Origin of the sequence: Arthrobacter psychrolactophilus (genome assembly GCF_003219795.1) — a bacterium.
GTDB classification, from domain to species: Bacteria; Actinomycetota; Actinomycetes; order Actinomycetales; family Micrococcaceae; genus Specibacter; species Specibacter psychrolactophilus.
In genome coordinates, this window is record NZ_QJVC01000019.1 from 1 (window position 1) to 57,671 (window position 57,671).

Consider the following 57,671-nt stretch of genomic DNA (forward strand, 5'->3'; position numbering starts at 1 on the left):
TCACCAACTACGTCGCCAGATCACTGCTGGAATCAGGCGGATTCAGACCGAAACTACACTCTCAATTCTGAAGAGCCAGTTTTCCCTTCACTCCAAGGGCTGCCTCGGATCGTTTCAACCGACTCTCACTCACCTCCAGCTGGCGACGCAAACGAGCGATCTCTGCCTGCTCACCGGACAGCTTCCCGATCTTCTCCCCGGCCTTCTTGCCCTGCAGGACGCCGGCGTCGCGTAGCTTGCGCCACTCGACCATCTGGGAGGAATACAGCCCCTGCTCCCGCAGGAACACGCCGCCTTCGTGGCGGGCGCAGGCTTCCTCGTACTGGGCCAACAATTCAAGTTTTTGCGTGGGGGTGAACGACCTACGAGGGGTCGGTCCACCGGCCCGCGGTCCGGAAATACTCATGGATCCATCTTGGCGTACTTCAGCCAAAACTAGACTAGACATAATGATGGGTTTCCTGGTTCTCGCCCTACGCGATCGAGCCGATTTGCTCTGTCACCGTGGTACCGCTCCAGCCTGACACGTAGGGTGCCGACTGCGCTCACTGAACTCAAAACACTCGGCCGGACCCTGAAACGACGAGCCGATGATGTGCTGGCCTACTTCGACCGGCCAGGGACCTCAAACGGTCCCACTGAAGCGATTAATGGAAGATTGGAACACCTCCGAGGCTCTGCCCTCGGCTTCCGCAACCTCACCAACTACGTCGCCAGATCACTGCTGGAATCAGGCGGATTCAGACCGAAACTACACTCTCAATTCTGAAGAGCCCCTATACCGTTCAAGCATTGATGTGGTCGTTGGACCGATGGAAAACCGAGGCATAGCCAGATATCGTTTGTGTATGAATGCTTCGGCTTGGGTAAGGGGACAAACCCTAGGCTGCTCGATGCGGCGTGTTGCAGGCTCTGTACCTAGGACTCGGCACAGCTGATCAGTTACACAGCCCTCAAGTACCTGATCAGCTTAGAGAAGGCCGCTCACGCAGGGAGGCATTCCGTACATCTGGAGCTGCCTTGGCAGGCTTCGGCCACCTAAACGCACCTCACAAAAAATCGAAGCCAGAATACGCCTGAGAACCCTGTCCCCATGATCCGAGAATAGGTATTATCATGTGGCACAAAGCAAATTGTTCGAAATGGAACTAGATCTTTACTGTGATATTAAATTCCAGCAGCTGCTGGATAAACTCTTGAATCTGCCATCGGACTATAGCTATGTCAATTCCGTACTCCGAAGCAAAAGATCGGGCAATTTCTTCAACAGTATTGACGGCGTCAATACTGTACCAAATAGCAGCCGCAATATCCTCCAGTATCACCGGCTGCCCACAGTCCGGTGGAAGAATCACGACCCTTTTACCGCACTCACTCTCAACAATTCCCAGAGCATCATTAGCCCTGAAAACATCGTTCATTTCCACGATCATGTGCGACATCCTCTTCTTAAAATTACTTCCTCGGCACGTGAACATCTAATTGCCTCTGCTATGCACGTGATATAAAATTCACTTACTTCGCCCGTAATATCTGCGCAGTGCCGTAAAAGTTTTGGGGGCGTCCTTTATGAATTGGCGACATCTCTTCCATCCAAGATTCAATTTCGCCCATATATTGGAATCCATTGTAAATTCTCCCATTGATTTCGAAATGAGCGATCGAGTACTCGGAAACATCGCACTCTTAATCAACCTAACTTTATCCTTAAATGGGGATTCAATTATATCAATAATTCTTAGCGCGCCCACGGACGAAGAGATCTTCTGGGCCCGCCATTCTGCTGACTCCTGCGGCCAGTCGATTAAATCTAGATTTGGATCGAGAGAGAGTAGAAAAGGTCGTATTTCAGCCAAGCAAGAAAGTGCAATACCTCTATCTGAGAGTTGATTCGCCAAGTGGTCTGCGGTATTCTCAATCAGGAAATGGAACTCAGCTTGGTCCAGAGGTTTCCACGGATTCCGCAAACAATTTAAAGCTTGGATTATTCTGGCATCTAACTCAGAGACTGTTATAATATCTTGGTTCGCTATTTTAACAGTCTGCTTTTGCTCCCAAAGCAGATCAAATGTCTTTTGAGTATCCCCAGAGAAACCGGGGAACCGATGATGGACATCAATATCGACTGGCCATTGTGAATTAAAATAAGTACTCGAATGGTTGGCATAGTGTCCGCCAAGATCATCGGATCTCAATTCCCAGCCACTTCCTTCCAAGTCGGCGCAAAATTGCTTATGAAAAGATGGACTTACTAGTACATCGAGGTCTGAAGCAGGCCGTAACGGCCTGATACCCAATGCCATAAAAGCATCACCCTTTATAGCTAGCAGCGGAACGGACCTTCTTAGCGCCAGTCTCTGACATAGAACGGCCGCCAACTTCGTGGCTTCAACGGAACTAAGCCGCTCAGAATTAGTATCGCTCATGATTCTTTCCATTCTTTTGAGCACATATTCTTTGATAAATCATTTGATGTTCATTGAATCGGACTAGATTCTTGTTATCTTGTTATCTTGTTATCTTGTTATCTTGTTATCTTGTTATCTTGTTATCTTGTTATCTTGTTATCGTGCCCTTCAGAGAAACAAGGATTCTGATTGCTTTTCTGGTGATGAATTGAATGTCTTGATATCTAGGAATGTAGAAATCAAGTGGAGAAATCTTAAATAATCTCCAGCTAAAGTAAATGTTCATGTTTGCGGCTATAAAGTTTCCAACTACAGTTGCCAAAGCCGCCCCAAACGCGCCAAGAATTGGGAGTAATATAAGCAGTAGGATAATGTTTGTAACTGCGGCCACGAGAAGAGATGTACTCCGTTTACCTGGATAGCCTCGTGAGCTAAGTATTGCGCCGGCAACTGAGCCAGGAACGCCGACCACATTTGCAATTATTAGTATGATAACCAATGGAATAGACGGGGAAAAATCGGAACCAAAGAGTCTGATAAACCATAAAGGAATTGTTGCGGAAATAACTATTCCCACAATTGCAGATATTAGTAGACTGCACCGTGCGCTCATTGTTGCCCGTGCCGTCTTCTGTTGAGCCGAGTCCGCCGCCAAGGTGACATCTCTGACTGCATTATTGGCTAAAAGTGAAGCATCAGATACATTGACTGCTATTACGTAATACCCCAGTTGTGAGACGCTGGCGAGTGGGGTCATAAGAACTTGAGAAATCCTAGTCAGTAGGATCCCGGAAAGGGATCCAATCCATATTCTTCCGCCAAAACTAAACATATCCTTAAGTCGAATTGTTCTTTCTGCTCCGGCGGGAATAGTGCCACGGTTCCTGAGGAGGGCGAAGTAGACAAGGCCGCTGGCTACTGCTGACAACGCTGTTACAAGTACCGCTGAGGTTACTGTAAGGGCATCCATTAGGGAAAGTATCAAAAAGACTACAAGCTTTGTAAACTCTGTGAGGCAGCGTTCGATAGTTACTAGTGTCCATCGGTGAAGGCCTGACGCCAATCCACGAAAAATACCGACAATTAGTGTGCCTGGTAGTATCAGCCCGGCAAGACCAATGAGGGACGCAAGGTTTGGATCTGACCCAGCAAGTAGAGATGATGTCAATGCCACGACAAGAGTGCCTGTGAGTCCAGTGAGAAGTTGGACCAACAGGACTGGACGAAGCAGGTACCTGATTATGTTTGGTTGCGCGGCTACGTAATGGACGACAGCTTGCGGAAGTCCGAGCGCAAATATTGCTACTGCCAACATGAGAGGTGCCGTAGCTGCAGCCACTTCTCCTCGTCCATCAACTCCCAGGGAATTGGCCAGGATGGGAGCGGAAACAATTGCCGCCATTGGCACAAAGAGGTAACTGAACGCAGTAATAGCCATGTGACGGCTTACATTTCCTGGATCACTGCCTGCCGTAGTTGTACTCATGGAGCAACCTGCTGGGCGCAATTATTTCTTGGAAGAGATTTTGGGTGAGACTTCAGTGAGCATGCCGACAGAGCCACGAGTAACCATAGAAGGGATGCAACTGAGCTCTGCACCGTACCGCCGCTGTATGACTGAAATTGGATAAAAACCGCAGTGAAGGCAACGGCGCTGCCTGGAATTCCCTTCTTCTTACTTCGAATCCTAGTGAAAGCGATAGTCGTCATTGCCAAGAAGTATAAGAAAATCGGAACTACTCCGTAGTCAACTGCATATGTAAGGCCGGCACTTTCAAAACTAGTGGTCAGTCTAGCGGTTTCCAACAGATCGTAGCTATGCGTGGCGCCTCCACCGAAGAAGAAATAGTCAGGCCAGACATCACCAAAAAGATCATAGGCTAGAAGACGTACACGCGTTGACCCAGAATCGTCTTCAAACCGGCCAAATGCGCCTTTGAAGATTGTGCCGTTGAGAACTAGTGAAACGGCGCCGGCGAGAACGCCAAGAAGAAAGATTCGGGTTATCCAACCGACGGGTCCGGCCAAGACGATCCACGCGACTAGAACCGCAGCGACGATCAGACCTACTCTAGAGCCAGTACAAACTACAGGAAGTAAAAAGAATAGTGGCAGAAAGATTCGAAGCGCAGTGTTACTTAGACCAACTGATAAAGCTATTCCCGCGCACATCAGAATTGAGAGCATGATTGGGTGGTCAGTCGAACCGATTGACCTACTAATAGTTTCTGACCACCAGTACTGTCGAGCGTAGTAGGCATCAAAAAGAATAGCCGACTTAGTTAAATATTGAGCTATTCCGAGTGCACCCTGAGCGACAGCAATAACCAAAACCATATTTCGAAGAGTTGTCAAAAAACTCAGATTCTTATTATTCTCACCCATAATGAGAATTGCAAGCATTATTGGGCATACAAAAATATAAACCAGAGATCCGACGCCACGAAGTTCACCGCCGACTACGGTAACTGCAAATGCCACCAATAGAAATAATCCGAGTGTAAGGAATGCCACTGGATATTTCTTCAAAACAAATTGGACTCCATGCTTTCCATCGAAAAATCTCAAGACAAAAGTGACAAGAATAAGCCAAGTCCCTGGGTGCATGCTCGGTATAGGACCCAGCCCCTGAGATGGGACTCCGGTGAATAGTTCAGCTGCTACCCAGGGTATGCAGAAAAGAAGAGTTGTCGCCACGATTATCGGGACGTGAGTTCGCCGTCCAGAAAAAATATTTATGATAGCGCATATCGCAAGCCATAGAACAAATTGCATTGTTATACCTTGTTGATCGCTTCGACGTCGCCTGCAATCGATTCAACCAAATCGCGTGAGTAGGCTGATTGAATCATTAGATCGTTACCGTCACCTTCATGGTTTCTTTTAAAAAGCGCATTGGCCTGTGAACCAAGTAACATAAGGAAATTCTTCGGTGAGGAAGTTACTTGCCGAGTTCTAACTCCTGCCATCACAGCAGTTGAATGGAGCCATATATCGTCTGCATGCCAGTAGTTGTCTGTAAAATCCTCTCCCCGATTTCTCAGCGCTCGCTGGACGGTGGGGGGGTATATGACGCCTCCGGTTCCGGTAGAAAATGTTGCGAAGGACGGTTCTATTGATCCAGATAACTTCCAATTGGAATACTTTTCAATTATCGGTAATTCGGATCCAGTGAGACTGATCTGACGGGCGCGATGGGAAACAATGCAATTCTTTGAGGAAAGGTATTCTTTATACAACGAATCCAGCCAGTTGGTAGGATAGAAGATATCATCGTCGGCCGTTACTAAAGGCGCGGCACTATCGTCATCTGTGCTGAGTATGTATGGGAAGTATTTCTTGTGTGGCCCATAATTTAAGCAATGAATTATCTCTAACCCCCTGTTTTGCAACCGCCGCAGGGAAGATGGCAGATTCTCGAATACTTCGATTTCATCTATCCAGAGAATAATTCTTTTAGGCTGTTTCCTGCCCGCAAAAATACTCTCGATCGTTAGAAATACAGAATTGGTTCTTTGGCCATAACTTGTGAGAGAAACAACGAGTTCAAGATCCCCTCGAAGTGACTTTTTATGGAATCTATTGACTATTTGATACTTTGAGGTGAGCCAAAGCATCTGTACTAGGCGTTTACTCCGATTAGGGACACGCCGCACCTGGCGAAGGATATTATTCAAGGTCATCGTTCTAGAGTCACCGTCCGCCTACGGTGATTTGTCATAGACGTGGCCACAATTGAGAGGAATCTAGGTCCCTTAAACAAATATCTTGGCGCTAAACGCCGGAACTCTTGGCTAAGTCTCCAAACCCACTCTAATCCTGCACGCTGTGCAGCGATTGGAGCGCGCTTCTTAGCTTCCGCGGCAAAATCAACTGCGGCGCCAGCTCCGATATAAACTGCAGCTGGCAACACGTCTTTCCAATGCAGGAACCACGATTCTTGTTTTGGTGCGCCTAGACAGAGAAAGACTACATCTGGGTCGAAATCCTCCAGTAATAGGATGGCTTCTCGACCTCTGGGGTCTTCTGCCGAACTAAGCATAGGCATAGGAACGGCTTTGATGGAGGCATTTGGATACTTACGCTGTAGATTATCTGCAGCTTTCGCTAGGATTTCATCATTGCCACCTGTAATGGCGACTCGCCAATTATTCCTCGCACTCGCGGCCGAGACTGACTCTATGAGGTCTGCGCCGGTTACCCTATGAATGTTTTTGGCGCCTAGGGCTCGAAGTGCCCACACCACAGGCATGCCATCTATTACTCGAAGTGACGCTCGCTCATAAGCAGAAGTAAGCGGGTTGCCTAAGTCTAGATCGACAATATGGTCGATGTTAGCTGTGACTACTAGATGTGCCTCGGAATCTCGGGCTAATTCTGCAATAGTAATTAATGCGGCATCCATATCACCTTGATGGACGGGACTGTTCAAGAGGAAGGACATACCCTCTCGAACACTTAGTGTGGCTCCCTGGGTCATTTTCTCTTCCCAAATGTAGTTTTATACATCGCATCCAGTACGGAATCTATCTTTTGCGAAATTAGACTTGAATTTTCTGATTCCTGATCGATCAGTGTTCCAACTGTTTTATGTGAGAGGTCACGTGCATGGGTTCGTGATGGCTCGAGTCCAAATACCGACAAGTAGTCACGGAATTTGAAATCGGGCTCTCCGCTTTCGTCTCTAAACTCGAGTAGGGTCGTGGGAGTGTCCAAGGCATGTGCAAAAATATATCCATGAAGACTGGAGGAGGCGACGAACGGGGCCTGACGCACAGCACGTGCAACTTCCGCTGGAGGTGTATTGGGAAGTATTACATCCCAACCTTCACTGCGGAGTGCTTTGAGGGAACTTCGACCGGATTTAGAGTTCAGTACCTCAAAGTGTGGGATTAGTACTGGCATAGCAGATTGGCGCTCATGATTTGGTTTTGAAAAGACCGAACGCGCCAGGAGGCCTGGATCACCAATTGCGGCCTCAGGTGGAAGGCCAACCTCTTTAGCAGTCAAGTGGCCTCGAACACCAATGAAATTACATGAAGGATCAGGAGATTCATCTGTTGCTAGTGGTCGCCTGAGGCCGGATCCGATAATGGTACCGCTGAAACCGGACCGTATAGCTGAATTCAGAACGGAGCCTATTCCCAAGTATTCTGCTTTAGCTGGTTGGCGCCACCGAAAAGACTCTCCAGTGAGTTCCTGAAGAAAATGTCTGCTGACTTCGTCTCCAAAATTCGACACATTTCTGTTGGCAATTGCTAAGTGTGCCCATGCAGTCCCGTACTTTGCGGTGCTGATAGCCATATCGCGAGCAGATGAAAAAGGTTTCCACCAATAAAGTGAAGATGTAACTGTCATACTGATGGTTTACCTATCGACTCGAGGATTAAGGTCCAATTCGCTGACTATGGATTCGGTGAGCTGTTGTAGCTCGTCAAGAAAAGATGCCTCCCTGCGTTCAGGCGCGGCGGAAGCGCGAGGGAGAAATAGCTTTCTGATGCGGAAATTTAGGCGGTCTTTTAACGGGGCATGCATTTTAGACTTCAGCGGACCGGTAAAATGGCGGATATGATCGTCTAACGTATCATCTGATGAGTTGTTCCAACGGCTATCGATAATATGAACGCCACCATTGATTGATTCGACATAAATAATGTTTCCATTTTCAAACCGAAGGTTAGCCCGAGCTTTTGCAGGAATATTCTCGACGACACTTGCCACAACGCGTTCAAGGAACTGATTCGCTGTTACCGAGTTCTCTGCAAAAATTACTCCTGAGTTAAGTCTCCCGCTTCTTCCTAGCGACATACAGATTTTTCCATCTGATTTTGCTAGCTCTGTAGTGAAATCGGGTGCGCTCTTGGAGACTCGACAATCGGCGTCGATATATGCAACTGCGTCGTATCCAGCTTTGAGGGCTGCATCTAGCAATGTGACTTTGAGCCATGCTGCAAACGCAGGGTCACTCACAGTTGGCTTAGTAACCACACGGAAATCGGCCCCGATGCGGTCAGCGTATTCTCGTTGTGAATCTAGACACATTCGGTAGCCAATATCATAACCGTTGAGGCCGATACTAAACACAAGTGTATTCATGGTGTTTCCCTTTAATTGTAAATCGTAATTATTGACTAAGTGGGATACCTATTCCCTGATAAGTCCAGCCATTTGCTCGCCAATCTTCCGGATTGATTGCGTTACGCCCGTCTAGGATTACTCGATCGTCAACAAGATTTCCGATGGTACCGGGATCGAGCTGCGTGTATTCATCCCACTCTGTAAGGAGGAGTACCGCATTTGCATTAGTAACAGAGATTTTTAGATCTCTTTCATATTTGAGCTCTGGAAATCTCTTCATTGCATTTGCGAGACCTTCCGGATCAGTAACAGTGACGTTGGCTCCTTGAAGCTGTAACTGAGCAGCGATGCTTAGCGCAGGGGAGTCCCTGACATCGTCACTGTTAGGTTTGAACGTTGCGCCGAGGACAGTTATACGTTTACCGATCAATGAGCCTCCGCAAAGTTCGCGGGTGCGCTCCACGACTTTCGAACGTCGGCGCATGTTGATGGCATCCACTTCACGTAAGAAGGTGAGTGCTTGATCTGCGCCGAGTTCACCTGCACGGGCCATAAATGCTCGGATGTCCTTGGGGAGACAGCCGCCTCCAAACCCGATTCCTGCGTTTAGGAATTTACGGCCAATTCGATCGTCCATGCCGATAGCGTCGGCCAACGAGGTAACATCTGCGCCGGCAACTTCACAGACCTCCGCCATAGCATTGATGAAGGAAATCTTAGTTGCTAGGAATGAATTTGCGGCACTCTTGACTAGCTCAGCTGTTGCATAATTCACTATCAATCGGGGGGTGCCTACAGCGAGGGCAGCTTCATATACGTGATCCAAGATTGATGCTGCTAAATGCCCTTTTTCGTCCTGGGAAATACCGTAGACAAGGCGGTCAGGTGTCAATGTGTCTTGGACGGCATGGCCTTCTCGTAAGAATTCGGGATTCCAGACAAGATGAGTCTCGGGTGCCCCGTGTTCGATGAGGGCAGCGATTCGCGAGGCGGTGCCGACGGGAACCGTGGATTTTCCAACAGCGACAGAACCTGGACGCATGTGTGGGATGAGCGCACTGAAAGCAGCGTCGACGTATTGGATATCGGCTGCATACTCACCTGATTTCTGAGGCGTACCGACACAGACAAAATGAACATCTGAATCCGAAATATCCGACATTTTAGTGCTGAATTGAAGACGCCCGGCCGAAAGAGCTTCATCTAAAAGTTCCGGTAGACCTGGTTCGAAGAATGGGGCATGTCCAGATTGAAGAGCTGTTACTTTATTGATATCGGTGTCGATTCCGATGACTTCATGCCCAAGTTTCGCCATGGACGCTGCATGGACTGCGCCTAGGTAGCCACAGCCAATAACCGAGATTTTCATAGTTTCCTTAGTCGTCTTGCGATTTCGTGAAGTCATTAGTAAGCGCCGTCAACCTTGATGACAGCTTTGAGGGTCTTGAGGAGGATGAGGATATCTCCTGCAAACGACCAATTTTCAACGTAGTAGAGATCGAGCCTAACTGTGTCCTCCCATGAAAGGTCGGAACGGCCGCTAACCTGCCAAAGACCGGTAATGCCCGGCTTGACCATGAATCGACGGTGGACATGTTTCTCGTAAGATTCAGCCTCTGATTCGAGGGGTGGACGTGGACCCACCAAGCTCATATTTCCCACAAGTACGTTCCAGAGCTGGGGAAGCTCATCGAGGCTAAACCTGCGCATCCATTTTCCTGCGTTGGTCACTCGCGGGTCATTCTTCATTTTGAACATGACACCGTTTCCATCCGATTGTTCCGAAAGGACAGCCACTTGAGCCTCTGCATCGACAACCATTGAACGGAATTTGAGCATCTTAAAGATGCTGCCCTTCAATCCAACTCGAGGTTGCTTGAAAAGAACGGGGCCTCTATCCGAACTCACAATAATGGCGAGAACCAGAAGGACAGGCGACAATACAATAAGCAGCAATGATGCCGAAACGATGTCAAATACTCGTTTCGCGAACTGGGCCCCAGAGCTAAATTGTGGCGTGGATACATGTACTAGAGGAAGCCCTGCTACTGGCTGAACATGAACACGCGGTCCAGCAATGTCGGTGAGCGCTGGCGCCATGATGAGCCTGATTCGTAAGTCGGCTAGGGCCCAACCCAGATCACGGATTTCCTTGGGCGACATGGTGACTCCAGCAGACAAAGCAACGGTGTCCGCATCGTGGGTCGCGATGGATTCCAAAATAGCTTCCACGGATTCACCGGTACCAGCAAGCTTCGTTCCTAGAGTCAATTCTGACAGGGAATGCGCCGCCGACAACCCAGGAATATGAGCGGCTATCGGGAGGAACCCGGCGGAAGGCTGACGTGTCAGTGAGCGAGCCAAGTGGGTAGCAGCTTGGGGCCCCGCGACCACGAGTACACGAGCTGACGAATGACCATACTGTCGTTTCTTATGGAGCATTTGCCGTTGTATCCAACGTGCCAAAAGAATTCCCAAACTGCCGATTGGAAGTGCGAGGAGAACGTATCCTCGGGCCGTTTCAAGGCCAAACGCGTAAGAGAATATCGCAATCGTTCCGAACAACCATGTTGTTGCGGTAAGTACCAATTTAAATTCGTCAGTTCCAGATCCGACGATACGAATCTTTCGGCTGTCCCATGCGCCCAGCATGATGTACCAAATCAGACCCAGAATGACTCCGCACAACCAATATGAAATAGTCAGGCGACCGATCTGCAGGTCTGATTTTTCAAAGCCAAATCGTACCAGCTGAGCCGCCAAGAGGGCCCAGACGATGATTGTCCCATCGACCCAACGAAGCCTTCTAACGTAGGCTTGACGCCAGTTCCTGCACTCGGCTTTCGAATCGAAGGATTTATTGCCATCCGTTAACGTTTCTGAGAGCTCTTCGCTCTCCAATGATCCATACCCCAATTGAACTCCACGCTTCAGCCAAATAGCTCGAAAGCCCTGACTCAGTTGGCACTACACGACAAATGAATCAGAGCGATTTTTATCTGTAATGCCTAATACCCAGCAATTAACAGCCCTCTCAAAGAATGATACAGGAGGATTGTCAGAGGATTGTCAGAGGATTGCCGGACTCTACTAGGTGAGGCATCGTTGATGAAGGTGAGCATTGAAGGTGAGATGATGGGAGCACTATTTTTTGCCGGTCGAGTAGAGGGTTTCACACGTGAGTAGTCCGTTGGAAGAAGTCATGGGTTCGCGCGCCCAACAGAGGGAAGCCCTCAGAGACAAACGCCACACTCGTAGAAACGTTCTCTTGGTATTCCTAGCATTTGTTGTTCTTGCAGCCGTGATTGCTGGTGCCTTCGTTTTTAACCTGGCACATTCCTTTGACAGCAAAACCCAAAAAATTGAACAGGCTTTTCCGTCTGAATCGCTCCGGCCCACTAAAGCTGCCGCAGCCGCAGAGGTCACGAATATTCTGGTGCTAGGCAGCGACAGCCGTGGAGACGGTCTGGATCTAGCCGAAGAAGGCGCCGGGTCAAACCAGCGCTCAGACACCATGATGATGGTTCATATTCCGTCCGATCACAAGAGTGTTTACACAATGTCCATCATGAGGGACACCTGGGTAGATATTCCGGGACATGGCCAAGCGAAGATCAATGCGGCCATGGCTTTTGGCGGGGTCCCGCTTGTAGTTCAGACGCTCGAGGGAATGTTTGACTCCCGGATTGACCATGTCATGATGGTCGATTTTGAGGGTTTCAAGGCCATCACTGATTCGGTGGGTGGGGTGGAGATCGATAATCCGATCGCATTCAAGAGCAGCCATGAAGCCGGGCACATGTTTATCCGGGGCCTGCAGACCTTGTCGGGTGACCAGGCTTTGGCTTTTGTCCGTGAGCGCTACGCCTTTACCGATGGTGACTACCAGCGTGTGAGGAACCAGCAGATATTCCTTAAGGCACTATTCTCCGAGGTTCTCACGCCGGCAACACTGGCGAACCCGGTAAAAATTACGAGCCTGGTCGATGAGTTCTCACCCTATGTGAGTGTGGACAAAACACTCAACGCAACCTCGATTGCTGGCTTGGCCCTCAAATTGAAGAATGTGCGATCAAGTGACATTAAGTCGTTCACCTTGCCCAACCTTGGCACGGGAACATCTGCAGATCGACAGTCAATTGTCATCAATGATGAGAAGTCTGTGCAAGAGATCGCTCAGGTCATGAAGGAAGATCAGCTGGGCTCTTACTTGGACGTCAAGGGATTATTGGGCTAGATAAGTTTGGATCGTCTGGGGCATCGGCGGCTATTTGCTGAGCCGCCGATGCCCCAGGTAAAAGGCCAGAGCTCCTAACCCGGCACCTATTGAGTTGGCGAGAATATCCAGCCCCGTAGCATAGCGATCTGGAAGAGACGTTGCCTGTGTCAATTCGATCAGGCACGAGACGAGCATCCCGGCAATGACTCCCAAGAAACCATTCTTAAACCAGATGGACGCAATGAGTCCCATGGGTATAAACATAGCGATATTGGCGGTAAATTCAACAAAATTATAGTCAATAAAACGGGGCGTGCCGTGGCGATGGAGCCAGCTGAGCACGGCGTTAAGCGTTCCTGATGCCGGACGGTCTACTGGTGTTGGCCAAAAAACAACGAGCAATACAGCCAAGAGATACAAGATGGCCGCGGCCATGGCGATTCGGTGGTGACGCTTGATCATCTATTTCAGTCTTCTTGGGGGCAGAGTCTCTTGCGAGTTTAGCGCTAGTGACTTGTAGTCGTGTCAGTGCCTGGCTGGAAGACATCGGGGACGCCGTCACCATCGGCATCCACTGACTCTACATAGGCGATCTTTCGGTAGTGGCGGTTACGGCTGCGCAGCACGACAGAAGCCAGCAGCGCTGAGACGATTGACCCGGCGAGAATGGCAACCTTGGCGTGACTGTAATGAGGCGAATCATCACCAAAGCTGAGCTCACTGATCAAGAGCGAGACGGTGAAGCCGACTCCCGCGAGAAGCGCTAAACCTGCCACATCAACCCACGCGAGACCGTCATCAAGTTCCGCCTTGCTGGTCTTCGTCACTAGCCAAGTGGCACCAAAGACGCCGATGAACTTTCCTGCCACGAGCGCCAAGACAATTCCAATGGCGACGCTGTCTGTGAAAGCGCTCTTGAGCCCTGCAAGTCCACCCAGGGCAACTCCCGCGGAGAAGAACGCAAACAGTGGTACAGCGAAGCCTGCTGAAATTGGTCGCATGATGTGCTCAAAGTGTTCAGCCATTCCAGGGCCTGCCTCCGGACCGCCATTCTTCAGACTGCGAATCACGGGGACAGCGAATCCGAGGAGGACGCCGGCAACCGTCGCGTGGACGCCCGAGGCATGAACCAATGCCCAGGTGGCTGCGGCGAGAGGGATGAGCAAGTACCAAGCCCGAATTCGTTTCTGCACCAGCCAAGTGAAGGCAAGCAACGGCAGAACTGCCAACGCAAGGTATTGGAAGTGCATTTCTCCCGGATAGAACACGGCGATGATAGCGATGGCGATCAAGTCATCTACGACGGCAAGGGTCAACAAGAAGGTACGCAAAGCGCTTGGCAGATGCGTGCTGATGACCGCCAAAACGGCCAAGGCAAAGGCGATGTCCGTAGCGGTGGGTATGGCCCATCCCTTGAGGACCTCTGGTCCGGCCGAGTAATTCACGAGGGCGAAAATCACCGCGGGAACAATGACTCCGCCGACGGCTGCCGTGATGGGGACAACGGCGCGGGCGGGATTCCTAAGATCCCCGGCAACAAATTCGCGTTTGAGTTCAAGCCCGGCAACAAAGAAGAAGATTGCGAGGAGGCCATCCGCAGCCCAAGTACCCAGACTCAGGTTCAAATGCAGGAATTCGGGACCGACTTTGAAGTCACGGAGATTAAAGTATGCGTCCGCAATGGGGGAGTTAGCCCAGACAAGGGCAAGAACGGTTGCCGCCAACAACAATGCGCCGCCCACTGTTTCTGAGCGAAGGATGGTGCTGATCCGAAGGGATTCGCTGTAGCTACCACGGCTGAAGATCCGGAGCCGGTTCGATGATTTCATAGGTGCAAGTGCTCTCGATTGAACTGAGTGGGACAAAACGCCTTGGGGTCACCAAAGACATCGCCGACCAGACTTCCCGGCACACCTGAGTTCTACATTACAGGGTGTGGAACTCTCGGAGGGACCGCAGTGGGAAATTCATGAAAGTGCCTCATCTCAGTTGCGAACAGCAGAGAATTATCCTCAACGTAATGATTGATGTAGCAATCGCATGTTGTTCCAATGTGGGCTTGAGTGGGAATGATTGCCTACTGGGGGCATGATCTTTAGATTAAGGACCACTCATGAAAAAGGTTATGAAGGCAGCCATTGCGGCTGGCGCAGCAAGCGCACTCCTGCTCGGGGGAGCAGGAACCTACGCGCTGTGGAATGGCACAGACGACATTAACGCAGGAACCGTGACAACTGGCCACCTGACACTCGATGCCACAGCTGCAGGTGTTTGGTCGGACGCGAGCACGGACGCCGCGAATACCACATTCAATCCGGCCACCGATCGGCTCGTTCCAGGCGACACTGTCACCTTTGAGCAGACCGTCAGTATCTCCGCCGAGGGAAAGAACTTGAAGGGGGCCTTGGAAGTTGGAACCCTGAATGCTGTTCCGGTGGCCTTGGCCGGCCAGGTCTCCGTTGACTTGGCCGCTGATGCCACCGCCGCGGGTCTGAGCAAAGTGGGTAACGTTATTTCCTTTGCCGCTCCCGGAAATTACGACATTCCCGTCACGATCACAGTGACCTTCGATGCCGGAACCGCGGGCTCGACCCCGGTCGGGACCATGGATCAGGCCCTCGACCTCGGCGCTTTGACGCTGAACCTCAACCAGGTTCGCTAACCGCCGGCTGATACCGCTCAAACCGGTTGCGTAGAATCCTCTCGATCGCCATTGCGGCGGCCGTGCTCGTGGTGCTCTTTGCCAGCGCCCAAGGCACGGCCGCACTTTGGCGTGCCGAGGGACAGCTGCAACCGGGAACCGTCACCACCGGGTCATTGGCGCTGACAGCGGGCGACGGGGTTAGCTCGGCTCAAGATTTTCCCTTCGCCGGATTGAACGCCTCCGCACTACTTCCTGGTGGTTATACTCAGGCACCGCTGGTACTAAGCAATGCCGGCTCTGTGGACCTGGGCTACACCTTGGCTGGAGCGGTTTCGCAAACGCCAAGCCCGACTCCTGCAGACAATGAATTGGCTGCACGGGTACAGCTGATCATCTTCGCCGTGGCTGGCCAAAGCAGTTGTACACCAACATCGGCCATCCTTGGCACACCTCTCTATACAGGGCCGTTGCTCAGCACCGCCGCATTTTCACAACGCAGAACACTCACAGCCCAAGGCAGTCCAGCTGCGGCAGAAACACTGTGCGTTCGGCTCGCCTTGCCCGCCAATGCTCCGCAAGCGGCGGCCGGTGGGCGTGTGGCACTTGTCTTGTCATGGCGAGGTGAGCAGCAATGAGTGCCGTGAACCGAGAAGCTGTGGTGAGTGGCCGCCGTCGAGCTTCCCCTCAGGAAGAACGAACCGGAGTGATGTGGTGGCTGGGACAGATCGTGTCCTGGCTGATCTTGCTGAGCGTCCTCGCCGTCGCGGCCGTCATGATTGTCGTTCCAAGAGTGGGAGGTGCCACGGCCTACACGGTGTTGACCGGTTCCATGGAGCCCGGGATGCCGCCCGGCAGTCTGGCAGTGGTGCGGCCCGTGGATCCGGCGCACTTGCGCACGGGCGACGTCATCACCTATCAGTTGAGATCGGGGGAGCCCGCCGTGGTCACGCACCGCATTGTGGGTGTTGGGGCGACGACGCGAGGCGAGCTGCGGTTCACGACGCGTGGTGACGCCAATTCGGCCGAGGATCCTCCCGTGCAGCCGGAGCAGATCCGCGGCCGCCTGTGGTACCAAATGCCCTGGCTTGGCTACGTCAATACGGCCCTGACGGGGTCGCAGCGGCAGTGGCTCAGCGTGGCGATTGCCGCCGGGCTGTTTGGCTATGCGGCGTTGATGTTAGGCAGTGCCTGGCGCGAGCGACGTGAAAGGAGCAGGCAATCGTGACCGCGGCAGTTTCGCGTGCCAGAACTTTGGCCTTAGCACTTGTGGTTTCCGCGGCGCTCTTATTAAGTCCGACGGCGGCCACAGCCTCTGTCCTTCCTCTCACGACGCGTGGGGCTGAGCAGGCGATTTTTTCCTATAGTTCCGACGGGGTGGCATTTTCCGCGGCAGTGCCGGCGCTTTTTGCCGATGTGCCCAAGCTAGTCCCCGGGGAGAGTATCGACAAGGATCTATGGGTGCGTAATGACAATGACGCCAGCTATCACGTGTCCCTCGGTGCCCAGTCTGCGGAACTGTTGGGGGACAAGAACGAGGTGAGGCTGTCGTCGTCGTCCGTTCTGAGTCTGGAACCGGGTGAGATGGGAGTCCTGCAACTGAGGCTCTCGCTTCCGGAGCTGGCCGATAATACAAGCCAAGGCCGAAGCTGGCACGTGGGGCTGCGCTTCCAGACGAGCGAGATCGTGCCCGTCCGGAACACTGAACTGGGCCACACGGGTGGAATCTCGGCCGCCTGGCAACTGGCGATTCTGACATTGCTGGGAGGCTGTGGATTGCTCTGGGGTATTCGGAGAAGGAAGAGTTCACACACAGTGGGGGAGGAAACATAATGAAGAGGACTCAGTCGGCGCGCCGTTCGATGCAGATTAAGGCCATGCTCTCCCTCGGCATGCTGGTGGGATTGGGTGCGGTCTCAACGCTGGCTTCGTGGACGGGTGGAGCCACGGCCACGGCGCACATTACTGCGGCGACGGTTTCGCTGGGGATTGGAGGGACGGCCGGCGGCGCCACGACATACACGGTGCCCATCACAGGCAGCAATTGGTATCCGGGGATGAGCCAGGCGCAGAAACTCGTGGTGACAAATACCAGCACCGTGGCGGTTCCGTACTCTATCTCCGGAAGCTTCACGGATGTCCCTGCCGCGGGGCTGGGGCTGGCCATGACCCTGCTGGTCAGTGATGGCGCGGTCCAAGGAACAACGTCGAATGCCACCTGTTCCGGGGCTCAGATTCTCAAGAAAGACGCGATGGCCGCATTTACCGCCCCCGTTAACCGTGGCTCATTGGCGGCGGGGGCTTCCGATACCTTCTGCGTGCAGTACCAGCTGCCATTGGGGGCGGCTAATACGCTTCAGGGCGCCACCACCTCGATGACCTTGACGTTTACTGCCACGGTGGGGTCTTGAGATGCGCCATGTAAATAGGCATGCGCGGATCGGCCGGGCCAAGGCTTCGACGGCGCTGGGAGATCGACTGACCCGATGGGCCTTTAATGGCGGAGCGATTCTCGGCTCCGTGTGTCTGGTGTTCGTGGCGCTGACACTGATCTTTGGGCTCAAACCCTTGATTTTCACCTCGGGATCCATGAGTCCCGGGATCCCGACGGGTTCGCTAGCTTTGGCCGTCCCTATGCCAGCTGCTGATACCGTTCCCGGGCAGGTGGTGTCTGTGGTGAACACGCAGGGCTCGCGGATCACACACCGGGTGGTGACTGCTGCCGATGGAGCGCTGGTACTCAAGGGTGACGCCAACGCCCTGGCCGACCTGGAACCGTACACGGTGGATTCAGTGGATAAGGTGCTCTTTAGCGTTCCCGGGTTGGGCTTTGTGATCAGTTGGTTCAGCCAGCCCTGGGTTGCTTTCCTCGCCGGGCTCCTATGCGCACTCCTGATCGTCAAAGCGTTCATCCTGCGTGACTCAGAAGATCGAGGCAGGGATGGATCACAAGACGGACCGGGGCGCCACAGACACCGTAAGGAACAACGCGCTCGCCAATGGCTAGGAACAGGCGCGCTCGTCACCGCCATTGCGCTCGCGGTTCCGCTGGGCGTTGCCGGGACGATCCATCCGACGCAGGCAGCTTTTGAAGGAAAAGCCGTCGCTAGTGCCACTCTTGCGGCGGCCGTTATGCCAGCCCCTAGCGGGCTGGGGTGCCAGGATCCCGCGAGTGGAAATAAGTCGGTTACGGTCAATTGGGTGGCACCAAGCAACGTTCCGGTGGCCGTTGATCACTACAAAATCACAGTGACGGTGGGCGGGAAAACTAGCGTGGGAACTGTTCCAGCAAGCGCCACATCGCAGATACTGTCATTGACGGACGCGCAGGGACTCTTAGGTGGTCTTTTGGCGCTGCTCGGGAATCTTCTGGATTTCCTTTTGACTGGCCCGAAGTCCGTGGGCGTGAGCGTGGTGGCGGTTTACTCTGGGGGTTGGGAGTCTACGGCCATTTCAAACAGCAGTTTGGCGGAAATTTCTTCCTATGCTCTGGTGTCGACAAGGATTCTTTGTAATTAGTTACCAGGACGTTGGTGGCGCGAGCCCCGGCGAGGAGTGTCTGGTGGTGCCCTCGGGGGGCGAACTTCAGGGTGAATTTGGGACCGCTTCCACGTTGAGGGCAGTGGCAAAGGATAAGTTCGAATCACCAGTGCCTAGGCGTCGTGGAGGATTTGTCCTCCTTCGGAAGCGGAACACGAGCCCCAGAACTCTAACCTCCTAATGGCATGTTGGATCCTTGTTTCTCAACCCACATTCCGGCCTTTTCAGAAAGTAACCCCCATCATGTCAAATGAAGGACATGCAGCGACTTCCTCTCGCCGCACCATTGTCAAAGGCGCAGCCTGGTCTGTCCCCGTCATCGCCGCAGCCATCGCTGCCCCCGCCGCATCGGCATCTGATCGTGTAGAGCTGAGCAACTACGACTGGTATTTCGGGCAGAACCAGGTGGGGTCTGAAGGCAATCGAACCCTGGTGGCCTCGACGAACATCAACGTCAACAAGTCTGATAGTTCGCTACCGAACGTTCCCTTTACCGTGGTCTACACCATCGCCTACAAGGCGTACTCGGACGCAGCCAAGACAGCGCTAATAGCGACGGACGAGGTTACGTTTGCTCCAGTGGCTTATAGCGGAGCGAACCAGGAGACGTCGACGCCTCTCGCGTGGACGCACGAGTTCACGGCTGACGAGTGGCCGCCGTCAGGTGGCAATATCTGGATTGAATACCTTGTCACCATGGCCCTGGCAACCACCGCTACGTCTCCCGTGCAAACCATGGTGATCGGCCATGCCGATGGTTACGGTTCGACGAACCCCTACACCGCGAGTGGTTACGTTAGCAGCTGGTAAGCAAAAGCTAGTTTTACACGGGCGCAAACGCCTTAAAGTCTGACGGCGCACAACGTGAGTTGTGCGCCGTCGAGCTTTAAGAGCTTAGGAGTGCGTGTTCAGCCATTCCTGAGCCAGCGTGGCCTGCAGGTTCAGTGCGCGGCCAATCACGGGCTCGGCAGCGGAGGCAATCTTGGCGCCGAGGAACGGCACGCCCGACTTGACCTCACCCGTGAGCTCCACAACCGTGGACTCGCCGCCGGCTACGAGCTTCTGCACGGCCGAAACATCCACAGGAGCCTTAGCCACCGAAAGCTTGATCGAGTTGGTGCGGGAACCATCTGCCGCCGGCGCGCTCCAGGACTCATCCTGAGTGACTGTCAGCGAGTCGCCAACGAACTTCTTGACGATGTCCGGCATGCGTGTGGTGGGCAGCGTGCGCACGGTCTTGGTAGTGAATGCGGCTGTGGTGGGACCGCTGATGGTGAATGACAACAGCTCACCGCCTACGGTTTCGCTAACGTGCTTGATGAAATCAGCATTGGTAAAAACATCGGTCACGTTCTGAGCCGTGGCTGAAAGGGTCGTTGAGGCGGCAAGCGCCATGGTTCCTCCAAGATCGGGGGTGTGTTTGGGGCAGCTCCTACGATACCTTGACCGCCCGCCACGAGTAAGCTGGAGATCGTCCCCGAGACTTCCTGCGAAGTTTTGGGCTTTCGTGCTGTCCGGCACGGCAAAGAACGTACTTCAGCGGCCGCCTCGACGCGCCTGCGTTGGGCAACAAGGAGAAACCACCCATGAGTCTTGCAGGGTTGCGAACCGCGCTCTCAGCCGATCCCATCTTCGCTCGCGTCCGGGCCTTTGCGGGCGCCGATCCGGCCACGCGCAGTGCCGACATCGCCTTTAGCGCCCCCGCCGGCATGCGCCCTGTGCTCTTGGCTGAAATGGCCGACGGGCTGAGTGAGCGCTCCGGATCCGGCCCCCAGGGTGTGGTGTTGGCCGTGACCGCGACGGGCCGCGAGGCCGAAGATACCGTGGCCGCGCTGCGGTCCTACCTGCCCGAGGGCGCCATCGCGGAATTCCCCAGCTGGGAGACCCTGCCGCATGAGCGCCTGTCGCCGCGCTCGGACACCGTGGGGCGTCGCTTGGCCGTCTTGCGTCGCCTGGCTCATCCCGAGCTCGACGCCGGTGCCCGCCTTCGCGTCATCGTCGCACCCATTCGCGCGGTAGTGCAGCCGATCGTGGCTGGCCTGGGCGAACTGGCTCCCGTGCGCGTCAAAGCCGGTGAGGAGGTTCCCTTTGCCGAGCTCATCAAGAAGCTCGCCGATGCGGCTTATGCGCGCGTCGACATGGTCACCCACCGCGGCGAATTTGCCGTGCGCGGTGGCATCCTCGATGTTTTCTCACCCACCGAAAACCACCCCGTTCGCATTGAATTCTTTGGCGATGAAATTGAATCGCTGCGCTGGTTCAGCGTGGCCGATCAGCGGACGCTGACCTCCGTCACCGGTGGGGTGGTGCACCCCACCGAGTTGTATGCGCCGCCGTGCCGCGAAATTCTCATCACCCCCACCGTCATGGGACGAGCCGCCAAGCTCAAGGACAGCATGCCGGCGGCCGCCGCCATGCTGGAAAAGATCGCCGGCGGCATTGCTGTGGAGGGCATGGAATCGCTGGCCCCTGCGCTCGTTGACGGGATGGTGCCGCTCGCAACGCTGCTGCCATCAAGCTCCATCACGGTCATCCTCGATCCCGAAAAGGTCAGCGCCCGCGCCCACGACCTCGAGTCCACCAACGAGGAATTCCTCGAGGCAGCCTGGTCCACGGCGTCCGATGGTGGGACCGCACCCCTGGATCTCAGCAACGCCGCCCTTGCCGGTGGGGGAGTAGATCTGGCTGCCGCGAGTTTCCGTTCGCTGGCCCAGACGCGTGAATCGGCGCAGAGCCACGGCGTGAGCTGGTGGACCATGAGTTCCTTGCTGCAAGACGAGGAACTGGATCTCTCCAGCGACGTTTTGAACCTCGCGGCCCGCGAACCACGCGGTTACCGAGGCGATGTGGCGGAGATGATGGAATTCATCGGCTCCCGGGTCAAGGATCAGTGGCGCGTGGTGGTTGCCACGCAGGGGCCCGGCCCGGCCCAGCGCCTCGCCGAGCTGTTCCACGAAGCCAACATCCCGGCGTCGCGCGTTGACTCCCTGGATGCCGAACCGCAGCCCGGCATCATCGAGGTGACCACGGCCGATACGGGCCGCGGCTTCGTGCTGGATTCCCTCAAACTGGGACTGCTGACGGAGGCGGACCTGCTGGGTCGCGCCTCTGCCGTCTCGACCCGAGACATGCGCAAGATGCCCTCGAAACGGCGCAACGCCGTCGACCCTCTCCAGCTGCAGGCTGGGGACTATGTGGTGCACGAGCAGCACGGTGTGGGTAAATTCGTTGAGCTGATTCAACGCAAGGTCGCCGGAGCGGGCGTTGGCGGTGCGGCCGGGCAGCGCGAATACCTGGTGCTCGAATACGCTCCGTCCAAGCGCGGGGCGCCGGGGGACAAGCTGTTCGTGCCGACGGATCAACTGGACCAGGTCACCGCGTACGTGGGCGGTGACGCGCCGGCGCTGTCGAAGATGGGCGGCTCGGACTGGGCGGCCACCAAGACCAAGGCACGCAAGGCCGTCAAGGAGATCGCCGGCGAGCTCATCCGCCTGTACTCGGCGCGCATGGCCTCCAAGGGGCACGCCTTTGGGCCCGATACCCCGTGGCAGGCCGAGCTGGAGGAGGCGTTCCCGTATGTTGAAACGCCGGACCAGCTCGTGGCCATCAACGAGGTCAAGGCCGACATGGAGAAGGAAGTTCCCATGGACCGGCTCATCTCCGGTGACGTGGGCTATGGCAAGACCGAGATCGCCGTGCGGGCCGCCTTCAAGGCCGTGCAGGATGGCAAGCAGGTTGCCGTTCTGGTGCCCACGACCTTGTTGGCGCAGCAGCACTTTGAGACGTTCAACGAGCGCTTCTCCGGATACCCGGTGCGGGTGCGTCCGTTGTCGCGCTTCCAGACCACCAAGGAATCCAAGGAAATTGTCGAGGGCGTGAAAAACGGCACGGTGGATGTTGTCATCGGCACGCACCGCCTGCTGTCCAAGGACTTTGCCTTCAAGGACCTGGGGCTGGTGATCGTCGATGAGGAACAGCGCTTTGGTGTGGAACACAAGGAAGCGCTGAAGAAGATGCGCACCAATGTGGACGTGCTGGCCATGAGTGCCACGCCGATTCCGCGTACCTTGGAAATGTCCATGACGGGTATCCGTGAGACGTCCACGCTGGCGACTCCGCCGGAGGAACGGCACCCGGTGCTGACCTATGTGGGTGCGCATAGCGACAAGCAGGTGGGTGCCGCGATTCGCCGTGAGCTCATGCGCGAAGGTCAAGTCTTTTATGTGCACAACCGGGTTAAATCGATTGAACGCACGGCCGCGCACATTCAGCAGCTGGTTCCCGATGCCCGGGTGGCGGTGGCGCACGGCCAGATGAGCGAATCCCGCCTGGAGCAGATCATTGTTGACTTCTGGGAGAAGCGCTTTGATGTGCTGGTGTGCACCACCATCATCGAAACCGGTTTGGATATTTCCAATGCCAATACGTTGATCGTGGAGCAGGCGAATAACTACGGTTTGTCGCAGCTGCACCAGCTGCGGGGCCGCGTGGGTCGTGGGCGCGAGCGGGCCTACGCGTACTTCTTGTACCCGGCGGATAAGCCGCTGGGTGAGGTGGCATTGGAGCGCCTCAAGGCCGTCGCGGCCCACAATGAGCTGGGTGCCGGTATGGCGCTGGCCATGAAGGACCTGGAGATTCGTGGAGCAGGAAACCTGCTCGGTGGCGAGCAGTCCGGACATATCCAAGGGGTGGGCTTTGACCTCTACATCCGTTTGGTGGGCGAGGCGGTGGCCTCGTTCCGTGGTGAGAGCGAGGAACGCGTGGCGGAGATGAAGATCGAGCTGCCCGTCAACGCGCACCTGCCGCACGAATATGTGCCCGGGGAGCGGTTACGCCTCGAGGCCTACCGGAAGCTGGCTGCTGCTGTCAGTGTTGAGGGCATCCACGAGGTGGAGGATGAGCTCATCGATAGGTACGGTGCCTTGCCACCGGCCGCCGTCAACCTCATCGCCGTGGCCCATTTCAAGGTGCTGGCGCGATCCGCAGGGCTCTCCGATGTGGCGCTGCAGGGCAACTTCATCAAGTTCGCGCCTGCCGATCTGCCCGAATCCAAGGAGATGCGCCTGAACCGTATGTACCCGGGATCCCTGGTAAAGCCGGCCTTGAACTCGATCTTGATCCCGAAGCCGAAAACGGCACGCATTGGCGGCCGCGATCTGGCCGACGCCGAGGTGCTCAAGTGGGCCGAAGGCGTGCTCGAGGCGATCTTCGAGACGGTTCCGGCGAAGTAGCGCACAGCGCAGCTGTGTACAACATAAAAATGCGCCCGTCTCCCATAAATGCACCACGAGTGTGGTGGCATTTATGGAAGACGGGCGCATTTTCGCGTTGCTCGCGGGTCCTCCGTGAGTAATTAAATCTCTGATCAGTGCAGCTAGGGATAAATCTGTATGGAGTGCGAAAGGAGCTACTTCACCGAAAAATCGAATGAGGCATTGGTGCTCTCGACGTGACAGTAGCCAGCTTTTTCGGGCACAGGCAATGTGCAATAGCCAACGCCATCGATTCCAGCGGTACCAGCATGGATGGGCTCTTGAAGCAACTGTGTCAGGAAGTTCTTGGCCTCATCACAGGTGAGCCCGGACTCGCCCAGATCGTAGCTGTATTGGAGACCAATACACTTGCCGTCGGGCGCGGCTTCCGGAAGTGCCTTAACAACGTCCTTGAGCTGCTTGAAGGAGAGGAAGGTGTTTTTGAGATCAGAATACTCGTTGGTTCGAGCATAGGCCTTGAATCGCTCCGCACCCCTCAGTGATTCGCTCACGCCGGGAAGCATGGTCGCATTGGTTAGCGCTGTACTCAAATTACCGGAGCCACCGGTATAGATGAGCCCGGGGAGTCGAATGTCCCATGTCTTGGTTGCTTCGGTACCAAGCGACGTGAGTACTACTTCGGCCGTATCCGGTTGTCCGTCGTAGGACAGGAATGCGTAGTTCAGGCTGCCGAATGTGCCATCACCCGCAGTGTCGAATACCGTATTGTTTGCTCGGCCGGGCATGGGATTCACGCCCCAGATTTGTTCACCACCGGTGCGGAGTTCGGCAAGTTGGCGGCCATCAGCCGCCAAGATCTTGAAACTGGCGGTGCTGTCTCCGTGAACTTGGCCGGCTACATTGTCGAGCATCTCCAAGTGCCAATTAGAAGGCATCTGGATTTGGAAATAACCGTTGGCGATTGTATGCGTTTCCAGAGCTGCCTGGACAGGAGGGATATCTGAGGCTTCTGGTGTCACTGATGCCGATGGGCTGCTCAAAGCTGCTGATGAGACTGCGGTTTCTGCTGGTGCGGATGTAGCTGTCTGGCTACACCCGGTCAGTACGAGTGCCACCGAAATCGCGGCACTCGCCCATAAAATCGTTTTTTTGCGCGTGTAGAGACTGCTCATTTGTATCCCCCAAGATTTTTTGCGGCCCGAATCAATAGATGCGGCCAAGAACCTGCTGAGTCTATCGGACGGAGATTTTGCAGCGGAGCCCGCTCGTAGACTTCGGGAGTTGCTTTATGCTCCACACTGGGGTTCGGTGTGGAGCATAGGCGTTTATGCGTCGTGGTGAGGGCGGGTTGCGAGCATAAGGAAAGCGCGGTGCCGCAGTTTGGGTGTTATGCGCCAGACTCGAGCCGAGTTTGGCGCATAGCGGTGCGTTACGGCGTCAGGCATTAAAAATAGGCCTTGGACGGGTCTTCCACCAAGTGGAAGACCCGGCCAAGGCCTATTAATGAAGCTAATTATTCGCCGGCGGAGTCCGAGCGGCCCATGAACGTCATGGGAACCCAGAATGAGAGGAAGCACAGGCCGATGCCGAGGCCGGCAGGTACGAAGGCGTGGGCAAAGCTCTCGAGGCTCCAGAATGACATGGAGAAGATACCGCCGAGGAACAGTGCGAAGAAGATGACAAACAAAACGATGGACTGCGCACGGCTGTTCTCGCCCTGGTAACTACTGTTGGACATGGTTCCTCCTGTCCCCGAGATGGGGGAGTTTAGCTGGTGCACCGAAACGGCGCGATGATCTGCCTTTGATCTTAGTACGGATTAGTATCCGGTAGTTCCTGTGCCGCCCGTGACGATCGCGACGCCGCCGCTGGTTCCGATGCGTGTGGCACCGGCGGCGATCATTTCCAGCGCCTGTTCGCGAGAACGTACGCCGCCGGAGGCCTTGACTCCAATGTCCGGGCCCACGGTCTGACGCATGAGTGCGACGTCAGATGTCGTGGCGCCGCCGCCGTTGAAGCCCGTGGAGGTCTTGACGAAGTCGGCGCCAGCCTCAACGGCTGCCTCACAGGCGAGGACCTTCTCGGCATCGCTGAGCAGCGAGGTCTCGATGATGACCTTCAAGATGGAGTCCTCACCGTGCACCACCTCGGCAACAGCGGAAATGTCTGAGATCAGGGCTTCCTTGTCCAGGGCGCGGGCCGAGGCGATGTTGATGACCATATCGATCTCGTCGGCGCCGTCCATCGTGGCACCGCGGGCTTCAAAGACCTTCACATCGGTGTTGTGGGTTCCCAAGGGGAAACCAATCACGGTGCAGGTCAAAACGCCCGAGCCCAGGAGCGCCTTCTTGGCCGTCTCAACCCAGATGGGGTTAACACAGACGGACTTGAAGTGATGCTCGGCTGCTTCTTTGCACAGGGTCAGAATTTCTGCACGGCTGGCCGCGGGGGCCAACAGGGTGTGGTCGATGTAGCGGGCCAAATCCTCAGTGCCGGTGGGCTCTGACAGGGGGCTGGTGGTGGTCATGAGAATACCTTCCAAACGGACAACTTGTTACCCACTATGGTGCCATAGTCGTGGCGGGCCGGAGCCGGTAGCCGCGCTTGAGAACAGTTTCCACGAGCGTGGCATCCGGCAGGGCGGCGCGGAGCCGGCTGATCGTCATGTGCAGGGCATGATCGGCGTCGCCCACACCCATCGCCGCTAGTAGCTCCGCGGGGGAGAGAAGCGCGCCGTCGGCCTCCATGAGCGCACGCAAAAGCGTCAGCGGGGCAGGGGCCAGCGTCACCGGAATCCCGTCGACGCACAACGACTGCCCGCGCATTTCCAGGACCGATCCGCCGCTGTGCACCCGTAGCGCACCGGTGTTTTCCAGGTACTCGCACACAAGCCGGATCAGGGCGCCCATGCGGAATCGCTCGGGAATCAGGGGAGTGATCCCGGCATGGACCAGGGGAGCTGCCGTGACAGGCCCGACGGCGGCACTCACCACGGCGCCCAGGCCCTCGCCGCTGGGGCTGCGTTCGTCCCGGCGCAGGGCGTGCCGGAACTCGGCGCCGCGGCCCAGCGCATCGGCTGTGCTCAGGACGGCGTCCACGGCGGGGGCACTGGTGAAGGTCAGGACATCGAGCTCGTGGTGGATGACGGCCTCGATGAGCTGGGGCAGTTTGTCGCCATCCTCGGCGTTGACCCAGCGGTACGGGGTCACGGTCAAGACGGTGGCGCCAGCCTCACGCAGGCGGGCCAGGGCCGCAACGTCGGTATAGCCGTGGACCTGGACGGCTACGGTCTTCCCGTTCACTCCGGCACTGATGACCAAATCCGTGAGGGTTGCGGTGGTTTCATCGGAGCTGATGCCATCGTCGTCCAGGCCGGTGGCCCGGACGGCGCCGCGGGCCTTGGGGCCACGGACGTAGATAGAGGACTTGCCCAGCGTAGCGAGGAGGTCCTCGCCCTGACCGGCGGCATCGGCAGCCTCGATCCAGCGGCGCATGCCGTACGCCGTCGTGACCATGACGATGTCCGGGGCAGCGGCGATGACGGCGGCGGTTTCGTTCTGGAGCGCCTCATCGTCTTCCACGGGAGCGATCTTGAGGGCGGGCGCATGCATGACCGTGGCCCCCTTACGCTCGAGCGCGTCAATGAGATCTCCCGCGCGACGATGAGCCGTGACACCAATTCTGAAGCCCCGAAGTGGCTGGGCAAGGTGCCCGATAGCTGCTGGCGGGGGAGTGGGTTGTTGCGGTGTCTCGCTCATGAAATCCTTCACACTGATTGCAAAGTGGCATCCTCGAGGAAGTTCGGGATGGCCAGGCCATGCTCGCCGGCCAGATTAACAACATCCCCGATGACAATGACAGCGGGATTGCGGCAAGAGGACGACGCGTCCACTATGGTACCCAGCGTGGCGATCGTGGTGCGCTGCGCATGGCTAAAACCGTTCTCGACGATCGCCACGGGCGTAACATTTGGCAATCCGGCCTGACGTAGACCTGCGATGAGTGTGGGCAGGGTGCCGATGCCCATGAGCACCACGATGGTGCCGCCCAGGCCTGCTAAATGCTGGTGCTCCTCGGTGGTCAGCGGCGCATGCCCGGAGACTACGGTGAACAGGTGGCTGACGTTGCGGTGCGTGACGGGAATACCCGCGGCTCCCGGGACGGAGATGGAGCTGGAAATCCCGGGCACCACCGTGACGCCGATTCCGGCGGCCACGGCCCCGGCCATTTCCTCCCCGCCGCGGCCAAAGACAAAGGGGTCACCGCCCTTGAGTCGGACCACATGCAGTCCGGCTTGGGCTCCGTCGATCATGCGGGCCGTGATTTCCTCCTGCGGCACCTTGTGATGCCCGGGCGTCTTGCCCACATCCACAAAGGTGGCCCGTGGAGCCAGTGCGGTGAGATCGTCCGTGGGACCCAGACGGTCAAAGTACACCACATCGGCGGCGGCGAGGGCGCGGGCCGCCCGTAGCGTCAGCAGATCGGCGGGGCCGGGGCCGCCGCCCACCAAGGTGATGTGTCCGGTGCGTCGTTTACGGGGCATGAGCTTCACCTTTAGTTCTTGTACGCGTCAGCGTGAGCGTCGGCGGTGCGGACGGGAATGTGGGTGGCGATCAGGACCGGGCCGGCTTTCTCGGCCTCGGTGGCGGGGCGGATCTGGCCGCGTTCGGGGACAAACACGATGGAATCGTCGCTTTCCTGGGGTGCGTTGACGAAGGAGCGGAAGCGGCGCAGACGCTCGGGATCGGCCAGGGTCGCGGCCCACTCATCCTCGTAGTTGCCCACGTGGGAGTTCATAGCGGCCTCCAGATCGGCGGCAATACCGAGGGAGTCGTTGACGACCACATCGATGACGTGAGCCAATCCGCCGTCGAGCTCTTCCTGCCAGCGAGCCGTGCGCTGGAGCCTGTCGGCGGTGCGGATGTAGTACATGAGGTAACGGTCAATGTAGGCGATGAGGGTGTCGTCGTCGAGGTCCTTGGCGAGCAGCTGGGCGTGGGCCGGGGTGGCGCCGCCATTGCCGCCGACGTAGACGTTCCAGCCGTCGGCCGTGGCGATGACGCCCACGTCCTTGCCTCGGGCCTCGGCGCACTCGCGGGCACAGCCGGAGACGCCGAGCTTGAACTTGTGGGGGCTGCGCAGGCCGCGGTAGCGCAACTCGAGCTTGATGGCCATGGCGACCGAATCCTGCACGCCGTAGCGGCACCAGGAGGAGCCAACGCAGGACTTCACGGTACGCAGCGACTTGCCGTAGGCCTGGCCGGATTCCATGCCGGCGTCCACGAGGATCTTCCAGATTTCCGGCAGCTGCTCGAGGCGGGCGCCGAAGAGGTCGATCCGCTGCCCGCCGGTGATCTTGGTGTACAGGCCGTAGTCCTGGGCGACCTTGGCGATGACGGCCAACTTGTCGGGGGTGATCTCGCCGCCTGGAATGCGGGGGACCACCGAGTAGGTGCCGTCCTTTTGCATGTTGGCCAGGGCGCGGTCGTTCGTGTCCTGCAAGGTGCCGCGACCTTCATCGAGGACGTAGGCGCTGTTTTGGCTGGCCAGAATGTTGGCCACGGTGGGCTTGCAAATATCGCAGCCGCGGCCGGCCTTGGCCGTCTCGTCCACGCCGAAGCGGGCCAGAATGTCTGGGAAGCTGCTCAGCTCGAGGGAGCGCACGGCCTCGAAGAGTTCCCGGCGGGACATGGCGAAGTGTTCACACAGGGCCTTGGAGACCTCGATGCCGGACTTGGCCAGCTCGCCCTCCATGAGCTTCTTCAGCAGCGGCACGCAGGATCCGCACTGGGTTCCGGCCTTGGTGCAGGACTTCAGCTCGGACAATTCCTGGACCGGGGCGGCGCCGTCACAGCTGCCGCAGCCATTGACGGCGTCACGGATGCTGCCCACCGAGACGTTGTTGCAGGAGCACAGAATGGCGTCGTCGGGAAGTTCGACGGCGGGAGCCTCACCTCCGCCGGCTGCCGACAGAAACGCGCCGGGTTCGGCCGGCAGCTCGCGGCCCAGGAGCGGACGTAGGCTCGTGTAGGGGGAGGCGTCGCCCACGAAAATGCCACCCAGGAGGGTTTTGGCGTCGGGGCTTGTGACGATTTTTTGGTAGACGCCGCGGGCGGGATCGGCGTACACCACTTCGAGGCTGTTTTCCGTGCGGGCAAAGGCGTCGCCGAAGCTGGCCACGTCCACGCCGGAGAGCTTGAGCTTGGTGGCGGTGTCGAAGCCGGGGAAGGTTGCGCTGCCGCCGTGGAGGCGATCGGCCACGATCTCGGCCATGGTGTTGGCCGGGGCGACCAGGCCAAGGCACATACCGTCAAAGTTGGCGACCTCACCAATGGCCCACACATGGGGGACTGTTGTGGCACAACCCTCGGTGATGACAAGTCCGCCGCGGGGGCCCAGCTCAAAACCATGGAGGGCCGCGCCGTCGCTATTGCGGGCCAGTTCATCACGGGGACGAACACCCACGGAGACCACGACGAGGTCTGCCGGAACCACGGTGTCGTCGGCCATGAGCACCCCGGTGACCTGGCCGGCGTCGTCCGTCTGAATAGCAGAGGGATACTGGCCAATCGCGGCAGCCATACCCTTGGCGGCCACGAGGCGACCCAGGGCCTGGCCGGCGCCCTCATCGAGCTGGGCATTCATGAGCCAGCGGCCACCGTTGATGACGATGGACTCGGCGCCGAGCTTGATGAGTCCCGCGGCAGCCTCCAGACCCAGCAACCCGCCACCGATCACGGCGGTTTGCACCGTGCGGCCGAGCTTTTCGGTGAGCGACGCGACCTGCTGGTTCAGGGTCCAGACGTCCTCGAGGGTGCGGTAGACGTGCGTGTGCTCAGCTCCCGGAATGCTCAGGCGGGTGGCGTCGGAACCTGTTGCGAGCACGAGCTCGTCGTAAGGGTAGTGCGTGAGCTCGCCGTCGCTCATGGTGTGCACCGTGCCCTGGGCGGGGTCGATGCCGGCCACCTCAGCACCGCGTACGAGCGTCACGGAGGGGTGATCCCAGAGGGAGAGCTCGCCCAGCGTCAGATCGACGGCAACATCTGTGAGGGCCTGGCTCAGGGCCACCCGGTCATATGGGTGGTGGATTTCCTCGGTCAACACCGTGATGTGCCAGTCGCTCAAGCCGCGGGCGGCCATGGCCTCGACAAAACGATGCGCGGCGGGACCGCCACCCACCACGACGATCCGGCGGAACCTTGTGGCGGTGTTGGGTGTGGCTGCGTCGTGCTCGTGTGGCTGCGTCATGTCTGTGGCCTTTCACTGTGGGCCCGGAAGATGCGGCCTCGTGGTGCGGGCTAGGATGGCCCTGCCGAGGCTCAATGACTCGGCCTCAACGTGTAATGCCATGCTATGAAATCGCCATTACTGAGCCATTTCGCAAATGTAACGAGCATTTAACAACCTCCTCACAGGGCAGCTACCGGTGATGGTGAGAGAGGGTTAACTTAGCTGTCACGCGGGAAGACGACGGGGGAAATATAGCCTCCCTACTGTGGAACTTGTTGAACGGTCCATACCGTTCTCCACCTTCTTATCCCACCGCAAACGTAAGGAACGCTCATGGAACTGCTCATGGAAAAGCCCCTCACCGCTCACCAGCCACAGACCGCACACCATGACGTGGCATCACGCTGGTTCCGCGTATGTGCGCTCGCAGACTTGGAAGACTCCTGGGGAGAGGCGGCGCTCGTCAACGGTCAGCAGATTGCGCTGTTTCGGGTGGGCGAGCACGATGTCTTTGCCGTTTCGCACGCCGATCCGGCCACCCGTTCGCACGTCATGGCCCGCGGCATGGTGGGCTCACGCGGCAACACCCACACGATCGCCTCGCCGCTGCACAAAGAGGTCTACTCGCTGGCGACGGGGGAGTGCTTTGGCCGTCCCGAGCTGCAGCTAGGTACCTACCCGGTGCGCGTTATCGAGGGCATGATCGAGATTCAGATGTAGCGTCTTGACGCATTTACCACAAAGATCAGGCGATTTTCCGGTCCGGGACATCGCCTGATCTTTATGGTGGAGCAGACTCTAGAGGCTTTCCAGCCCCAACGCCGTCTTTACATCAAGCACGACGGCGGACAGCGCACGTTGCGCCTCAACTCGCGCCGCGCTGAGCTGCTCGGGATCGCTCACGGGGATGATGACCTCGAGATAGCACTTGAGCTTGGGCTCCGTGCCGCTGGGGCGAATGATGACGCGGGTGCCCTTGTCCGTCAGATACCACATGCCATCTGTGGCTGGCAGTTCCGGGGTGGCTACCGAAAGATCCCGCAGCTCGGTCACGGGCGAGCCATCAAAACGAGCGGGCGGCTGGGTGCGCAGCCGGTCCATCATGGCTGAGATGTCGGCAAGTTCTTCCACCCGGATGCTGATTTGATTGCTGGCATGCAGGCCATGCTCCAACGCCAGATCGTCGAGGACGTCGAAGAAGGTGCGCCGGGCGGCTTTGAGTTCGGCGGCCATTTCCGCCAGCAATAGCCCTGCCGAGATGCCGTCCTTATCGCGGACCAGCTCGGGTGCCACGCAATATCCCAGAGCTTCTTCGTAGCCAAAGGTCAACGCGGGAACACGGGAGATCCACTTGAACCCGGTCAGGGTCTGAACGTGCTCGTAACCGGCCGTGGCGGCAATCTTCGACAACAAGCGCGAGGACACGATGGAGTTGGCAAACACCGGGTCGCCAACCACCGCGGTGCTATCGGCGCGCCCGCCGCGAGCCACAAGATGCGTCCCCAACAGGGCGCCCACCTGGTCGCCGTGCAGCTGGTGCCATTCACCCGTGGTGGGGTCGAGGGCACCCACGGCGGCCCGGTCGGCGTCAGGGTCGTTGGCCAAGACAATATCGGCGTCGACCTTTTTGGCCAGTGCGAAGGCCAGATCCATGGCGCCGGGCTCTTCCGGATTCGGGAAGACCACGGTGGGGAAGTCTGGATCCGGTGCCGACTGTTCCGGGACCGGGTGGATGTCGTGGAAACCCGCAGCGTTCAGGACGGCGAGGGCGGTTTCATGTCCCACACCGTGCAGGGAGGTGTGCACAATGCGCAGCTCCCGGCTCGGGAACGCGTCAGCGTCGGCCAGGGCGGCAACGGACGACTTGTAGGCGGCAACGACGTCGGCGCCCAAGACGGTCCAGTCATCCGTGGCCATGGAGATGTTGGCGGTATCGCCCATTTCGGGTGTTGCGGCGATCGTGGCAATCTGGCCGGCGATCAAGGAATCGTGCGGGGCGACAATTTGCACGCCGCGAGCCTCGGGAGCCACGGCGCGGCCGCCGAGGTACACCTTGTATCCGTTGTCCTGGCGCGGGTTGTGGCTGGCCGTCACCATGATGCCGGCCTCGCAGCTCAGCGCCCGAACCGCGTAGGCAAGCACGGGCGTGGGCAAGGCTGCCGGGAGCAGGAAGGTTTCAATGCCTGCGGCAGTAAAAATAGCGGCCGTCTCACGGGCGAAGTCCGCGGAGTTGTATCGGGCGTCATATCCCACAACTGCCCTGGGCTGGTAGGCGAGACGAGGGGAGGAGGAGGGTTCGGCGTCGTCCGTCTCTTGCAGGGGAGCAGCCGCTAAAGCCAAGAGATGCGCGGCCACCCCGGCGGCGGCGCGACGCACCACAATCTTGTTCATCCGGTTCGGGCCCGGACCCATGGCGGCGCGCAGACCAGCCGTGCCGAACTGCAGCTCACCGGCGAAACTGTCGGCCAGCTCGGCGTGATCCTCGAGGGCACCGGCGATCAGGGCACGCAGCGTGGCGGCGGTGGCCGGGTCAGGATCGTGGCGGGCCCACTGGTCGGCGGCTTCCTGCAAGGCGGCAACCTCGAGTGCGGCGGTGGACTCGGATTGGCTCTGGTTTACATGTCTCACCAGATAAATGTAACCGCACCGCCGCACGAAGTCCTACAATTTCGCGATGATGCCCGCCAGAAGCGCCGAAATACGCGGACCAGCTGCTGCGCCGGCCTCGAGAACTTCCTCATGGCTGAGAGCTGTGGGGCTGATCCCGGCGGCCAGATTAGTGACCAGGGAGATCCCGAACACCTCCATGCCGGCGGCGCGGGCCGCGATGGCCTCCAACGCCGTGGACATGCCCACCAGATCGGCGCCGATGCGCTTGGCGTACTGCACCTCGGCGGGAGTTTCGTAATGCGGGCCGGTGAACTGCGCGTAGACGCCCTCATCCAGGCTCGCATCAACCTCGCGGGCCACGGCGCGCAAGCGGGAGGAGTACAGGTCCGTCAGGTCAACGAACGTTGCGCCCTCGAGCGGGGAGGTGGCCGTCAGGTTGATATGGTCGCTAATCAGCACCGGGGTGCCCGGGGTCCAGGCCTCGTTGAGTCCGCCACAGCCGTTGGTCAGCACCATGATCTTGGCACCTGCGGCGGCAGCCGTGCGGACGCCGTGGACGACGGCGCGAACACCCTTGCCCTCGTAGAAGTGGGTGCGGGCGCCGAGCACCAGCACGTTTTTGCCAGCAGGGGTGCGGATGGAGGTGAGCGTCGCGACGTGTCCCACGACGGCCGGGGCCGAGAAGCCAGGCACGGAGGCGGCGTCAACCACGGCCGTCACCTCGCCGATGAGGCTTGCGGCTTCGCCCCATCCGGAGCCCAGAACGACGGCGATGTCGTGGGTGGGGACGCCGGTATGTTCGGCAATATAGGCGGCGGCCTCGCGGGCCAGCTCGTGGGGATCTGTCGGGGTTGCACTCTGTTGAATAGTCACGAAACCAACATACCGGCACGAGGCGCACATGCACAGAAAGCTGAGAAGTTGGTGCAGAGCGCTGCCTAGGGAAGAATAAGTCTGTGAGCAGCCAACATGACGTATCCCAGCCCTTTGCCCTTCCCAGCCTTGCGATCCTTGGAGGCGGACCTGGCGGTTACGAGGCAGCCATGGTCGCCGCTTCCATGGGCGCCGAAGTCACCATTGTGGAACGTGCCGGCTTGGGTGGCTCTGCCGTCCTGACCGACGTGGTTCCCTCCAAATCCTTGATTGCCGTGGCCGAGGCCATGAACCGCAGCGTTGACTCCACGCAGCTCGGTGTGAGCTTCGAGACCGCCGAGGGCAACCCCAAGACCGTCATGAAGGCTGATCTGAAGCTCATCAACGAGCGCGTGCTGCGCCTGGCCAAGGAGCAGTCGGCCGACATCCGCCGCGGCTTGGAAGCTGTTGGCGTGAAGATCATCATCGGCACCGGCCGCCTGCTGGATAACCGCACCATCGAGGTGGACCGCGGCGAAACCCACGAGATCGTCAAGGCCGATTCCATCCTGGTCTCCGTTGGTGCCCACCCGCGTGAACTCGCCTCGGCTCAGCCCGACGGTGAGCGCATCTTCAACTGGACCCAGATCTACGATCTCGAGGAACTTCCCGAAGAGCTCATCGTGGTCGGTTCCGGTGTGACCGGCGCCGAGTTCGCCTCAGCTTTCAACGGTTTGGGCTCCAATGTCACCTTGATTTCCAGCCGCGACCAGGTCCTCCCCGGCGAGGATTCCGACGCCGCCGCCGTACTCGAGTCCGTCTTCGCCCGCCGCGGCCTGCGCGTGCTGTCCCAGTCGCGTGCCGACGCTGTTGAGCGCACGGCCGACGGCGTGGTCGTCACCTTGGGTGATGGCTCCAAGATCACCGGTAGCCACTGCCTGGTCTGCGTTGGCTCGATCCCGAACACCACCGGCATTGGCCTGGAGGCCGCCGGCATCGAGGTCACCCCCAGTGGCCACATTAAGGTCGACGGCGTCTCCCGCACCAGCGCGCCCAACGTCTACGCCGCCGGTGACTGCACGGGCGTCTTCGCCCTGGCCTCCGTGGCTGCCATGCAGGGCCGCATCGCCGTGGCCCACATGGGTGGCGACGGTGTGCGCCCGCTCAAGCTCAACCACGTCTCCTCCAACATCTTCACCTCCCCGGAGATTGCCTCCGTGGGTGTGTCCGAAGCCGATCTGGCCTCGGGCAAGTACCAGGGTGATGTCATCAAGCTCTCCCTGGACACGAATGCTCGCGCCAAGATGCGTGGGGTCAACGATGGCTTCGTGAAGATCATTGCTCGTAAGGGCTCCGGAACCGTCATCGGTGGCGTGGTGGTGGGTGCCGGTGCGTGTGAGCTCATCTTCCCGATCGCGATGGCCGTGACGCAGAAGCTGCACGTGGACGATGTGGCCAACACCTTCACGGTGTACCCGTCGATGTCGGGCTCGATTTCCGAGGCTGCCCGCCGCCTGCACGTCCACATGTAACACCTTCGCCGCTGGGTGCGGAAGAAGTAACTGCACTGCATGAAAAATGCCATGGTTAGGCATTTTCGCTATAGCTCGACTCATAGCGAAAATGCCTAAGCATGGCATTTCTCGTCGGGGCGGCACCTGACCGAGTCCAGACCGCGGTGCCGGTGAGCGCTAAAGTCCGCCAGGTGGGCTCCTTGCGTCGTACACGGGTATCGATTGTGGGACTTGTATCACAAGTAGGTTAGCGTTGCCTGTATGACAAAATCATCCGCAAGCCGTGGCGGAACAGCCGCCCCGGCCCGTCGAGAGACATTCTCCTCGCGAAGACTCTTTATCCTCTCGGCCATCGGTTCCGCCGTTGGCCTGGGCAATATCTGGCGGTTCCCGTACGTTGCCTATGAAAACGGTGGCGGCGCCTTCCTGATTCCGTATCTGGTGGCATTGCTGTGCGCCGGTATCCCGTTGTTGTTCCTGGACTACTCGATCGGCCACCGCTTCCGTGGCTCGGCCCCGTTGGCTTACCGTCGCCTGCACCGCGCGGCGGAGCCGATTGGCTGGTGGCAGGTCCTGATCTGCTTCGTCATCGCCGTCTACTACGCCGCGATCATCGCCTGGGCGGCCATGTACGCGTGGTTCTCCATCACTCAGGCGTGGGGCGATGACGCAGAAGGCTTCTTCTTCAATAATTACCTGCACACCGCCGATCAGGCCGGGTTGTCTTTCGACTTCGTCTCCAGCGTCTTCTTCCCGATGCTGGCGGTGTGGATCGTGACCATCGTGATCATGGTGGCCGGCGTGAACAAGGGTATCTCGCGTGCCAACGCCGTGATCCTGCCGCTGCTCGTGGTCATGTTTGTGATCCTCGTGGTCCAGTCACTCTTCCTCGACGGTGCCATGGAGGGCCTGAACGCCTTCTTCACACCGAACTGGGATTCCCTGCAGAACCCTGGCGTATGGGCTGCGGCCTTCGGCCACATCTTCTTCTCGCTTTCCGTGGCCTTCGGCATTATGGTCACCTACTCCTCCTACCTCAAGCGCAAGACCGACCTGACCGGTTCCGGCATGGTTGTGGCGTTCGCGAACTCCGGCTTTGAGATCCTCGCCGGTATTGGCGTCTTCGCCGCCCTTGGCTTCATGTCGGTGGCCTCCGGACAGGCCGTGGACGAGGTTGCCTCCGGCGGCATCGGACTCGCCTTCGTGGCGTTCCCGACCATCGTTTCCGAGGCGCCCTTTGGCGCGGTGCTCGGCGTGCTGTTCTTTGGTTCACTGGTCTTTGCCGGGCTGACCTCGTTGATTTCCATCCTGGAGGTCATCGTGGCGGCCTTCCAAGACAAGCTCGGGTGGAGCCGTAAGGCCGCCACCTTGGTGGTCACCATCCCGATCGCCCTCATCTCGCTGATCCTGTTCCCGACCACCACGGGCATCCACCTCCTGGATACCTCGGACGCGTTCGTGAACCAGTTCGGCATCCTGGCCTGTGCCCTCGTCACCGTCATCGTGGTCTCGGCCGGGCTAGGCAGCCTGCCGCGTCTACAGAAGCACCTGAACCGGACCTCGACGGTCAAGATGGGTGCCGGTTGGCGCATCCTGGTCGGCGGCATCGTGCCGGTGGCCCTGGGCTACATGCTTATCAACGAGATCCAGACCAAGAGCTCCGAACAGTACTCGGGCTACCCGGCCTGGTTCAACGGGGTCTTTGGCTGGGGCATGGCCGGTGCGCTCATCGTTGGCGCCGTGCTGCTGTCCCTGATCCCTTGGGGTGAAAAATCCAAGCTCAAGGACGCCGAGTATGAAGAATTCAACGCAGCCGAGGAACTCGATGGCGACGTCGACAACAACCGTGAGGACGTGAAGGCATGACACCCATAGCCATCACCATGATGATCATTGCCATGGTAACCATTTGGGGTGGACTCGGCCTGGCCATGTGGAACCTGGCCCGCCACCCCGAAGATGAGGACGAGCTGCCCACCCCCGAGGAGATGCCGCACGAGCTGTAGCATTTCGGAGCACCTAGGACTCACGGAAACGTGAGGATACAGCTGTGGCGACTGAGAAATCCTTCTAAGTCGCCACAGCTATGTTCTGGTGCTTAGGCCGGTGCGAAGTGGGCCTCGATGAGCTTCTTGAGGTCGCCGTGGCATCCGCCGCAACCTGTTCCCGCACGGGTGGCTGCCGAAACTTCCTGCACGCTGGAGCATCCATCACTAACGGCGCCCGTGATGGTCTCCTCCGTGACCCCGGCGCAGCGGCATACCGTTCGGGCGGGATCTGGCACGGAGACGATCTCCCGGTCCGGGCCATTGAGCCGCAACAGCGCCGAGCGATCCGCGGGGAGCTCCGAGCCCCGCTCAAACAAGAGCGTCAGCTCCGCGCCTGCCCGGGGCATACCGACACTGATGAAGCCGCACAGCACGCCGCCGCGGGTGTTCATCTTCACGTACTTGCCATGCTCGGGATCTGCCCAGAGGCTCACCGCGAGTCCGGGGACATCGTCGAACGGACCAGCAGCAACATCTCCAGCCACCGCGACATCCACGCCGCGCGCCTTGAGCATCATGACGGGTGCGCGTTCGGCCGGGAGGGCCTCAGGGGAGAATCCCGTAAGGAAGGCCGCGAGCCATTCCGCCTGACGCCAGCCCGGACCGATCAAACCCAGCGGGCCTGTGCTGTTGGCGCATTCTGGGCAGTTGCCATCGAGGCAACGAATTTCGGCGCAGTCACCAATCGCGAAAACGTGGGGATCGTGCAGGCTGGCTAACGTGTGGTCCACGAGGATGCCGTGGTTCGTGGACAGCCCGGCGCCGGCCGCGACCTCCACGCGCGGGCGCACACCGCACGACAACACGAGCAACTGGCCTGGCACCGCCGAACCGTTTTCCTGCAGGAGCGCGGCGAAGCTGGCCTCGCCGTTGGCCCCGGGCGCCATGGAAACGCCCACAGCCCGAGCCTGCGAGACCACCTGGATGCCGCGCGCCCGCAGCGCCGCGGCCAAAGTATGCCCGGCCCCGGCGTCGATGCTGCGTCCCAAGGTATGTGCGCCGTGATGGACCACGGTGACCTCGGCGCCCTCATCGCGAGCGGCCAGTGCGGCCTCGAGCCCCAAGATGCCGCCGCCTAAGACCACCACATGGGCCCGGCGGTCGACGGCGTCACGGAGCACCGCGGCATCGGCCAGATCACGCAAGGCGATCACGCCACGAGGCAGCGGGACCTGTGCGGCCGGATCAGGATTGAGCCCATGCAGCGGCGGCACCACGGGACGCGCGCCAGTGGCAAAGACGAGCTTGCCGTAGGGGATCCAGACGCCATCCTCCAGCAGCACGCCCTGCCGGGCCCGGTCCACGCGACGTACCCGAACGCCCCGGATGACAACCGCTCCGGCAGCCTCCAGCTCGGCCGGGTCGGAGACCGAGATGGCCTCTTCGCTGGTTCGGCCCACGCCCAGATCGGCCACCAAGACGCGGTTGTACGCGGCGGCGGCTTCCTCACCGATGATGGTTAACGCCAGCAGTCCCTGGCGCACGCTGGGCAGCAGTTCCTCGGCGAGCCGGGCGGCGACGGGGCCGTAACCAATGATGACCACATGATTCGATGCAAGCGTCATGATGCCTCCTGAAGTTCTGCTGGCACGGAGTCAGAGATGGCCGGGTCCAATGCTCCCGCCGTCACGGTGACGGAGGCGCTCTTGAACTCGGGCATCCCGGAGATGGGGTCGGTGGCCGCACTCGTAAGGAGATTGGCGTTTTCCTCCTGCGGGAAGTGGAACGGCAAAAAGACGGTATCGCTGCGGATCGCCGTGCTGAACTTCGCCGCACACCGGACGGTGCCGCGGTCATTGGCGATGGTGACCTGCGCGCCGTCGAGAATTCCACGAGCGGCGGCGGCCAGGGGATGGATGAGCAGCTCAGCATGCGGTGCCGCACCGGCCAACTCCGGCACGCGACGGGTCTGCGCCCCGGATTGGTAGTGCTCCAGCAGCCGACCCGTGATGAGGGCTAGGGTATCGCCGCGGAAGAGGGCATCGCGGGCCGACACGGCAGCGGGGGAGACAGCCGTCAAGACCGCGCGGCCATCGGCATGAGCAAAGGCCTCAAGGAACAACCGCGGCGTGCCCCGGCTGCCCTTCGGGTACGGCCAATAAGCCTCGGCGCCCGAGTCCAGCAGCGCGTAATCAATCCCGGAGTAGTCGGAAAGCCCGCCCTCCGAGGCCGCCCGCAGCTCTGTGAACACCGTTTCCGGATCGGGGCTAAAGGTGGAGGGCGCGTCCAAACGCTGGGCCAGCTCGGAGAAAATCCACAGCTCCGACCGCGCACCGGCCGGCGGCGTCACGGCCGCACGACGCCGCAGCACCCGCCCCTCGAGGGTTGTCATGGTGCCCTCCTCCTCGGCCCACTGCAGCACCGGCAGCACCAGATCGGCCTCGCGCGCCGTCTCTGACATGACGAAATCGCACACCACGAGGAAATCCAGGCTGCGCAGGCCCTTGAGAACCTCGCTGGCGTTGGGGGCCGAGACCGCCACATTGGCGCCGTGGATGAAAAAGGTGCGGACGCCGTCGGGCTTCCCCAGAGACGCTAAAAGTTCGACGGCGGGAAGTCCCGGCCCCGGGATGACGCTGGCATCCACACCCCAGACTTTCGCAACGTGCGCGCGGGCGGCGGGGTCGGTGATCTTGCGGTAGCCCGGGAGCTGATCGGCCTTCTGACCGTGTTCGCGGCCGCCCTGGCCATTGCCCTGGCCTGTCAGTGTGCCGTAGCCGCTCGTGGCGGATCCGGGCAGACCCAGCAGAAGGGCCAGATTGATGGCGGCCGTGGCGGTGTCCGTGCCGTCAACGTGCTGTTCCACCCCGCGGCCGGTGAGGATGTAGCTGCCACCGCGCGTGCGGCCCTCGGCCAAGCGGTGCGCCGTTTCACGCAGCAGGTGGACGGGGACGCCCGTGATGGCTTGAACCCGCTCGGGCCACCACGACGAGACGCTGCGGGCCAGAGCCGCATAGCCCGTGGTGCGCTCGGCGATGAAGCGTTCGTCCACAAGCCCGTCCTGAATGACGATGTGGCTCAAGCCCAGCAGCAGCACCAGATCCGTGGCGGGCACAGGCTGGAGGTGGAGCCCGGCGCCGTCAGCGGTGAAGTTGGCGGTGGCCGAGCGGCGAGGGTCCACCACGATCAGTCCGCCAGCCTCGCGAACCCCGGCCAGGTGTTGGACAAACGGTGGCATGGTCTCGGCCACGTTGGAACCAAGCAACAAGACGGTGTGGGCCGTGTCGAGATCAGTGAGCGGGAACGGCAAGCCGCGGTCCAAGCCAAAGGCCCGGTTTCCCGCGGCCGCCGCCGAGGACATGCAAAAGCGGCCGTTGTAATCGATGCGGGAGGTGCCCAGCGCCAGGCGCGTGAACTTGCCCAGCTGATACGCCTTCTCATTTGTGAGCCCACCGCCGCCAAAAACGCCCACGGCGTCGGGACCAAAGTCGCGGCGCGTGCGCTGGACCTGATCGGCGATCAGATCCAGCGCCTGCGCCCACTCGATGGGGCGGTGCACGCCGTCGGGGCCCTTGAGGAGCGGAGTCGTGACCCGCCCGGGGTGTCCCAGCAAGGAGGCCGAGGTCCAGCCCTTGCGGCACAGCCCGCCACGGTTCGTGGGGAACTCGCGGCCCTCGATCGTGGGGATTTCTGGGGCGACGGCCGGGGTGATGCGCATGGCGCACTGCAGCGCGCAGTAGGGGCAGTGCGTGTCGGTTCCGGCCGTCGTCGTGAGTGTCGTCATTAGATACGGCTCAGCGCTGTGGCGGAGGACGGGCGCAGGTACACGAGCCAGGTGACCCCCATGAGGATCAGGTACGTTGCGACGAAGCCGAGGAAGGCGCCCTGGTAGCCGCCGGTGGCGATGCGTGAGGCGTTCAGGACCTGCGGGACCACGAATCCGCCGTAGGCACCGATGGCCGAGATGATGCCCAGCGCGGCCGAGCCCTTTCGAGCGGCACTCATCTTCCCGCCGTCGGAGGTTTCTTCAGAGCTGGCCCGCAGCGCAAAGACCATGGGGATCATGCGGTAGGTGGAACCGTTGCCGGCGCCGGCTGCTGCGAAGAGCACCAGAAACAGGCCCAGGAACAGCGGGAAGCTACCCAGGGGGAGTGTGAGGAGCTGAGCTAAGGCGGTCAGGGACAGGATGCCGAAGCAAACCATCGTGATGCGGGCGCCACCCCAACGGTCGGCCAGCTTGCCGCCATAAGGCCGGGCCAGTGAGCCGATCAAGGCGCCCAGGAAGGCAAGCGAGATGATGGCCGGGCCCACGGGGATGCCCACACCGGCGCCGAAGGTGTCCATGATGAGCTTGGGGAAGACGGCGGAGAAGCCGATGAAGGAGCCGAAGGTGCCGATGTACAGCAGCGCCAGGATCCACAGGTGCGGTTCACGTAGCGAGGCGAGTGAGCCGGCAACGTCCGATTTCGCGCTGCTGAGGTTATCCATGTACTTCCAGGCGCCCCAGGAGGCGATGAGAATGAGCGGAATCCACATGAGTCCAGCGGCGGCCAGGCCCAGGTTTCCTGCGGCCAGGATCATGACGGCCAGCGGCACCGTGAACTGTGCGACGGCGGCACCAAGGTTTCCGCCGGCAGCGTTCAGTCCCAGCGCCCAACCCTTTTCGCGGGCCGGGAAGAAGTAGGTGATGTTAGCCATCGAGGAGGCAAAGTTTCCGCCACCCAATCCGGCGAGGGCCGCCACGGCGAGCATGGCGCCGAACGGGGTGTCGGGGTTGCTGACGCAGATCGCCAGTCCCACGGCGGGGATGAGCAGAAGCAGGGCGGAGATGATGGTCCAGTTGCGTCCGCCGAACCGGGCCACCATGAAGGTGTAAGGGATGCGAAGTGTGGCACCCACCAAGGAGGGGATGGAGATGAGCCAGAACAGCTCGCCCGAGCTAAAGGTGAATCCTGCTCCCGGAAGGAAGACCACCACGATGGACCACAGCTGCCAGATGACGAATCCTAGGAATTCGCAGGCGATGGACCAGGCGAGGTTGCGCCGGGCGATGGTGCGTCCCACGGACTCCCACTGCCCGGTGTCCTCCGCATCCCAGTGATGTAACCAGCGCCCGCGGCTGCTGGTGATGATGGCACCGCTTTGCTGTGCGGGTACCCGTGTGGTGCTGTCGATACGCTCTACCGTCATAACAAGCCTCCCGTACGCTGCACAGTGATCTGTGCTGTTCTTCTGTGTTCACTACGTTAGAGAAGCGGAGTTTCGGGGCTTGTTCCCGGGTGTGAAATCGTTGTGACTTTTCCCTAACCATGGCTCGAAGGGTGTTGTTAGGGTAGAAAAAACTCCTTGCCGGAACGTCCGCCTGTTGGTCCGATTGTCCAACTGGTGGACACTGGGAGTAACCTGAGGGTCGAGAATAATTCACAACCGGTCTTGCCGCGCCGTGTTTGCTCGCAGATTCTTCCTTGTCGAAGCGTGTGTGAGTGAACGCCTGTGGCGGTCAAGGGCAAGGCCACGAGAGAAAGTCAGCCATGAGCACCTCCCAAAAAGCGGATGCTGCGGGAACCCCGCAGGTCAACAGCAGGGGCCGGGTCATTGTCGCCAGCCTGATCGGCACAACAGTGGAGTTTTATGACTTCTATGTCTACGCCACGGCCGCCGTTTTGGTCTTCCCCGCACTCTTCTTCCCCACGGCCGATGCCGCAACAGCGCTGCTGAGCTCCTTTGCGATCTTCGGTGTGGCCTTCGTGGCCCGGCCCCTGGGTTCCATCGTGTTTGGTCACTTCGGTGACAAGTTTGGCCGCAAGGGAACCCTGGTAGCGTCCCTGCTCACCATGGGTATCGCCACATTCCTCATTGGCTGCCTTCCCACCGCACTCGTACCGGGCTGGACCTTCTGGGCTCCGGCGCTTTTGGTTGTAATGCGCTTCATGCAGGGCCTGGCCCTGGGCGGCGAGTGGAGTGGCGCGGCCCTGTTGGCCACCGAAAATGCTCCTGCCGGCAAGCGCGCTATCTGGGGAACCTTCCCGCAGCTGGGTGCCCCGATTGGCTTCATCCTGGCCAACGGCATCTTCCTGGGCCTCAGCGTTGGCCTCACCAGCGATCAGTTCCAGTCCTGGGGCTGGCGTGTTCCGTTCCTGCTCAGTGCCGTCATGGTCATCGTTGGCCTGTACGTCCGTTTGAAGCTCGTGGAGACTCCTGCCTTCCAGAACGTGATCGATCAGGGCGAAGTGGCCAAGCTCCCCGTGGGGCGCGTCTTCAAGACGAGCTGGCGCCCGTTGATCCTGGGTACCTTCGTCATGTTGGCCACCTACGTGTTGTTCTACCTCATGACCACCTTCACCTTGTCGTACGGCACGGCAGCGTCCTCGCTGGAATCCGCCAAGGCTGCTGCAGAGGCCAAGGGCAAGCCCATGTCTGCCGATGCGATCGCCGCGTGGGTTCCGGGTCTGGGTTACACCCGCAATGAATTCCTCATCATGCTCATCATTGGTGTTGTCTTCTTTGGTATCTTCACGCTCGTCTCGGGCCCCTTGGCCGAGAAGTACGGCCGACGCAAGATGCTGCTCTGGGTCACCTCCGGCATCGTGGTCTTTGGCCTGACCTTTGTCCCGCTCTTCGGCGCTGGCACAGCCGGCGTCATGACGCTGCTGATCCTGGGCTTCACGCTGATGGGCCTGACCTTTGGCCCCATGGGCGCGTTGCTGCCGGAGCTGTTCCCCACCAACGTTCGGTACACGGGCTCGGCCATCAGCTACAACATGTCCAGCATTCTGGGCGCGGCTGTTGCCCCGTTCATCGCTGTGGCGCTGTGGCAGTCCGCCGACGGTAGCCCGGTGCTCGTGGGAGTCTACCTCTCCGTCATGGCCGTGCTGACCCTCGTGGCACTGCTCATCATGAAGGAAACGCGCGACCTGGACTACACCTCCAACGTCAGCTAGCCCGTCAGACGCCGCATCACTTTACGGCAACAAACGGCAATCGCTCCATCACTTCACGGCATGAAGTGATGGAGCGATTGCTGTTTAAAGCCCGTGGCGGTGTAGCCGCGTTACAGTATTTGCGTGTAGATCAGTGCCGGAGCCGCGGTCTCCAGTATCTCCAGCTCGGCCATCGCCCGGATAAAGTGCACCGTCTGGGTATGGGCGTTCAGATGCTCCTGGGATAGCCAGCGCTCACTGAGTAGCAACTGGCCGGGATCATCTCGAAGTTCCAATAGCTCGTAGCTAATACAGCCGGGTTCTTTACGGGTCTCGGCAATCAGCTCGCGGTAGACCGCAAGAGCCTGCTCAAGAAGCTCGGGCTTGACCGTGCATCCTACTAGTACGTGAATCATGACGCTCCCGGGATTTGTTGCCGAAGCAGTAGCCTACCCGAGATTGCGGTGGCGCCCGCTGCCGGCCACCACGCCTAGGTTAAACACAGAACGGCCCCAGCGCATAGTGCCGGGGCCGTTCTGATGTCAAAGCCGAAGCGAGCGGTCAGTCTTCGATCGTGGCCAGAACGGCGCCAGCGGAGACGGTATCGCCGGCTGCAGCGCCCAAGCCCGTGATGGTTCCTGCGCGGTGAGCCGTGAGCGGCTGCTCCATCTTCATGGCCTCCAAGACCACGATGAGATCACCCTCGGCGACGACATCGCCGTCGGCCACGGCCACCTTCACGATGGTGCCCTGCATGGGGGAGGTGAGCGCATTACCATTGGCGGCTGCGGGCCCGGCATTACGGTTACGACCGGCCTTCTTGGTCTTCTTGCCACCGTTGCTGGAAACACTACTGACAGCGAACGACGACGGCAACGTCACCTCAAGCCGTTTGCCACCAACCTCGACGGTGACGCTCTGGCGAGTGCCGGCGTCGTCCGTTGCTCCTGCCGCAGTGGCGAGGTCGAAGGCGGGGATGGTGTTGTTGAATTCGGTCTCGATCCAGCGGGTGTGGATCGTGAACGCGGTGCCATCGGTGGGGGCGAAGGCGGGGTCGGCGACGACGGCGCGGTGGAAGGGGAGCACGGTGGGCATGCCGCCGATTTCCATTTCGGCCAGGGCACGGTTGGCACGCTGGATGGCCTGCTCGCGGGTGGCGCCGGTGACGATCAGCTTAGCGAGCATAGAGTCGAAGTTGCCGCCGATGACCTCTCCGGCGGTGATGCCGGAATCGACGCGCACGCCAGGGCCGGTGGGAAGCGTCAGGGTGGAGACGGTGCCCGGGGCAGGCATGAAGCCACGGCCGGCATCCTCGCCGTTGATGCGGAATTCCAGGGAGTGGCCGCGAACTTCGGGGTCGCCGTAGCCGAGCTCTTCGCCGCGGGCGATGCGGAACTGCTCGCGGACCAGGTCGATACCGGTGACTTCCTCGGAGACCGGGTGCTCCACCTGCAGGCGGGTGTTGACCTCCAGGAAGGAGATGGTGCCGTCGGTGCCCACGAGGAATTCGCAGGTTCCGGCGCCCTGGTAGTTCGCCTCGGTCAAGATGGCCTTGGAGGCAGCGTAGAGCTCAGCGTTCTGTGCGTCCGTCAGGAACGGGGCCGGAGCCTCTTCGACGAGCTTCTGGTTGCGGCGCTGCAGGGAGCAATCGCGGGTGGAGACAACCACCACGTTGCCGGCGGCGTCTGCCAGGCACTGAGTTTCCACGTGGCGCGGGGCATCCAGGAAGCGCTCAACAAAGCACTCGCCGCGACCGAACGCTGCGATGGCCTCGCGAACTGCGGACTCGTAGAGTTCCGGGATTTCTTCACGCGTACGGACCACCTTGATGCCGCGGCCGCCTCCGCCATAAGCTGCCTTGATGGCGAGCGGGAGGCCGTGTGCGTCGGCGAAGTCGAGGACTTCCTGCGTGGATTCGACCGGGTTCTTGGTACCCGGAACCAGGGGCGCGCCCACCTTTTCGGCGATGTGGCGAGCCTGCACCTTATCGCCCAGTGCGGCGATCGAGGCGGGGGAGGGGCCAATCCAGATGAGTCCGGCGTCGATCACTTTTTGGGCGAAGTCGGCGTTTTCGGACAGGAATCCGTAGCCCGGGTGAACAGAGTCGGCGCCCGAAGCCTTGGCTGCGTCGAGAATCTTCTCCATGACCAGGTAGGAGTCTGCGGCGGTGGAGCCACCCAGGGCGAAGGCCTCGTCGGCCATGCGCACATGCAGTGCATCCCTGTCCGGCTCTGCGTACACCGCAACGGAGGCGATACCTTCGTCGCGGGCGGCCCGGATAATCCGGACGGCAATTTCACCGCGGTTGGCGATCAAGACTTTTTTAAGCGACTGCAGGCCTGCGCCGGCCGAGCGTGAGTTTGTCACACGAGACTCCTTCTATTCTTCGAAGAGCCTAGCGCGGATATGTGGATTTTCCTCACACATCATGGCGTTTATGCGTGTGCGCCCGGAAAATTTTGTGGAGTTCCTACAAGTTTGCCAAATTGCCGCCGTAATGTTCTGTTCTGCGTAAAGTTCACCGTGAACTTGCCGCACAACACTGTTGTGCGGCAAGTTCGGTTCCAACTCAACGCAGAACCGAACATTCAGCTGCCGGCGATGAGGCGCAGGGTGGCCAGATGATGTTCCCACGCTTGTTGGCCCTGCCCCGTGAGTTTGACCGAGGTGCGCGGGAACTTGCCCACAAAAACCTTCTTGATCTCGACGAATCCAGCCTTCTCCAAGAGCGAGAGCTGCTTGCTGAGGACCGAATCGCTCACCTGAATCGTGGTGCGCAGATCCTTGAAGTCCATAGTCTCGGTCTTGGACAGCGCCGCTGCGATGGAAAACCTCACAGGCTGGTGCAGCACCTCGCTGAGCTCGTGCCGCGGATGGACGACGGCGTCCCCCTCACCTTGCGCTTCTGAGTTGGCGTTCGGGCTCATGCTCGTAGCTCCCGGAATGCTGCTGCCAAGCCCATCACGGCGAGGATCACGGCCGCGGTGATGTAGTAGGCGAGACTGCCGTTGGGGAAGGCAAAGGCGCCAATGAACACGGCTGCAATGTAGAGCGTCATGTAGCTGAGCAGGGAGCTGAGGAATCGCTTGGTGAAGCCAAGCTTGGTGGTGCGCATCATGAGCGACCAAGTCGTGGCGGTGAAGGCGGCCCAGATTCCGACAGTGCAGGCCAATAAGGGCGCACCATAACCGGTATGAGCCACGATGTGCAGCCCCACCATGAGCAGTGAGCCGAGGATGGCCAGAGAGTTGAACACCATCGCCGCTGGCCAGCCGTGGTTACTGGTGGCCGCCGTTCCGACGGATTCGGCCTGCGCCAGGAGCTGCGCAGCTTCGAAGGGGGAGGGTGAATGATGCTGTGACGTCACGGGAGTGCCTTTCTTGCGAGCGGTACTGCAGTGACTCAACTATATGAAACTACTTTCCATTGCGTCAAGTAGTTTCTTGAAATCCGTCCAAGATGCGCAAAACTGCCAGCGGGTATGGCGCATCAGCGTTTGTGCGCCATACCCCGGCCGCGTTGGGCGCATTAGGGAACAGATATTCCTTTATGCGCCAAACTCACTGCACGTCCAGCGTATAGGCGATGAATCAGCCCCACAGCTCGGTGATGGACACCCCACACTTGCCCAGGAGGCGGCGGAAGGTGGAGATGGAGAGGCCGATGACCGTATGGGGATCGCCCTCGATGCCGGTGATGAATGCCCCGGCGAGGCCATCGATCGTGAAGCCGCCGGCCACCTGCAAGGGTTCGCCCGTGGCCACGTAGGCGTCGATCTCAGCATCCGTGATGTCCGCAAAGTGGACCACGGCGCTCGTGACCTCTCCGTGCGCAACGGGAGCTCCGCCGTCGGACGAGGAAGGGGTGGAGATGAGCCAATGGCCCGTGTGGAGCACGCCGGAGCGCCCGCGCATGAGCCGCCAGCGATCCCGCGCCACCTCGGGCTCCCAGGGTTTGCCGTAGGGCAGGCCGTCGAACTCGAAGACGGAGTCGCAGCCGATCACGAGGGTTTCGCTGACCTCGGCGGCGACGGATTCGGCCTTGGCGCGCGCCAGCAGGAGTGCTGTCTCCGCGGGGGAGAGCGGCCCGGCGGCGGCCGTGGCGGCATCTTCGTCCACGTCGGAGACCAGGATGCGGTGGGTAATCCCGGCGTCGGTGAGCAATTTGGTGCGGGCGGGCGAGGCGGAGGCCAGAATCAAGGGCAAAGTCATGCTTCCAGCCTAGACGGCGATCAGGCGCCGGGCACGAATCCGTCCACGAGGCGCGAGCGGATCAGGAAGCGTTTGCCCTCCGGCGCCTCCACGGAGAAGCCGCTGCCACGCCCGGCCACCACATCCACCGTCAGGTGCGTGTGCGACCAATAGTTGAACTGCTCCTTCGACATCCAAAACTCCAGCGGCCCGCACTCGGGAAGTTCAAAGAGCCCCAGCAGGATGTCGGCCTCGGCCGTGATGAACTCCCCGGCCGGATAACACATGGGGGAGGAGCCATCGCAGCAACCGCCCGACTGGTGGAACATGAGGGGCCCGTGCCGCAGCCACAACTTCTGCAGCAACTCCACCGCCGACACCGTGAGCGCCACCCGCGAGGAGCTCTCACCCGGGATCGTAACGGCGGCATCCAAAATCTGTGGGCTGGCGTTCATGGCACGTGCTCCCTCATGGGGGTGGAATGGAACCTTGGGCGGTTGCCCTAAGGACGACGGCGGGAGGTGACCTTCCGGGGAAGGTCACCTCCCGCCGTCGTCCTTGAGAGGGAAAGCTACAGCATTCCCGACAAACCCCACCATCAGCGCCAGAAACTTGGGAGAAGGCGCCAAGGGTGAGGAGGCGTTTTAGAAGAAGCCGAGCTTATCCTCGCTGTAGCTGACCAACAGGTTCTTGGTCTGCTGGTAGTGGTCCAGCATCATGGCGTGATTCTCGCGGCCGATGCCCGAGGACTTGTAGCCGCCAAACGCAGCTCCCGCGGGGTAGGCATGGTAATTGTTGACCCACACGCGACCGGCCTGGATTTCACGTCCTGCACGGTAGGCCACGTTGCCGTTACGGGACCAGACGCCGGCGCCCAGGCCGTAGAGGGTGTCATTGGCGATGTGCAGGGCATCGGCGTAGTCGTCAAACTTCGTCACCGCGAGCACGGGACCGAAGATCTCCTCTTGGAAGATGCGCATGTCATTGGTGCCCTCGAAAATGGTGGGCTTGACGTAGTAGCCACCGGCCAGATCCCCGGGGAGGATGTTGCGCTCGCCGCCGGTGAGCAGCTTGGCGCCTTCCTGCTTGCCAATGTCCATGTAGGACAAGATCTTTTCGAGCTGGTCATTAGACGCCTGTGCTCCAATCTGGGTATCGGTATCCAGCGGGTTGCCCTGGATGATGGCCTCGGTGCGGGCGATCGCGTCGGCCATGAAGGCCTCATACATGGAGCCCTGCACGAGCGCGCGCGAGGGGCAGGTGCAGACCTCGCCCTGGTTGAAGGCGTAGAGCGTGAAACCCTCGAGTGCCTTGTCGTAGAAGGCGTCGTCCTTGTCGCGCACGTCGTCGAAGAAGATGTTGGGGCTCTTGCCGCCCAGCTCCAGCGTGACGGGAATGAGGTTCTGGGACGCGTACTGGCTGATCAGGCGGCCCGTGGTGGTCTCGCCGGTGAAGGCGATCTTGCGGATGCGCTTGCTGGAGGCGAGCGGCTTGCCGGCCTCCACGCCGAAGCCGTTGACCACGTTGACCACGCCCGGAGGCAGGATGTCGGCGAGCAGTTCCATGAGGACCAGGATGGAGGCGGGGGTCTGTTCCGCTGGTTTAAGCACGACGGCGTTACCCGCCGCGAGTGCCGGCGCCAACTTCCACACGGCCATCAGGATCGGGAAGTTCCAGGGGATGATCTGGCCCACCACACCGAGGGGCTCGTGGAAGTGGTAGGCCGTGGTGTTGTCATCGAGCTGGGTCAGGCGGCCCTCCTGGGCGCGGACCACGGAGGCGAAGTAGCGGAAGTGATCTGCCGCGAGCGGGATGTCGGCGTTGAGTGTTTCGCGCACGGCCTTGCCGTTGTCCCAGGTCTCGGCGACGGCGAGGAGTTCAACGTTTTCATCGATGCGATCGGCGACCTTGTTCAAGATCGCGGCGCGCTCCGTGGCGGAGGTCTTGCCCCAACTCGGGGCTACCTTGTGGGCCGCATCCAGTGCGAGTTCGATGTCTTCTGCTGTGCCGCGGGCAATCTCGCAGAATACCTTGCCGGTGACGGGTGTGATGTTCTCAAAATACTCACCCTTGACGGGAGCAACCCATTCCCCGCCAATCCAGTTCTCGTAACGAGCCTTGAACGTAACTTTGGAACCCTCAGTGCCGGGTTGTGCGTAAACAGCCATTGTTTAAACTCCTCTGCGTGGGGGACGTCAGTGTCCTTGTCGGCAAGCGTACGCGCAGCAACGTTGCAACGACGTTGCGTGGCGCGGCTCACGATAGTCTGTGCCCATGGGGTTTGAAATGTGGCTCAATGTCCTGGCCGGGATAACGGCCTTAGCGACCGTGGGGATCCTTGTCGCGGGTGTCTTGCTTTTACGGGCTATGGTCGGTGTGCGCGGCTGGAATATTTATTTGGCGGCCATTGCCGTGACCATGCTTGGCGTCATGTGGGCTGCCGCGAGAATGCATCGATTGGCCGAGGTATCGGGAGAATACTGGGAAAAAACGAGTCGGCTCAGTGATGAGATGGAGGTGTATCTCTCGGTGTATCTCAACGGCCCTTTGGTGTGTCTGGCTGTAATTTTCACAGGCGGCTTACTGCTGTACCTCCTGGGGAAGACGGCAGCGCAGGAACGCCTGGCGGGTGCCGCCGTGTAGTTGTCCCGCGCCCCAGCTACTCCAGGGCCAGAAGCATCGAGGCCTCGGCATACTTGTCGCGCAGCCGATCCGCCGTGGCTGGATCGAGCCGTGCCACACGAACGGGGTCGGTGTTGTCCTGCAGATCGGCGGCCTTAACCATGCGGGCCAGGGGATTGGCCCGGACCCGTGAGAAGTAATCCTCGGCGGTCTCGCCGTTGCGTTTGGTCATGGCATCCACGCCGTTGACAATTTCCAGCGAAAAGCCCCACACGTGGAGATCCCTAAAACTGACCTCGGTATCCTCGACGACATCGTGGAGCCAGGCCACCGCCACGGCCGCATCGGAGGCCTCCGGAAAAAGCTGTCGCAAAATCTCGGCGACCCGGGCCGGATGCTCAATATAGTTCGCCCCGACCTTGTCCACCTGACCGGCGTGTGCGGTGCCAGCCACATCGGCTGCCATGGCAATGACGTCTACAGTTTGTCCCATGCTTCCAGTGTCGTGGGTGGTGGGGCTCGAAGCAATCATTTGGCGGTTGAAGTCGCGCCATGACGGGGCTAATGGCCCGTGACGCTCTCGCCCTCTAGCTCGGCCACATGAGCCACGACGGCGGATCTCTTAGGTGAGCGCGGCGGAAGGAGATGTAAGGCTGTGCGCCAGGCTTCGACGTCGTCCGCGGCCTCGGGAAGCTGCAGATAGCTCAACAAGACCTCGGGGCTGGCGTCGTTGAGGATGGCCTCGCGCAGTTGCACGGCCACGCGGGTGCGCAGCCCCGAGATGGCGGGCGCAAGGGAGCGGGGCAGGACCTCGCCGCGGTAGATGTTCAGGGCCAGGCGGTGCGCGCCGCGGTCAAGATAGTTCCGCACCTGCTCGGCGTCCACCACGAGGGGCCGGGGGAGGCGGTAAGGGCGCGATTCGGGAACGAGCGACGGGGCCACGGCGAGCAGCAGCTTGCGCAGCCGCACCATCTCGGCCCGGATGCTCGTCAGGGAGGTGCCGTCGGGGTAGACCTTGTCGCTGAGTTCCTCGGCGCTTAAGCCGTCCGGATGGAGGGCCATCATGGCGAGGATCTCGGTATGGCGTTCACTCAAGGTGATGGCGGCGCCGGCCACATGGAGCAGGCCGAGATCGCGGCCTAGGATCTGCAAGCTGTCGCGGTACAGGGGCTTGGTGGAGGCGGGAGTGGCTGGGCGGCCGGGACTCCTGCGCTCATCCATCTGGTGTTCGAGGCGGTGAATGCGTAATTGTGCCTCGGCGGCCGCGACGGTGGCCTGCACGAGCGAGAGCGTGTTGGCGCCCACGGCGTCCGCGCCGCCGGTGATGTCGACGATACCCAGGATGGACCCCGAATCGGGGTCGTGCATGGGAACGGCGGTGCAGCTCCATGAATGGACAGCGGGGTTGAAGTGTTCTTGCCCCACGATCTGCACACTCTTGCCCAACACCAGCGCCGTGCCGGGGGCGCTCGTTCCGGCCACGGGTTCTGACCAGTCGGCGCCCGTGGCAAAGTTGATGTTTTCGCCATGACGGCGGGCCGCGGAATCGCCCTCGACCCAGAGCAGGCGGCCGTGCTCATCGCCCACCGCGATCAAGAGACCCGTGTCGTGGCTGGGTTCGATGAGCAATTTATTGATGACGGGCATGATCGCCGCGAGGGGGTGCTGACGCCGGAACTCGATGAGTTCCCGGCTCTCCCACACCACAGGAGGAGTGAGTCCGCCCGGGGTGGATAAGGCATTAAGGGAGCGTTGCCAGGATTCACGCACCAAGGGGCGCATCGCGGGGTGCTCCTCGAGAAGGGGGTGAGTCGGGGACATGCACTCTCCAAAGCTCGGCGCGGACGGCTGCTCGTGGCGCACGAGGCGGCAGAGCCCCGTGATGTGCCGTGGCTCACAAGTCTAGCTGACGAGTCCCGGAGCACTGCTTCGCGTTCGCCCGCCCGAAAACGCAGCGGGCGGGTAAGGCCGAAGCCCTACCCGCCCGCTGCATGGTGTTGTGCGGTGTTACCGAACAGCCGCCGATTCCAGCGGTTCGTCGAGTTCCCGCGCGTTGTCCGGGATGTCCGTCAGGGTGGCCAGCTTGGCGCCCTCAACATCGACGTCCGGCAGGATCTTCTCGAGCCACGCCGGCAGCCACCAGGCAGATTTGCCCAGCAGATACATGGCGGCCGGAACAATCGTCATGCGCACCACGAACGCGTCAATCAGCACGCCGAACGCCAGGGCAAAGCCGAGCGGCCGCACCATGGTCAGGTGGCTGAAGATGAATCCGGAGAACACGCTGATCATGATGATGGCGGCGGCGGTCACCACCGGGGCTGCATGCTTGAAACCAGTCCGCACAGCCTGCTTGGCGTCCTGGCCGTGAGCGAAGGCCTCACGCATTCCCGAGGCGATAAACACCTGGTAATCCATGGCCAGACCAAACAGCACACCGATCAAGATGATGGGCAGGAAGCTCAGCACGGCTCCCGGATTGGCTACGTCGAAGATGCCACCGAGCCAACCCCACTGGTACACGGCCACCACGCCACCGAACGCGGCAACGAGCGAGAGTAGGAAGCCTACGGTCGCCAGCAGCGGAACCAGGATGGAGCGGAAGACCAGGATGAGCAGCAGGAGGGAAAGTCCGACGACGATGGCCAGGTATGGCGGCAGCGCCGCTCCCAGCTTCTCCGAGACATCGACGTTAGCGGCCGTCTGGCCTGTCAACCCGATGCTGACCTTCAGATCAGACTCGAGGGAACTGCTGGCCTCACGCAGATCATGGATAACCTGAACCGTGCTTTCGCTGGCGGGGCCCTCCGTGGGGATGATCTGATACACGGAGGTACGCAGATCCTCGCTCATCATGACCGGTACGGCGGCCGTGACATTGTCGATCTCGCGGAGCTTGTCGGCCACATCGAGGTTCAAGGTGTTGGCCTGGTTTTTATCCAGTCCGGCAGGCAGTGAGCCCACCACAATGATGGGCCCGTTCATGCCGGTGCCGAAGTTCTCGCCCGTGATGGAGTACGCCTGATAGGCGCTGGAGTCCACTGGTTCGGAGCCGCCGTCGGGCAGTGCCAGACGGAGCCCCGTTGCGGGGATGGCGATGATGACCAGCGCCACCACCGCCGTGACGAGGGAGATGACGGGGTGCTTGGTGACCAGGCCACCCCAGCCGCGGGTACTGCGAGCAATGTCGACGGCCTCATCGGCGGAGGCCTTTTCGGCATCGTTCAATCCCGCCAACTCGGCATTGTGCTTGGTTGTTGCGATCGCGTTCTTAGCCCAGGCCTTCCTGGAGAGTACGCGGGTTCCCATGAGGGAGAGCATGGCCGGGGTCAGCGTCAGGGCAACGAGCACCGAGATGGCCACGGTGGCAGCGGCGGCCAGACCCATGACGGCCAGGAACGGAATACCTGTCACGGTCAAGGCGGCCAGTGCGATGACCACGGTGAGCCCGGCGAAGGTGACGGCGTTACCCGAGGTGCCGGTGGCCTTGGCGATCGATTCGCGCATTTCCATGCCGTTCAGCAGCTGCTGACGGTGACGGTTGACGATGAAGAGCGAGTAATCAATACCCACGGCCAGGCCCAACATCAGGGCCAACATGGGGGAGATGGAGGACATGTCCACGACGGTGGTCAGAGCCATGGTGCCGCCCACACCCACGCCCACGCCCACGATGGCCATCAGGAGCGGCAGGCCGGCGGCCACGAAGGTGCCCAGCATAATCAGGAGTACGGCGGCGGCAACAGCAACACCCACCACCTCGGCCACACCAAAGACCTCGGAGACGTCCTCGACGATTTCCTTACTGAAGGCGACGCTCACGCCACTGGAGTCAAGGGTATTCAACTTGTCCTGGACCAGCTGACGGTTTGCTGGGGTGACGGCGTTCATGGACTCGGAGAACTGGATCTGGCCAATCGCGGCCTTGTTGTTCTCGGAGACAAAGAGCACCTTCGCGGCTGCGTCGGAGGTGCGCTGAGCTACCGCGAGCTCGGCCTTCTTCTCCGTCAAGGTGGCCTGTCCGGCGTCGAACGCGGCCTTGCCCGTGGTGTACTGATCCTGACCGCCCTGCCACTGCGCCTTCTGCGCGTCGAGTTGAGCCTGACCTGCAGCAATTTGCGCCGTGGCGGCTTCTGCCTGCGGTGAGCCGGCGGGCAAAGCGGCGATCTGGGCCTTCTGTGCGTCGATCTGAGCCTGTGCGGCGTCCAGCTGGGCCTTACCGGAGGCCAATTCGTTGGCCGCAGCTTCCAGTGTCGGGGCCTGCGCAGCCAACTCGGCTTCGCCAGCGGCCAACTGCTTCTCGCCATCGGCGATCTGGGCAGCTCCGTCGGCCTTCTGTGCCGTGGTCAGGAAGGGGTCGATGACACCCTTGACGGAGGGAACTGTGGTCACGGATTTCAGTGCGGCCGTAATGGCCTTTTCCTGGGCGGGCGTGAAAGCCTCGCCGTTGCTGCTCGTGAACACGACCGTTCCGGTGCCGCCGGAAGCCTCGGGAAGTTCGGCCTTGAGCTTGTCGGCCATCTGCTGGGTTTGGGTGCCCGGCAGCTGGAAATCGTTGGAGGTGGGGCCCATGAACAGGGCTGCCGCACCGCCCACGACGCCGATGATGACAACCCAGCTGGCGATCACCAGCCATACGCGGCGGGCGGAAAACCGTCCCAATTTATAAAGCCAAAGGGCCATGATGCATCCTTTTTGTCGAAAAGTTTGGCGCCGGTGAGCGCCATGAATGGCGAAAGATTAGGAAGAGAATCCGTTGCGGATCAGGGAAATCGTGGAGCTCAGGAGTTCACGCAAATTCTTGATGGATGCGGGGGAGATGTCGGTGCCATGGCGCAGGAACCACACCATAAAGGCGGCCCGGCAGCTGCTAATGACGCAGCCCACCAGGGCGTGGATGTAGAGATCGTCGGTCTCGGCGGGGAGCTGGAGTCTAGCTACCTCTGTGACCTTGAGGCTGCAGTCATCCCAGGCTTGCAATTGAAAACGGCTCAGTTGTGCCTCCTGCGTCAGGGCGAAGACCTCGGCCAAGAGTGTCAGCTCTGGTCCAGTTCCCCCGTTCGAGAGCACGAACTCAGCGGACTCGAGGAGCGATTCTTTCGCCGGACGGTCCTGGAGCTCGGCGATCAGACCGTCGAGGTAGTTCTGGGTGAAGCTGGCAATGGCTGCTTCCACGGAGGAGAAATAGTTGAAGAAGGTGCGCCGGGATACTCCGGCGGCGGCAGCAACGTCGTCGACCGTGAAGGAACCGAGCTCCCCGCGACGCAGAAAATTCAGTGCGGCAAGGGCGATGGCTTCGCGGGTGGCGGTCTTGTTGAGCTCGCGCCGAGACGGCGGGAGGGTGGGGTTCGTTGCAGAAATACTCACATGACTACACTAAGGGCAAGTTTGCACTTTGTGCAAACCCTGGGTGGGGGTTCACTTCAGATGCCCGCCGCGGCGTTGTCCCAACGAATCAATAGATCCGAGACAACTCCGACGGCGATGCTGGCTGGATCTTTACCGGCAATGGACGGCAGGCCGATGGGGCAGGTGATCCTGTCGATCTCGCCGTCCGGGTAGCCTTCCTCGCTGAGTTTCTTGCGGAAACGCGAGAATTTACTGGGGGATCCAATGAGTCCGATGTACGACGGCGCGGCCCGGAGC

52 protein-coding genes and 1 pseudogene (1 of these 53 running past the window's edge) are annotated in these 57,671 nt (G+C 59.7%); 16 read left to right on the forward strand and 37 right to left on the reverse strand.

Annotated elements, in window-relative coordinates; all coding sequences use genetic code 11:
• Positions 1 to 79: 79 nt before the first annotated feature.
• Positions 80 to 406: pseudogene (locus CVS30_RS14400) on the reverse strand (transposase); the annotation flags it as partial.
• A 90-nt stretch (positions 407 to 496) separates the two neighbouring features.
• Here CVS30_RS14400 and CVS30_RS14405 point away from each other — a divergent pair.
• Positions 497 to 769 (forward strand): transposase, encoded by a 273-nt coding sequence (locus CVS30_RS14405; protein WP_370801107.1) that lies wholly within the window; start codon positions 497 to 499, stop codon positions 767 to 769.
• A 379-nt stretch (positions 770 to 1,148) separates the two neighbouring features.
• On the opposite strand, the gene CVS30_RS14410 is transcribed toward CVS30_RS14405, so the two are convergent.
• The 10 genes from CVS30_RS14410 to CVS30_RS14440 form a co-directional block, all read right to left on the reverse strand.
• The gene (locus CVS30_RS14410) at positions 1,149 to 1,433 is read right to left on the reverse strand and encodes a PqqD family protein (protein WP_181419816.1); all 285 of its coding nucleotides are present in this window, start codon (positions 1,431 to 1,433) and stop codon (positions 1,149 to 1,151) included.
• 78 nt (positions 1,434 to 1,511) lie between these two features.
• A complete protein-coding gene (locus CVS30_RS14415; RefSeq protein WP_181419817.1) occupies positions 1,512 to 2,426 on the reverse strand; it encodes a nucleotidyltransferase family protein in 915 nt (304 codons plus the stop codon).
• Between the two features lie 130 nt (positions 2,427 to 2,556).
• A complete protein-coding gene (locus CVS30_RS14420; protein WP_110486141.1) occupies positions 2,557 to 3,894 on the reverse strand; it encodes an oligosaccharide flippase family protein in 1,338 nt (445 codons plus the stop codon).
• Positions 3,891 to 4,976, reverse strand: coding sequence for a hypothetical protein (locus CVS30_RS17820; RefSeq protein ID WP_146233408.1), 1,086 nt, complete (start codon positions 4,974 to 4,976; stop codon positions 3,891 to 3,893). Before CVS30_RS17820 ends, CVS30_RS14420 begins: the two co-directional genes overlap by 4 nt.
• 209 nt (positions 4,977 to 5,185) lie before the next feature.
• Positions 5,186 to 6,091, reverse strand: coding sequence for a glycosyltransferase family 2 protein (locus CVS30_RS17825; protein ID WP_146233409.1), 906 nt, complete (start codon positions 6,089 to 6,091; stop codon positions 5,186 to 5,188).
• Positions 6,088 to 6,888 carry a WecB/TagA/CpsF family glycosyltransferase gene (locus tag CVS30_RS18585; RefSeq protein ID WP_110486143.1) on the reverse strand — a complete coding sequence of 267 codons (801 nt, stop codon included), beginning with the start codon at positions 6,886 to 6,888 and terminating at the stop codon, positions 6,088 to 6,090. The genes CVS30_RS17825 and CVS30_RS18585 overlap by 4 nt, the downstream gene beginning before the upstream one ends.
• On the reverse strand, positions 6,885 to 7,766 hold the full coding sequence (locus tag CVS30_RS14430; protein ID WP_110486145.1) for a polysaccharide pyruvyl transferase family protein: 882 nt from the start codon (positions 7,764 to 7,766) through the stop codon (positions 6,885 to 6,887). Before CVS30_RS14430 ends, CVS30_RS18585 begins: the two co-directional genes overlap by 4 nt.
• A 9-nt stretch (positions 7,767 to 7,775) precedes the next feature.
• Positions 7,776 to 8,504 (reverse strand): hypothetical protein, encoded by a 729-nt coding sequence (locus CVS30_RS17830; protein WP_146233410.1) that lies wholly within the window; start codon positions 8,502 to 8,504, stop codon positions 7,776 to 7,778.
• Between the two features lie 28 nt (positions 8,505 to 8,532).
• Positions 8,533 to 9,855, reverse strand: a complete 1,323-nt coding sequence (locus tag CVS30_RS14435) for a UDP-glucose dehydrogenase family protein (RefSeq protein WP_110486147.1) — start codon at positions 9,853 to 9,855, stop codon at positions 8,533 to 8,535.
• Between the two features lie 35 nt (positions 9,856 to 9,890).
• Positions 9,891 to 11,387, reverse strand: a complete 1,497-nt coding sequence (locus CVS30_RS14440; protein ID WP_110486149.1) for a sugar transferase — start codon at positions 11,385 to 11,387, stop codon at positions 9,891 to 9,893.
• A 367-nt stretch (positions 11,388 to 11,754) separates the two neighbouring features.
• Between CVS30_RS14440 and CVS30_RS14445 the strand changes: the two genes are divergently transcribed.
• Positions 11,755 to 12,723 carry an LCP family protein gene (locus tag CVS30_RS14445; RefSeq protein WP_245934623.1) on the forward strand — a complete coding sequence of 323 codons (969 nt, stop codon included), beginning with the start codon at positions 11,755 to 11,757 and terminating at the stop codon, positions 12,721 to 12,723.
• Positions 12,724 to 12,753: 30 nt separating this feature from the next.
• On the opposite strand, the gene CVS30_RS14450 is transcribed toward CVS30_RS14445, so the two are convergent.
• The gene (locus CVS30_RS14450) at positions 12,754 to 13,167 is read right to left on the reverse strand and encodes a VanZ family protein (protein WP_110486153.1); all 414 of its coding nucleotides are present in this window, start codon (positions 13,165 to 13,167) and stop codon (positions 12,754 to 12,756) included.
• 44 nt (positions 13,168 to 13,211) lie between these two features.
• Entirely contained in the window at positions 13,212 to 14,534 is a 1,323-nt protein-coding gene (nhaA, locus tag CVS30_RS14455; RefSeq protein WP_110486155.1) for a Na+/H+ antiporter NhaA, read from the reverse strand.
• 284 nt (positions 14,535 to 14,818) lie between these two features.
• Here nhaA and CVS30_RS14460 point away from each other — a divergent pair, with 284 nt between their 5' ends.
• The 7 genes from CVS30_RS14460 (at position 14,819) to CVS30_RS14490 (ending at position 19,696) form a co-directional block, all read left to right on the forward strand.
• Complete coding sequence (locus CVS30_RS14460; RefSeq protein WP_110486157.1) at positions 14,819 to 15,367, forward strand: alternate-type signal peptide domain-containing protein; 549 nt, start codon at positions 14,819 to 14,821, stop codon at positions 15,365 to 15,367.
• Between the two features lie 26 nt (positions 15,368 to 15,393).
• Positions 15,394 to 15,984, forward strand: coding sequence for a hypothetical protein (locus CVS30_RS14465; RefSeq protein WP_146233411.1), 591 nt, complete (start codon positions 15,394 to 15,396; stop codon positions 15,982 to 15,984).
• Positions 15,981 to 16,574, forward strand: a complete 594-nt coding sequence (locus CVS30_RS14470; protein WP_110486161.1) for a signal peptidase I — start codon at positions 15,981 to 15,983, stop codon at positions 16,572 to 16,574. Before CVS30_RS14465 ends, CVS30_RS14470 begins: the two co-directional genes overlap by 4 nt.
• The gene (locus CVS30_RS14475; RefSeq protein ID WP_110486163.1) at positions 16,571 to 17,179 is read left to right on the forward strand and encodes a hypothetical protein; all 609 of its coding nucleotides are present in this window, start codon (positions 16,571 to 16,573) and stop codon (positions 17,177 to 17,179) included. Before CVS30_RS14470 ends, CVS30_RS14475 begins: the two co-directional genes overlap by 4 nt.
• Positions 17,179 to 17,757 (forward strand): hypothetical protein, encoded by a 579-nt coding sequence (locus CVS30_RS14480; RefSeq protein ID WP_110486165.1) that lies wholly within the window; start codon positions 17,179 to 17,181, stop codon positions 17,755 to 17,757. Before CVS30_RS14475 ends, CVS30_RS14480 begins: the two co-directional genes overlap by 1 nt.
• 1 nt (position 17,758) lies before the next feature.
• Entirely contained in the window at positions 17,759 to 18,865 is a 1,107-nt protein-coding gene (locus CVS30_RS14485) for a S24/S26 family peptidase (RefSeq protein WP_110486167.1), read from the forward strand.
• 264 nt (positions 18,866 to 19,129) lie between these two features.
• Complete coding sequence (locus CVS30_RS14490) at positions 19,130 to 19,696, forward strand: hypothetical protein (RefSeq protein WP_110486170.1); 567 nt, start codon at positions 19,130 to 19,132, stop codon at positions 19,694 to 19,696.
• Positions 19,697 to 19,780: 84 nt separating this feature from the next.
• On the opposite strand, the gene CVS30_RS14495 is transcribed toward CVS30_RS14490, so the two are convergent.
• The gene (locus CVS30_RS14495) at positions 19,781 to 20,281 is read right to left on the reverse strand and encodes a DUF2505 domain-containing protein (RefSeq protein ID WP_110486172.1); all 501 of its coding nucleotides are present in this window, start codon (positions 20,279 to 20,281) and stop codon (positions 19,781 to 19,783) included.
• Positions 20,282 to 20,472: 191 nt separating this feature from the next.
• On the opposite strand from CVS30_RS14495, the gene mfd reads away from it, so the two are divergent.
• Complete coding sequence (mfd, locus tag CVS30_RS14500) at positions 20,473 to 24,117, forward strand: transcription-repair coupling factor (RefSeq protein WP_110486174.1); 3,645 nt, start codon at positions 20,473 to 20,475, stop codon at positions 24,115 to 24,117.
• 176 nt (positions 24,118 to 24,293) lie between these two features.
• Here mfd and CVS30_RS14505 read toward each other — a convergent pair whose 3' ends face one another.
• From CVS30_RS14505 to nirB, 6 genes are all read right to left on the reverse strand, one after another.
• Positions 24,294 to 25,319: a hypothetical protein gene (locus tag CVS30_RS14505; protein ID WP_146233412.1), complete on the reverse strand. Its 1,026-nt coding sequence runs from the start codon at positions 25,317 to 25,319 to the stop codon at positions 24,294 to 24,296.
• A 293-nt stretch (positions 25,320 to 25,612) separates the two neighbouring features.
• On the reverse strand, positions 25,613 to 25,837 hold the full coding sequence (locus CVS30_RS14510; RefSeq protein ID WP_110486178.1) for a hypothetical protein: 225 nt from the start codon (positions 25,835 to 25,837) through the stop codon (positions 25,613 to 25,615).
• Between the two features lie 81 nt (positions 25,838 to 25,918).
• Positions 25,919 to 26,626, reverse strand: coding sequence for a deoxyribose-phosphate aldolase (gene deoC / locus CVS30_RS14515; RefSeq protein ID WP_110486180.1), 708 nt, complete (start codon positions 26,624 to 26,626; stop codon positions 25,919 to 25,921).
• 34 nt (positions 26,627 to 26,660) lie between these two features.
• Positions 26,661 to 27,857 carry a uroporphyrinogen-III synthase gene (locus CVS30_RS14520; protein WP_110486182.1) on the reverse strand — a complete coding sequence of 399 codons (1,197 nt, stop codon included), beginning with the start codon at positions 27,855 to 27,857 and terminating at the stop codon, positions 26,661 to 26,663.
• An 8-nt stretch (positions 27,858 to 27,865) separates the two neighbouring features.
• A complete protein-coding gene (cobA, locus tag CVS30_RS14525) occupies positions 27,866 to 28,642 on the reverse strand; it encodes a uroporphyrinogen-III C-methyltransferase (RefSeq protein ID WP_110486235.1) in 777 nt (258 codons plus the stop codon).
• Positions 28,643 to 28,653: 11 nt separating this feature from the next.
• Positions 28,654 to 31,347, reverse strand: a complete 2,694-nt coding sequence (gene nirB / locus CVS30_RS14530) for a nitrite reductase large subunit NirB (protein ID WP_110486184.1) — start codon at positions 31,345 to 31,347, stop codon at positions 28,654 to 28,656.
• A gap of 315 nt (positions 31,348 to 31,662) precedes the next feature.
• On the opposite strand from nirB, the gene nirD reads away from it, so the two are divergent.
• Positions 31,663 to 32,049 carry a nitrite reductase small subunit NirD gene (nirD, locus tag CVS30_RS14535; protein ID WP_245934624.1) on the forward strand — a complete coding sequence of 129 codons (387 nt, stop codon included), beginning with the start codon at positions 31,663 to 31,665 and terminating at the stop codon, positions 32,047 to 32,049.
• 78 nt (positions 32,050 to 32,127) lie between these two features.
• On the opposite strand, the gene CVS30_RS14540 is transcribed toward nirD, so the two are convergent.
• Both CVS30_RS14540 and CVS30_RS14545 read right to left on the reverse strand, forming a co-directional pair.
• Positions 32,128 to 33,957, reverse strand: coding sequence for a phospho-sugar mutase (locus tag CVS30_RS14540; RefSeq protein ID WP_370801101.1), 1,830 nt, complete (start codon positions 33,955 to 33,957; stop codon positions 32,128 to 32,130).
• A 33-nt stretch (positions 33,958 to 33,990) separates the two neighbouring features.
• Entirely contained in the window at positions 33,991 to 34,806 is an 816-nt protein-coding gene (locus tag CVS30_RS14545; RefSeq protein WP_245934626.1) for a purine-nucleoside phosphorylase, read from the reverse strand.
• Positions 34,807 to 34,982: 176 nt separating this feature from the next.
• Between CVS30_RS14545 and CVS30_RS14550 the strand changes: the two genes are divergently transcribed.
• The 3 genes from CVS30_RS14550 to CVS30_RS14560 all read left to right on the forward strand — a co-directional run bounded on the left by CVS30_RS14550 (position 34,983) and on the right by CVS30_RS14560 (position 38,311).
• A complete protein-coding gene (locus CVS30_RS14550) occupies positions 34,983 to 36,323 on the forward strand; it encodes an NAD(P)H-quinone dehydrogenase (RefSeq protein WP_245934627.1) in 1,341 nt (446 codons plus the stop codon).
• A 243-nt stretch (positions 36,324 to 36,566) separates the two neighbouring features.
• Entirely contained in the window at positions 36,567 to 38,171 is a 1,605-nt protein-coding gene (locus CVS30_RS14555) for a sodium-dependent transporter (protein WP_110486190.1), read from the forward strand.
• A complete protein-coding gene (locus CVS30_RS14560) occupies positions 38,168 to 38,311 on the forward strand; it encodes a methionine/alanine import family NSS transporter small subunit (RefSeq protein WP_110486192.1) in 144 nt (47 codons plus the stop codon). The genes CVS30_RS14555 and CVS30_RS14560 overlap by 4 nt, the downstream gene beginning before the upstream one ends.
• 92 nt (positions 38,312 to 38,403) lie before the next feature.
• On the opposite strand, the gene CVS30_RS14565 is transcribed toward CVS30_RS14560, so the two are convergent.
• The 3 genes from CVS30_RS14565 to CVS30_RS14575 are packed head-to-tail and all read right to left on the reverse strand — an operon-like array spanning position 38,404 to position 43,483.
• Positions 38,404 to 39,918 (reverse strand): FAD-dependent oxidoreductase, encoded by a 1,515-nt coding sequence (locus CVS30_RS14565; protein ID WP_110486194.1) that lies wholly within the window; start codon positions 39,916 to 39,918, stop codon positions 38,404 to 38,406.
• On the reverse strand, positions 39,915 to 42,077 hold the full coding sequence (locus CVS30_RS14570) for a molybdopterin oxidoreductase family protein (protein WP_110486196.1): 2,163 nt from the start codon (positions 42,075 to 42,077) through the stop codon (positions 39,915 to 39,917). Before CVS30_RS14570 ends, CVS30_RS14565 begins: the two co-directional genes overlap by 4 nt.
• Complete coding sequence (locus CVS30_RS14575; protein ID WP_110486197.1) at positions 42,077 to 43,483, reverse strand: MFS transporter; 1,407 nt, start codon at positions 43,481 to 43,483, stop codon at positions 42,077 to 42,079. The genes CVS30_RS14570 and CVS30_RS14575 overlap by 1 nt, the downstream gene beginning before the upstream one ends.
• Before the next feature lie 341 nt (positions 43,484 to 43,824).
• On the opposite strand from CVS30_RS14575, the gene CVS30_RS14580 reads away from it, so the two are divergent.
• Entirely contained in the window at positions 43,825 to 45,234 is a 1,410-nt protein-coding gene (locus CVS30_RS14580) for an MFS transporter (RefSeq protein ID WP_110486199.1), read from the forward strand.
• Between the two features lie 110 nt (positions 45,235 to 45,344).
• On the opposite strand, the gene CVS30_RS14585 is transcribed toward CVS30_RS14580, so the two are convergent.
• The 7 genes from CVS30_RS14585 to exaC all read right to left on the reverse strand — a co-directional run bounded on the left by CVS30_RS14585 (position 45,345) and on the right by exaC (position 51,571).
• A complete protein-coding gene (locus CVS30_RS14585) occupies positions 45,345 to 45,629 on the reverse strand; it encodes a putative quinol monooxygenase (protein WP_110486201.1) in 285 nt (94 codons plus the stop codon).
• 145 nt (positions 45,630 to 45,774) lie between these two features.
• Entirely contained in the window at positions 45,775 to 47,580 is a 1,806-nt protein-coding gene (locus CVS30_RS14590) for an acetyl/propionyl/methylcrotonyl-CoA carboxylase subunit alpha (protein WP_245934625.1), read from the reverse strand.
• 221 nt (positions 47,581 to 47,801) lie between these two features.
• Entirely contained in the window at positions 47,802 to 48,140 is a 339-nt protein-coding gene (locus tag CVS30_RS14595) for a winged helix-turn-helix domain-containing protein (RefSeq protein WP_110486203.1), read from the reverse strand.
• Positions 48,137 to 48,580 carry a hypothetical protein gene (locus tag CVS30_RS14600; RefSeq protein ID WP_110486205.1) on the reverse strand — a complete coding sequence of 148 codons (444 nt, stop codon included), beginning with the start codon at positions 48,578 to 48,580 and terminating at the stop codon, positions 48,137 to 48,139. The genes CVS30_RS14595 and CVS30_RS14600 overlap by 4 nt, the downstream gene beginning before the upstream one ends.
• 223 nt (positions 48,581 to 48,803) lie before the next feature.
• A complete protein-coding gene (locus tag CVS30_RS14605; protein ID WP_110486207.1) occupies positions 48,804 to 49,424 on the reverse strand; it encodes a Maf family protein in 621 nt (206 codons plus the stop codon).
• Positions 49,425 to 49,444: 20 nt separating this feature from the next.
• Entirely contained in the window at positions 49,445 to 49,858 is a 414-nt protein-coding gene (locus tag CVS30_RS14610; protein ID WP_110486209.1) for a DUF779 domain-containing protein, read from the reverse strand.
• A 189-nt stretch (positions 49,859 to 50,047) separates the two neighbouring features.
• Complete coding sequence (exaC, locus tag CVS30_RS14615; RefSeq protein WP_110486211.1) at positions 50,048 to 51,571, reverse strand: acetaldehyde dehydrogenase ExaC; 1,524 nt, start codon at positions 51,569 to 51,571, stop codon at positions 50,048 to 50,050.
• Positions 51,572 to 51,677: 106 nt separating this feature from the next.
• On the opposite strand from exaC, the gene CVS30_RS14620 reads away from it, so the two are divergent.
• Positions 51,678 to 52,046 (forward strand): hypothetical protein, encoded by a 369-nt coding sequence (locus CVS30_RS14620; RefSeq protein WP_146233413.1) that lies wholly within the window; start codon positions 51,678 to 51,680, stop codon positions 52,044 to 52,046.
• A gap of 16 nt (positions 52,047 to 52,062) precedes the next feature.
• On the opposite strand, the gene CVS30_RS14625 is transcribed toward CVS30_RS14620, so the two are convergent.
• From CVS30_RS14625 to xdhC, 5 genes are all read right to left on the reverse strand, one after another.
• Complete coding sequence (locus CVS30_RS14625) at positions 52,063 to 52,518, reverse strand: HD domain-containing protein (RefSeq protein WP_181419819.1); 456 nt, start codon at positions 52,516 to 52,518, stop codon at positions 52,063 to 52,065.
• 68 nt (positions 52,519 to 52,586) lie between these two features.
• The gene (locus CVS30_RS14630; RefSeq protein ID WP_146233414.1) at positions 52,587 to 53,846 is read right to left on the reverse strand and encodes a GAF domain-containing protein; all 1,260 of its coding nucleotides are present in this window, start codon (positions 53,844 to 53,846) and stop codon (positions 52,587 to 52,589) included.
• Between the two features lie 186 nt (positions 53,847 to 54,032).
• Positions 54,033 to 56,708 (reverse strand): MMPL family transporter, encoded by a 2,676-nt coding sequence (locus tag CVS30_RS14635; RefSeq protein WP_110486216.1) that lies wholly within the window; start codon positions 56,706 to 56,708, stop codon positions 54,033 to 54,035.
• A 57-nt stretch (positions 56,709 to 56,765) separates the two neighbouring features.
• Positions 56,766 to 57,392, reverse strand: coding sequence for a TetR/AcrR family transcriptional regulator (locus tag CVS30_RS14640; RefSeq protein ID WP_110486218.1), 627 nt, complete (start codon positions 57,390 to 57,392; stop codon positions 56,766 to 56,768).
• A gap of 56 nt (positions 57,393 to 57,448) precedes the next feature.
• Positions 57,449 to 57,671: the end of a xanthine dehydrogenase accessory protein XdhC gene (xdhC, locus tag CVS30_RS14645; protein ID WP_110486220.1), read on the reverse strand. The gene runs 584 nt beyond the window's last position; the window shows 223 of its 807 coding nt (coding positions 585-807); its start codon lies beyond the right edge, outside the window; the stop codon is at positions 57,449 to 57,451.

Bases quoted from the DNA above. Each gene is read 5' to 3' on its own strand.
- CVS30_RS14580 (WP_110486199.1), top strand. From the start codon at position 43,825: ATGAGCACCTCCCAAAAAGCGGATGCTGCGGGAACCCCGCAGGTCAAC.
- CVS30_RS14575 (WP_110486197.1), bottom strand. From the start codon at position 43,483: ATGACGGTAGAGCGTATCGACAGCACCACACGGGTACCCGCACAGCAA.
- mfd (WP_110486174.1), top strand. From the start codon at position 20,473: ATGAGTCTTGCAGGGTTGCGAACCGCGCTCTCAGCCGATCCCATCTTC.
- CVS30_RS14485 (WP_110486167.1), top strand. From the start codon at position 17,759: ATGCGCCATGTAAATAGGCATGCGCGGATCGGCCGGGCCAAGGCTTCG.
- CVS30_RS14585 (WP_110486201.1), bottom strand. From the start codon at position 45,629: ATGATTCACGTACTAGTAGGATGCACGGTCAAGCCCGAGCTTCTTGAG.
- cobA (WP_110486235.1), bottom strand. From the start codon at position 28,642: ATGCCCCGTAAACGACGCACCGGACACATCACCTTGGTGGGCGGCGGC.
- CVS30_RS14415 (WP_181419817.1), bottom strand. From the start codon at position 2,426: ATGAGCGATACTAATTCTGAGCGGCTTAGTTCCGTTGAAGCCACGAAG.
- CVS30_RS14470 (WP_110486161.1), top strand. From the start codon at position 15,981: ATGAGTGCCGTGAACCGAGAAGCTGTGGTGAGTGGCCGCCGTCGAGCT.
- CVS30_RS14490 (WP_110486170.1), top strand. From the start codon at position 19,130: ATGTCAAATGAAGGACATGCAGCGACTTCCTCTCGCCGCACCATTGTC.
- nirD (WP_245934624.1), top strand. From the start codon at position 31,663: ATGGAACTGCTCATGGAAAAGCCCCTCACCGCTCACCAGCCACAGACC.
- exaC (WP_110486211.1), bottom strand. From the start codon at position 51,571: ATGGCTGTTTACGCACAACCCGGCACTGAGGGTTCCAAAGTTACGTTC.
- nhaA (WP_110486155.1), bottom strand. From the start codon at position 14,534: ATGAAATCATCGAACCGGCTCCGGATCTTCAGCCGTGGTAGCTACAGC.
- CVS30_RS14495 (WP_110486172.1), bottom strand. From the start codon at position 20,281: ATGGCGCTTGCCGCCTCAACGACCCTTTCAGCCACGGCTCAGAACGTG.
- deoC (WP_110486180.1), bottom strand. From the start codon at position 26,626: ATGACCACCACCAGCCCCCTGTCAGAGCCCACCGGCACTGAGGATTTG.
- CVS30_RS14625 (WP_181419819.1), bottom strand. From the start codon at position 52,518: ATGGGACAAACTGTAGACGTCATTGCCATGGCAGCCGATGTGGCTGGC.
- CVS30_RS14420 (WP_110486141.1), bottom strand. From the start codon at position 3,894: ATGAGTACAACTACGGCAGGCAGTGATCCAGGAAATGTAAGCCGTCAC.
- CVS30_RS14555 (WP_110486190.1), top strand. From the start codon at position 36,567: ATGACAAAATCATCCGCAAGCCGTGGCGGAACAGCCGCCCCGGCCCGT.
- CVS30_RS14430 (WP_110486145.1), bottom strand. From the start codon at position 7,766: ATGACAGTTACATCTTCACTTTATTGGTGGAAACCTTTTTCATCTGCT.
- CVS30_RS14570 (WP_110486196.1), bottom strand. From the start codon at position 42,077: ATGACGACACTCACGACGACGGCCGGAACCGACACGCACTGCCCCTAC.
- CVS30_RS14595 (WP_110486203.1), bottom strand. From the start codon at position 48,140: ATGAGCCCGAACGCCAACTCAGAAGCGCAAGGTGAGGGGGACGCCGTC.
- CVS30_RS14565 (WP_110486194.1), bottom strand. From the start codon at position 39,918: ATGACGCTTGCATCGAATCATGTGGTCATCATTGGTTACGGCCCCGTC.
- CVS30_RS14610 (WP_110486209.1), bottom strand. From the start codon at position 49,858: ATGAACGCCAGCCCACAGATTTTGGATGCCGCCGTTACGATCCCGGGT.
- CVS30_RS14630 (WP_146233414.1), bottom strand. From the start codon at position 53,846: ATGTCCCCGACTCACCCCCTTCTCGAGGAGCACCCCGCGATGCGCCCC.
- CVS30_RS14605 (WP_110486207.1), bottom strand. From the start codon at position 49,424: ATGACTTTGCCCTTGATTCTGGCCTCCGCCTCGCCCGCCCGCACCAAA.
- CVS30_RS14635 (WP_110486216.1), bottom strand. From the start codon at position 56,708: ATGGCCCTTTGGCTTTATAAATTGGGACGGTTTTCCGCCCGCCGCGTA.
- CVS30_RS14620 (WP_146233413.1), top strand. From the start codon at position 51,678: ATGGGGTTTGAAATGTGGCTCAATGTCCTGGCCGGGATAACGGCCTTA.
- CVS30_RS14510 (WP_110486178.1), bottom strand. From the start codon at position 25,837: ATGTCCAACAGTAGTTACCAGGGCGAGAACAGCCGTGCGCAGTCCATC.
- CVS30_RS14450 (WP_110486153.1), bottom strand. From the start codon at position 13,167: ATGATCAAGCGTCACCACCGAATCGCCATGGCCGCGGCCATCTTGTAT.
- CVS30_RS17830 (WP_146233410.1), bottom strand. From the start codon at position 8,504: ATGAATACACTTGTGTTTAGTATCGGCCTCAACGGTTATGATATTGGC.
- nirB (WP_110486184.1), bottom strand. From the start codon at position 31,347: ATGACGCAGCCACACGAGCACGACGCAGCCACACCCAACACCGCCACA.
- CVS30_RS14460 (WP_110486157.1), top strand. From the start codon at position 14,819: ATGAAAAAGGTTATGAAGGCAGCCATTGCGGCTGGCGCAGCAAGCGCA.
- CVS30_RS14560 (WP_110486192.1), top strand. From the start codon at position 38,168: ATGACACCCATAGCCATCACCATGATGATCATTGCCATGGTAACCATT.
- CVS30_RS14520 (WP_110486182.1), bottom strand. From the start codon at position 27,857: ATGAGCGAGACACCGCAACAACCCACTCCCCCGCCAGCAGCTATCGGG.
- CVS30_RS14550 (WP_245934627.1), top strand. From the start codon at position 34,983: ATGGTCGCCGCTTCCATGGGCGCCGAAGTCACCATTGTGGAACGTGCC.
- CVS30_RS14435 (WP_110486147.1), bottom strand. From the start codon at position 9,855: ATGAAAATCTCGGTTATTGGCTGTGGCTACCTAGGCGCAGTCCATGCA.
- CVS30_RS14410 (WP_181419816.1), bottom strand. From the start codon at position 1,433: ATGATCGTGGAAATGAACGATGTTTTCAGGGCTAATGATGCTCTGGGA.
- CVS30_RS17825 (WP_146233409.1), bottom strand. From the start codon at position 6,091: ATGACCTTGAATAATATCCTTCGCCAGGTGCGGCGTGTCCCTAATCGG.
- CVS30_RS14480 (WP_110486165.1), top strand. From the start codon at position 17,179: ATGAAGAGGACTCAGTCGGCGCGCCGTTCGATGCAGATTAAGGCCATG.
- CVS30_RS18585 (WP_110486143.1), bottom strand. From the start codon at position 6,888: ATGACCCAGGGAGCCACACTAAGTGTTCGAGAGGGTATGTCCTTCCTC.